The 43,698-nt window shown below is 56.2% G+C and carries 42 protein-coding genes, 1 tRNA gene and 1 pseudogene; 30 read left to right on the plus strand and 14 right to left on the minus strand.

Features of this window, described 5'->3' with window-relative positions:
* The first annotated feature begins 166 nt into the window (after positions 1–166).
* Complete coding sequence (locus tag GOW56_RS20730; RefSeq protein WP_171207060.1) at positions 167–370, plus strand: hypothetical protein; 204 nt, start codon at positions 167–169, stop codon at positions 368–370.
* 913 nt (positions 371–1,283) lie between these two features.
* On the opposite strand, the gene GOW56_RS20735 is transcribed toward GOW56_RS20730, so the two are convergent.
* From GOW56_RS20735 to GOW56_RS20745, 3 genes are all read right to left on the minus strand, one after another.
* Entirely contained in the window at positions 1,284–2,345 is a 1,062-nt protein-coding gene (locus tag GOW56_RS20735) for a YeeE/YedE family protein (RefSeq protein ID WP_171207061.1), read from the minus strand.
* 41 nt (positions 2,346–2,386) lie between these two features.
* The gene (locus GOW56_RS20740; RefSeq protein WP_152459831.1) at positions 2,387–2,695 is read right to left on the minus strand and encodes a metalloregulator ArsR/SmtB family transcription factor; all 309 of its coding nucleotides are present in this window, start codon (positions 2,693–2,695) and stop codon (positions 2,387–2,389) included.
* A gap of 100 nt (positions 2,696–2,795) precedes the next feature.
* A complete protein-coding gene (locus GOW56_RS20745) occupies positions 2,796–3,170 on the minus strand; it encodes a hypothetical protein (protein WP_171207062.1) in 375 nt (124 codons plus the stop codon).
* A gap of 80 nt (positions 3,171–3,250) precedes the next feature.
* Between GOW56_RS20745 and GOW56_RS20750 the strand changes: the two genes are divergently transcribed.
* The 14 genes from GOW56_RS20750 (at position 3,251) to GOW56_RS20815 (ending at position 16,174) form a co-directional block, all read left to right on the plus strand.
* Positions 3,251–3,991 carry a cytochrome c biogenesis CcdA family protein gene (locus GOW56_RS20750; protein ID WP_171207063.1) on the plus strand — a complete coding sequence of 247 codons (741 nt, stop codon included), beginning with the start codon at positions 3,251–3,253 and terminating at the stop codon, positions 3,989–3,991.
* A 14-nt stretch (positions 3,992–4,005) separates the two neighbouring features.
* A complete protein-coding gene (locus tag GOW56_RS20755) occupies positions 4,006–4,584 on the plus strand; it encodes a thioredoxin family protein (protein ID WP_171207064.1) in 579 nt (192 codons plus the stop codon).
* 131 nt (positions 4,585–4,715) lie between these two features.
* Positions 4,716–5,192: a sulfur oxidation c-type cytochrome SoxX gene (gene soxX / locus GOW56_RS20760; protein ID WP_171172632.1), complete on the plus strand. Its 477-nt coding sequence runs from the start codon at positions 4,716–4,718 to the stop codon at positions 5,190–5,192.
* 47 nt (positions 5,193–5,239) lie between these two features.
* Positions 5,240–5,656: a thiosulfate oxidation carrier protein SoxY gene (gene soxY / locus GOW56_RS20765; protein WP_171207065.1), complete on the plus strand. Its 417-nt coding sequence runs from the start codon at positions 5,240–5,242 to the stop codon at positions 5,654–5,656.
* Positions 5,657–5,692: 36 nt separating this feature from the next.
* Positions 5,693–6,022 carry a thiosulfate oxidation carrier complex protein SoxZ gene (soxZ, locus tag GOW56_RS20770; protein WP_171207066.1) on the plus strand — a complete coding sequence of 110 codons (330 nt, stop codon included), beginning with the start codon at positions 5,693–5,695 and terminating at the stop codon, positions 6,020–6,022.
* 70 nt (positions 6,023–6,092) lie between these two features.
* On the plus strand, positions 6,093–6,938 hold the full coding sequence (gene soxA, locus GOW56_RS20775) for a sulfur oxidation c-type cytochrome SoxA (RefSeq protein WP_171207067.1): 846 nt from the start codon (positions 6,093–6,095) through the stop codon (positions 6,936–6,938).
* 87 nt (positions 6,939–7,025) lie between these two features.
* The gene (soxB, locus tag GOW56_RS20780; RefSeq protein ID WP_171207068.1) at positions 7,026–8,723 is read left to right on the plus strand and encodes a thiosulfohydrolase SoxB; all 1,698 of its coding nucleotides are present in this window, start codon (positions 7,026–7,028) and stop codon (positions 8,721–8,723) included.
* Between the two features lie 24 nt (positions 8,724–8,747).
* A complete protein-coding gene (soxC, locus tag GOW56_RS20785; protein ID WP_171207069.1) occupies positions 8,748–10,010 on the plus strand; it encodes a sulfite dehydrogenase in 1,263 nt (420 codons plus the stop codon).
* Positions 9,994–11,319 carry a c-type cytochrome gene (locus GOW56_RS20790; protein WP_171207070.1) on the plus strand — a complete coding sequence of 442 codons (1,326 nt, stop codon included), beginning with the start codon at positions 9,994–9,996 and terminating at the stop codon, positions 11,317–11,319. Before soxC ends, GOW56_RS20790 begins: the two co-directional genes overlap by 17 nt.
* A gap of 2 nt (positions 11,320–11,321) precedes the next feature.
* The gene (locus GOW56_RS20795) at positions 11,322–12,029 is read left to right on the plus strand and encodes a c-type cytochrome (protein WP_371807932.1); all 708 of its coding nucleotides are present in this window, start codon (positions 11,322–11,324) and stop codon (positions 12,027–12,029) included.
* 24 nt (positions 12,030–12,053) lie between these two features.
* On the plus strand, positions 12,054–13,316 hold the full coding sequence (locus tag GOW56_RS20800) for an NAD(P)/FAD-dependent oxidoreductase (RefSeq protein ID WP_171207071.1): 1,263 nt from the start codon (positions 12,054–12,056) through the stop codon (positions 13,314–13,316).
* 81 nt (positions 13,317–13,397) lie between these two features.
* A complete protein-coding gene (locus tag GOW56_RS20805) occupies positions 13,398–13,832 on the plus strand; it encodes a DUF302 domain-containing protein (protein WP_152457377.1) in 435 nt (144 codons plus the stop codon).
* A gap of 1 nt (position 13,833) precedes the next feature.
* On the plus strand, positions 13,834–15,057 hold the full coding sequence (gene hemA / locus GOW56_RS20810) for a 5-aminolevulinate synthase (protein ID WP_171207072.1): 1,224 nt from the start codon (positions 13,834–13,836) through the stop codon (positions 15,055–15,057).
* Positions 15,058–15,115: 58 nt separating this feature from the next.
* Positions 15,116–16,174 (plus strand): YeeE/YedE family protein, encoded by a 1,059-nt coding sequence (locus GOW56_RS20815; protein WP_171207073.1) that lies wholly within the window; start codon positions 15,116–15,118, stop codon positions 16,172–16,174.
* A gap of 1 nt (position 16,175) precedes the next feature.
* Here GOW56_RS20815 and GOW56_RS20820 read toward each other — a convergent pair whose 3' ends face one another.
* Entirely contained in the window at positions 16,176–17,120 is a 945-nt protein-coding gene (locus GOW56_RS20820; protein ID WP_171207074.1) for an MBL fold metallo-hydrolase, read from the minus strand.
* Positions 17,117–18,043 carry an MBL fold metallo-hydrolase gene (locus GOW56_RS20825; protein WP_171207075.1) on the minus strand — a complete coding sequence of 309 codons (927 nt, stop codon included), beginning with the start codon at positions 18,041–18,043 and terminating at the stop codon, positions 17,117–17,119. Before GOW56_RS20825 ends, GOW56_RS20820 begins: the two co-directional genes overlap by 4 nt.
* 385 nt (positions 18,044–18,428) lie before the next feature.
* Between GOW56_RS20825 and GOW56_RS20830 the strand changes: the two genes are divergently transcribed.
* Positions 18,429–18,514 (plus strand) — tRNA-Leu (locus GOW56_RS20830).
* A gap of 348 nt (positions 18,515–18,862) precedes the next feature.
* Positions 18,863–19,654 carry an inositol monophosphatase family protein gene (locus GOW56_RS20835; protein WP_171207076.1) on the plus strand — a complete coding sequence of 264 codons (792 nt, stop codon included), beginning with the start codon at positions 18,863–18,865 and terminating at the stop codon, positions 19,652–19,654.
* Between the two features lie 3 nt (positions 19,655–19,657).
* Here GOW56_RS20835 and GOW56_RS20840 read toward each other — a convergent pair whose 3' ends face one another.
* Genes GOW56_RS20840 through GOW56_RS20860 form a run of 5 tightly spaced genes read right to left on the minus strand, consistent with a single transcriptional unit; the run spans position 19,658 to position 25,057 of the window.
* On the minus strand, positions 19,658–20,224 hold the full coding sequence (locus tag GOW56_RS20840; RefSeq protein WP_171207077.1) for a histidine phosphatase family protein: 567 nt from the start codon (positions 20,222–20,224) through the stop codon (positions 19,658–19,660).
* Positions 20,225–21,295 carry an ABC transporter ATP-binding protein gene (locus GOW56_RS20845; protein ID WP_171207078.1) on the minus strand — a complete coding sequence of 357 codons (1,071 nt, stop codon included), beginning with the start codon at positions 21,293–21,295 and terminating at the stop codon, positions 20,225–20,227.
* Entirely contained in the window at positions 21,292–23,508 is a 2,217-nt protein-coding gene (locus tag GOW56_RS20850) for an iron ABC transporter permease (RefSeq protein WP_171207079.1), read from the minus strand. The genes GOW56_RS20845 and GOW56_RS20850 overlap by 4 nt, the downstream gene beginning before the upstream one ends.
* Positions 23,509–24,534 carry an ABC transporter substrate-binding protein gene (locus GOW56_RS20855; RefSeq protein WP_171207080.1) on the minus strand — a complete coding sequence of 342 codons (1,026 nt, stop codon included), beginning with the start codon at positions 24,532–24,534 and terminating at the stop codon, positions 23,509–23,511.
* 58 nt (positions 24,535–24,592) lie between these two features.
* Positions 24,593–25,057 carry an NUDIX hydrolase gene (locus GOW56_RS20860; RefSeq protein ID WP_171120775.1) on the minus strand — a complete coding sequence of 155 codons (465 nt, stop codon included), beginning with the start codon at positions 25,055–25,057 and terminating at the stop codon, positions 24,593–24,595.
* A gap of 244 nt (positions 25,058–25,301) precedes the next feature.
* On the opposite strand from GOW56_RS20860, the gene GOW56_RS20865 reads away from it, so the two are divergent.
* Genes GOW56_RS20865 through GOW56_RS20890 form a run of 6 tightly spaced genes read left to right on the plus strand, consistent with a single transcriptional unit; the run spans position 25,302 to position 30,528 of the window.
* Positions 25,302–26,111: a DeoR/GlpR family DNA-binding transcription regulator gene (locus GOW56_RS20865; RefSeq protein WP_171207081.1), complete on the plus strand. Its 810-nt coding sequence runs from the start codon at positions 25,302–25,304 to the stop codon at positions 26,109–26,111.
* A 58-nt stretch (positions 26,112–26,169) separates the two neighbouring features.
* A complete protein-coding gene (gene phnD / locus GOW56_RS20870) occupies positions 26,170–27,144 on the plus strand; it encodes a phosphate/phosphite/phosphonate ABC transporter substrate-binding protein (protein WP_152457390.1) in 975 nt (324 codons plus the stop codon).
* 60 nt (positions 27,145–27,204) lie between these two features.
* Positions 27,205–27,999, plus strand: coding sequence for a phosphonate ABC transporter ATP-binding protein (phnC, locus tag GOW56_RS20875; RefSeq protein ID WP_171207082.1), 795 nt, complete (start codon positions 27,205–27,207; stop codon positions 27,997–27,999).
* Positions 27,996–28,811, plus strand: a complete 816-nt coding sequence (gene phnE / locus GOW56_RS20880) for a phosphonate ABC transporter, permease protein PhnE (protein ID WP_171120782.1) — start codon at positions 27,996–27,998, stop codon at positions 28,809–28,811. The genes phnC and phnE (GOW56_RS20880) overlap by 4 nt, the downstream gene beginning before the upstream one ends.
* Complete coding sequence (phnE, locus tag GOW56_RS20885) at positions 28,811–29,626, plus strand: phosphonate ABC transporter, permease protein PhnE (protein ID WP_171207083.1); 816 nt, start codon at positions 28,811–28,813, stop codon at positions 29,624–29,626. Before phnE (GOW56_RS20880) ends, phnE (GOW56_RS20885) begins: the two co-directional genes overlap by 1 nt.
* Positions 29,590–30,528: an HAD hydrolase-like protein gene (locus tag GOW56_RS20890; RefSeq protein WP_171207084.1), complete on the plus strand. Its 939-nt coding sequence runs from the start codon at positions 29,590–29,592 to the stop codon at positions 30,526–30,528. The genes phnE (GOW56_RS20885) and GOW56_RS20890 overlap by 37 nt, the downstream gene beginning before the upstream one ends.
* 973 nt (positions 30,529–31,501) lie before the next feature.
* Here GOW56_RS20890 and GOW56_RS20895 read toward each other — a convergent pair.
* Both GOW56_RS20895 and GOW56_RS20900 read right to left on the minus strand, forming a co-directional pair.
* Positions 31,502–31,999: a hypothetical protein gene (locus GOW56_RS20895; RefSeq protein ID WP_152457395.1), complete on the minus strand. Its 498-nt coding sequence runs from the start codon at positions 31,997–31,999 to the stop codon at positions 31,502–31,504.
* On the minus strand, positions 31,992–32,582 hold the full coding sequence (locus GOW56_RS20900) for a response regulator transcription factor (RefSeq protein ID WP_171172655.1): 591 nt from the start codon (positions 32,580–32,582) through the stop codon (positions 31,992–31,994). The genes GOW56_RS20895 and GOW56_RS20900 overlap by 8 nt, the downstream gene beginning before the upstream one ends.
* Before the next feature lie 763 nt (positions 32,583–33,345).
* Here GOW56_RS20900 and GOW56_RS20905 point away from each other — a divergent pair.
* From GOW56_RS20905 to GOW56_RS20930, 6 genes are all read left to right on the plus strand, one after another.
* Complete coding sequence (locus GOW56_RS20905) at positions 33,346–35,628, plus strand: hypothetical protein (RefSeq protein ID WP_171120791.1); 2,283 nt, start codon at positions 33,346–33,348, stop codon at positions 35,626–35,628.
* Between the two features lie 131 nt (positions 35,629–35,759).
* The gene (locus GOW56_RS20910) at positions 35,760–37,700 is read left to right on the plus strand and encodes a type I secretion protein (protein WP_171207085.1); all 1,941 of its coding nucleotides are present in this window, start codon (positions 35,760–35,762) and stop codon (positions 37,698–37,700) included.
* 191 nt (positions 37,701–37,891) lie between these two features.
* Positions 37,892–39,955 (plus strand): type I secretion system permease/ATPase, encoded by a 2,064-nt coding sequence (locus tag GOW56_RS20915; RefSeq protein WP_371807933.1) that lies wholly within the window; start codon positions 37,892–37,894, stop codon positions 39,953–39,955.
* A 2-nt stretch (positions 39,956–39,957) separates the two neighbouring features.
* Entirely contained in the window at positions 39,958–41,310 is a 1,353-nt protein-coding gene (locus GOW56_RS20920; protein WP_171207087.1) for an HlyD family type I secretion periplasmic adaptor subunit, read from the plus strand.
* Between the two features lie 79 nt (positions 41,311–41,389).
* The gene (locus GOW56_RS20925; protein ID WP_171120798.1) at positions 41,390–41,767 is read left to right on the plus strand and encodes a rhodanese-like domain-containing protein; all 378 of its coding nucleotides are present in this window, start codon (positions 41,390–41,392) and stop codon (positions 41,765–41,767) included.
* A gap of 93 nt (positions 41,768–41,860) precedes the next feature.
* Positions 41,861–42,046 (plus strand): hypothetical protein, encoded by a 186-nt coding sequence (locus GOW56_RS20930; RefSeq protein ID WP_171207088.1) that lies wholly within the window; start codon positions 41,861–41,863, stop codon positions 42,044–42,046.
* Here the strand turns inward: GOW56_RS20930 and GOW56_RS20935 are convergent, their stop codons facing one another.
* Entirely contained in the window at positions 42,047–42,805 is a 759-nt protein-coding gene (locus GOW56_RS20935) for an alpha/beta fold hydrolase (RefSeq protein ID WP_171207089.1), read from the minus strand. It abuts the gene before it with no gap.
* A gap of 91 nt (positions 42,806–42,896) precedes the next feature.
* Here GOW56_RS20935 and GOW56_RS20940 point away from each other — a divergent pair, with 91 nt between their 5' ends.
* Complete coding sequence (locus GOW56_RS20940; protein WP_171120804.1) at positions 42,897–43,271, plus strand: hypothetical protein; 375 nt, start codon at positions 42,897–42,899, stop codon at positions 43,269–43,271.
* 274 nt (positions 43,272–43,545) lie between these two features.
* On the opposite strand, the pseudogene glyA reads toward GOW56_RS20940, so the two are convergent.
* Positions 43,546–43,698: pseudogene (gene glyA / locus GOW56_RS21955) on the minus strand (serine hydroxymethyltransferase); the annotation flags it as partial.

The following is a 43,698-nucleotide window of genomic DNA, read 5'->3' on the forward strand; positions in this document are numbered from 1 at the left end:
TTGCCAAGGCGCCGGTCACCCAATCAGTGGACGACTTTTGCTCCGCCCCATGGCCGGTTTTTACGCCGCCGTTGACACTCTGCATTGGGGAAAAGCCGCAATTTCTACACCTGAGATTAATTTTTGGCGTGCGATAGTTAACCGATATTCAACATGAGGATTTAGCATGAAAAAACTTGCAACCATCGACCTGCCAAGAACAAATACTAACGCCCTTGAAGTGCTAGCATGCTACCAGGCCGCAGCCGAGAGAGCCGGAGCCGAGCAAGCCAAAATTCAGACCTTTTTGGAGGATGCCGTACAGGGTGACTTTGAGCACTTGTTGCGTGTGGTGAACACCCACTTTGAGATCTCTATCGCAGGGTCTTGATTGGAGAGGACCTGGCATGCCGCCACGAGACCATGAACCAGCAATTGAACGGCGCATTTAGTCGTCTTTTATTTCGGATGCGCAGGTAAATATTTCGGATGCGCAGGTAAATAATACGAGGCCTCAGACAACAGCGATGCCAGATCACTCAGTTTTACCAGTACACCAGGTGTCCTGGCGTCATCTTGCCTTCCATTTGCGCACCATGTGTCTCAAGTCTGCAAGTCAGCTATGATGCGGTCGCGAACCGATTCAAAGCTGGCGCAAGTAATGGAAATAGCTACGACTCGGATTGTTAGCCAACATAATAAGGAAGCCTTGGGCATGAACTAAGGCAGGTTCTTGGCCAAGCGCCAATTCAGTCAAGCTGACGAAAGCTTTGCGAAGAAAAGCGTGTCACTGGCCAAGGCTGCAACATGTACAGCCAGACAGGGCGGAGATTTCAAAAATCGCAGACTTGGCTGGCTGTCCGGTGATTGCTTTTTTGCCTCGGTGGCCTTGTGGGATTGCAGGGTCCTTGCTGACGACCAAATCTCGTTTTCGCTGGCAGGTCTTCAATGTGTCAGAAAGCCGAAACTGCGGTTGCTGAAGTCCTTGTTGCCTTTTTTGATAGTTTATCCGAGGCAAGACCTGCCTCGTGATTGCCTGAAGGCTTGCGGCTCAAAGGCTGGGTTCTTTTGGCATTGAAGATCGTTGAAGATTCCTGTTCCGCCTTTTGCGGAGTGACGCATGCGATTGGGCTGTGCAGAATTCTCGACCGACCCTGGGACATTGCGGGTGCGAGCGCCGCAAACCATTCTTTAGATCAACCAAAAGACCGGTCATGTACCAACCAACAAAGCCTGACCACTCAAGTGGGGCTACTCGGCGCGACCGACACCTTTTTGGCATAAGGCATGGTGGTGTTAAGAACTCAGCGCTCGGTAATGAAGGACAGCCCGGACACTAGTTGTCTCAGTCCAAGCGCCGCGCCTGCAAAGATCGCGGCGAATGTCACAGGCGCGCTGTAGGCCAGAAGTGAGAAGGCAGATATGCCTTGTCCGACGCTGCAACCGACTGCGATGATCGCTCCGGGGCCCATGATCGCCGCGCCCAGCATCTGCCGTTTCAATTCGCGCGGATCTTCGCAGGCTTCCCAGCGAAAATGACCCTTTGACCAAGACCCCAAAAACGCGCCGATCAGAACGCCCGAGACTGATCCGACGGCAAAAGACAAAGTGTTTCCGGACGCTGTCATCAAGTAGAATATCGTGTCACCCAAGGGTGCCGCGAAGGTATGCGTTTGCACCGGCTCACCGTCAAAGCCGTGGGTTGCTACCCAATTCGTGCCAAGCCAGCCCGAAACGATCGCCAGTCCAACCACAGATCCCCAGAACACCTGCGCTGGCGTACTGCGGAACTGCTGGTTCGCCAAAGCGAAGACCACCAAAACGACACCGACGGCAGAACCGACGAACCACGCCGGAACAGAGGTCACCCGTTCAGCTAGAAAGCTGACGCTTTGGGGCGCGCTGATATCCATTTCCACTGGAAACAGCCAAACCCGCAGATATGCCAGGGGGCCGGACATTACGACATACGCCGAAAGGCCCATGATCAGGACGATGACGAAGGATCGAAGGTCGCCACCTCCCAGCCTTGCCAGCGCCCCATAGCCGCAGTTCCCGCTGATGGCCATTCCATAACCGAACATGAGGCCACCCACGATCGAACCGATCGGGTTCCAGGTCTGGGCAAGGTAGCGTGTTCCGACAGGGTCAAGCCACCCGAACGCCATGGCGGCATGGCTTCCAACAATCGCGACGCCAATCGCAACCGCCCACATGCGAAGTCGCCGGTCATCGCCCGCGTAAAGGAAGTCTTCGATTGCACCCAACGTGCAAAAGCGCCCGATGCGCACAGCCAGCCCCAAAGCGATGCCCCCAATCAAACCGATCAGAGCAACGGCATTTGCGTCTCCCAATGCTTCGAACATTGCCAGTCTCCTCCCAAAGCTGGCGGCGTCTTGACCGGCTTCTACGTCTCCCGGCAGAAAAGATCGTAAACGACTTCCAGTATTTGCGTCGAACGATCATCAGCCAATCTGTAATAAATTGTCTTACCCTCGCGCCGTGTTTTGACCAAGCCTTCAAAGCGCAGTCGGGATAATTGTTGGGATACGGCGGCCTGTCTCGCCGACAGCATCTCTTCCATCTGGGTGACGGACTTTTCACCCGATGACAGATAGCACAAGATCATCAGACGCCCCTCGTGGCTGATGGCCTTCAGGAAGTTTGATGCCGTCTGGGCATTCTCCATCATTCGGTCCAGATCTTCCGCACACATGTCCTTTGTGAACACCGGCAGTTTCGATGGTTTGTCCAAAAGGATCGCCTCGCTTTCTCAGCTTCACGCATTCAAAACAGTTTATGTAATTTGCCGCCGATTAGCCAGAGGTCTCAACCTGTACCCCTGCGTCACGCAGCATCACGCCCAACAACCCCCAGAAAAAGTCTTCGCCGGGGTAGCCTTCGATCCGGCCGACTTCGTGGCCGTTGTCCAGCAAAACAAAGGTCGGAGTGTAGTAGAGAGGTCGTTCTAGGGTGATCCCATCCGGCAGGGATTCATGGATGTCGACACGCTGAAGCGGGGCGGCAACTCCTTCTTGTGTTTTCGGGTAGATCCCCGAGATTTCGGAATCCCATCGGGCACACCACATGCACCCATCTTCTTCGGCCATCAGAAGCGCCATTTCCGCCCGTAAAGCCAGAGGCGAAATAAGCAACGTGACCGCAAGCACAAGCAGGAAAAGGTGGCGCATCTCAAGCTCCGATTGACCGCAGCGTCATATCTTTATTACTTTGAATGTATGAATGATAGCGTGCCAGGACGGGTTTGACCATGCTCGACATTACATTTGCAGGGGCTTTGGTCGCAGGGCTGTTGTCATTTCTGTCCCCGTGCATCCTGCCGATTGTCCCGTTTTACCTCAGTTACCTGGCGGGTGTCGGGATGGAGCAGATTTCTGCCAGTTCAGTCATTTCCGGCAACGTTCGCCGCAGGGCAACGCTTTCTGCAATCGCTTTTGCAGCAGGGATCATAACGATATTTATGGCCCTTGGGGCCACGGCTTCGATATTCGGTCAAATGATCCGCGAATACTTCGATATTCTTCGTTGGATTGCCGCGGCCATCATCATGGCGATGGGCTTGCATTTCCTGGGGCTGATTCGCATCGGATTCCTGTATCGCCAGTTTCGGGCAGATGTCGGTGAAACATCAAACCCGAGCCTGATTGGTGCGTATGTTCTGGGACTGGCATTTGCTTTTGGCTGGACGCCCTGTGTCGGGCCCGTGCTTGCTGCAATCCTGTTTACGGCGGCCGGAACCGAGACGGCTTGGCGCGGTGCGATGCTTCTATTCGTTTACGGGGTGGGAATGACCGCCCCCTTTGTTCTGGCGGCCTTTTTGGTGCGCCCCTTCATGCAGTGGATGGCGCGGTTCAGAAAGCATTTGCCTCTGATCGAGAAGGCCATGGGCTGTCTGTTGATTCTGTTCGGCGCTCTGATCGCAACCAACTCGATCAATCGCGTGGCTCAATGGATGCTGGACCATATGCCCTGGCTTGCGGCCATCGGATAATACGGGAGGAAAACATGAAGCGAACATTGTCAGTTTTGATGGCGTGCTTAGTGGGCGTGGCGGTTTCAGCCGCCGAGCTTGGCGACGACGGGTTGCACAAAACACTATGGATGCGCGACACGTTCAAAGACCTTCGCGAGGATCTTGAAGAGGCGTCAGATGAAGGCAAACGCCTGGTTTTGTTTATCGAGCAACAGGGCTGCATCTATTGCAAGAAAATGCACGAAGAGGTTTTCCCCCAGCCCGACCTGGCGGCGTACATCGAAGAGAACTTCTTTGTCGTCCAACTGGATCTGCACGGTAGCACCACGGCCACCGACTTTGACGGGGAAGAGAGCGAGCAAAGAGCGCTGATGCGCAAATGGGGGATTCTGTTTACACCGACCCTTGTATTTCTGCCGGAAGAGGTTCCCGAGGACGCCACCGCCATTGATGCAGCGGTTGCAGTCATGCCGGGGGCGTTTTCGAAAGGAACAACCTTGGATCTGTTCACCTGGGTCTTTGAAAAGCGCTACGAACTTGAAAATGGTGAAGATTTTCAGCGCTACCACGCACGGCGCATTCAGGAGCGAAACAATATTTCGCAAGACTGAGGTCGGGGGATATAAATAAAAAAATTCATTGTAATGAATTTAATGTTGCGACAGGCCACCCTCGTCGACTACGGTACACAAATGCTTTGGGTCGCAAAGCGCCGTCGGCGTGTTAGCAAATGGGAGGGATCATGAAGCTGAGACTCTTAACATTGGTCTGCGCAATGACAGGGGGTGCCGCGTTTGCCGCGGATACCGACCCGAAAAACGTAACCTATGGTGAATATGGTGCCGTAGAGGTCTCGTTGACCGGCGCGGCCGGTGACGCGGCAAATGGCGCGCTGATCGTTGGCGACAAGTCAAAAGGCAATTGCGTGGCGTGCCATGCGGTCTCGGCTTTGGCCGATATTCCGTTCCATGGCGAGGTTGGCCCGGCGCTGGATGGTGCCGGTGATCGTTGGTCCGAGGCCGAGCTTCGCGGATTGGTTGCAAACGCGAAAATGACGTTCGAAGGCACGGTGATGCCGGCATTCTACAAGGATGACGGCTATATCCGCCCGGGCGACGCCTATACCGGCAAAGCCCCGACCGAGCCTCTGACGTCGATCCTGACAGCGCAGGAAATCGAAGACGTGGTCGCGTTTCTTGCAACCCTGAAAGAGGAATAGTCACGCTTGTCCAGCGTGATTTTTCGAAGATTCAAAGGAGATTGAAAATGGAACTCTCTCGCCGCGAAACTCTGGCCCTTGGGCTGGGTGCCGCGTTCCTGACAATGATGCCGTTTCGTGCAAATGCGGCCGCTGAGGATGCGATTGCCGCGTTTACCGGTGGGGCGGATGTGGCTGACGGCAGTGTTACACTGACGGCACCTGAAATCGCCGAAAACGGAAACACCGTTCCGATCGAAGTAAGCGCCCCGGGTGCGGCGTCGATTCTGATCGTTGCAGCAGGCAACCCCGAACCGGGCGTCGCAACGTTCAACTTCGGCCCGTTGGCCGCTGAACAGGCTGCTTCAACCCGTATCCGCCTTGCCGGAACGCAGGATGTCATTGCCGTGGCGAAGATGGCAGATGGCAGCTTTGCCAAGGCATCCGCGACCGTAAAAGTGACAATCGGCGGCTGCGGCGGCTGATAGCCACGCGCGCCTCGAAGAACAGGAGACTAACCAATGGCATCCGGTGTGAAACCCCGCGTCAAGGTTCCCAAGAAAGCCGCAGCTGGCGAAACCGTCACGATCAAGACATTGATCAGCCACAAGATGGAAAGCGGACAGCGCAAGGACAAAGAAGGCAACGTCATACCTCGGTCGATCATCAACCGTTTCAGCTGTGAGTTTAACGGCGAAATGGTGATCGATGTGACGATGGAGCCGGCAATCTCAACCAACCCGTATTTCCAGTTTGAGGCAACCGTGCCCGAGGCAGGTGAGTTCGTGTTCACCTGGTACGATGACGACGGCTCTGTCTACGATGAGAAGAAATCGATCGAGATCGCCTGACGGCTCGACCACTAAGGCAGATCAGCGCCGGACATGACGTTTGGCGCTGGTCCACCAAGGGAGGAACGTAATGAATACAAAGGCATTAACGGCGATCGCGGCAGTTCTGGTTTTCCCAGTGGCAGCAATGGCCGGACCTGACGAAGACGATCTTGTGATCAATGACGAGCTGGACATGACCTCGGTCACCGAAGCGCCGGCGCATCTGGAAAACCTGGACACGATCTATTCCGGTTGGCATTTCCGTACGGATGAAACCCAGGCCCTTCAGATCGATGATTTCGACAATCCGGCGATGATCTTCGTCGATCAGGCTGCTGACCTTTTTGAGACGGTCGATGGGGCTGCCGGCAAAAGCTGTGCCTCGTGCCACGACGGGGTGGAAAGCTTCAAGGGATTGCAGGCTTCCATGCCGAAGGTTGATGCCGAAACCGGCAAGCTGGTGGTCATGGAAGATCTGATCAACGCGTGCCGGACCGAGCACATGGAGGCCGATGCCTGGAAATGGTCCGGCGGCGATATGCAGGGCATGGTCGCTTTGATCGGACTACAGTCACGCGGGATGCCCATGAACGTTGCCATCGACGGTGATGCCGCCCCGTATTGGGAACAGGGCAAGGAAATGTACTATACTCGCTATGGCCAGTTGGAGCTGAGCTGTGCCAACTGTCATGAAGACAATTGGGGCAACATGATCCGGGCAGATCACCTGAGCCAGGGAATGATCAACGGGTTCCCGACGTATCGCTTGAAACAGGCCAAGCTGATTTCGCGACACAATCGTTTCCGCGGTTGTATTCGTGATACGCGGGCGGAAACCTTTGCCGAAGGTTCAGACGAATTCCGTGCGCTGGAGCTTTATGTTGCCTCGCGTGGCAACGGGCTTTCAGTCGAAACCCCGGCTGTGCGCCAATAACGAACGACCCGCGCGGGCGATGTCTGGCGCGGGTTTTTCAAGAATGCAACATTCATACATTTATATGTGTAACAGGAAAGCCGAAAGATGATTTCTCGACGTGACTTCTTGCAGGTTTCAATGGCGGCATCGGCTCTGTACGGAGCGTCCGGGTTTGGCAATTGGGCCAGGCTTTGCGCGCAGCAAAGTCTGACGCAGGATCAGCTGCTGGAGTTTGAGACCTTTGGCAATATCAGCCTGATCCATGTCACTGACATCCACGCGCAACTCAAACCGATTTACTTCCGTGAACCCGAGATAAACCTGGGTATCGGCGAGGCGAAAGGGCAGATGCCGCACGTCACGGGGGCCGCGTTCCGCAAGGCCTACGGGATCGAGGATGGCAGCCCGTCCGCCTATGCGCTGACATACGACGACTTTGCGGCCCTGGCAAAGACCTACGGTCGGGTCGGTGGTTTGGACCGGGTCTCGACGGTGATCAATGCCATCCGTGCGGACCGGCCCGATGCCCTGCTTTTGGATGGCGGCGATACCTGGCACGGGTCTTACACCTGTTACCAGACGGCTGGTCAGGACATGGTCAATGTCATGAACGCGCTGAAACCTGATGCAATGACCTTTCATTGGGAGTTCACGCTGGGCAGCGACAGAGTTAACGAAATCGTCGAAGGGCTGCCCTTTGCCGCTTTGGGTCAGAACATTTTTGATGCCGAATGGGATGAACCTGCGGAATTGTTCAAGCCCTACAAGTTCTTTGACCGAGGCGGTGCAAAGGTTGCCGTGATCGGGCAGGCGTTCCCTTACATGCCAATTGCGAACCCGGGTTGGATGTTCCCTGAATACTCTTTCGGCATTCGGGATGAGAACATGCAGGCAATGATCGACGAGGTTCGCGATGCCGGTGCCGATGTCGTCGTCGTCCTCAGCCATAACGGCTTTGACGTGGACAAGAAAATGGCCGGTCGGGTGCAGGGGATCGACGTGATTCTCAGTGGCCACACCCATGATGCGCTGCCCGAGCCGATTCTGGTGGGCAAAACGCATATCATCGCGTCAGGCTCGAACGGCAAGTTCGTCAGCCGCGTGGATCTGGATGTGCGGGATGGGCAGTTGATGGGGTTGAAGCACAAGCTGATCCCGATCTTTTCTGATGTTATCGCTCCGGATCCTGCGATCACCGCCCTGATAGATGAGCAGCGCGCGCCCTATGAGGCGACGCTTAGCGAAGTGATCGGCAGAACGGACTCGTTGCTCTATCGTCGCGGCAATTTCAACGGAACCTGGGATGACCTGATCTGTGATGCCCTGCTCAAAGAGCGGGAGGCAGACATTGCCATGTCCCCCGGTGTTCGTTGGGGGCCGTCGATCCTGCCGGGGCAGGAGATCACGCGCGAGGACATCTGGAACGTCACTTCGATGTCATATCCGAATGCCTATCGCACGGAAATGACGGGTGAGTTCATCCATGTGATCCTCGAGGATGTTGGCGACAACCTGTTCAACCCTGATCCCTACTACCAGCAGGGCGGCGACATGGTCCGTGTCGGTGGGCTGGGCTACCGCATCGACGTGACCAAGCCGCAAGGGCAGCGGATCAGCGAGATGACCCTGCTCAAGACAGGTGAAGCGATTGATCCGTCGAAAACCTATGTCGTGGCCGGCTGGGCCAGCGTCAACGAAGGCACCGAAGGTCCGCCGATCTGGGATGTCGTCGAAAACCACATTCGCAACCTTGGAACCGTAACGGTGCAAGAGAACACCAGCGTCGATGTCGTCGGCGCCTAAGAAACAGATGGAGACCTAAGAGATATGGATGACGCGTTCAAACCGTCCCGCCGGGCCTTCCTGAAAGGCAGTGCCGCGGTCGCCGCGGGGTCAGTTGCAGGTGCGGCAGTGGCAGAAACGCCCGACCCCCTGATAACAGAGCTTCAGGATTGGGCATCGTACACGGGTGCAGGCGTTGACGAGACACCTTATGGCATGCCGATCAGCTATGAATCCCATGTCGTGCGCCGCAATGTGGAATGGCTGACCGCCTCTCCGGTTTCGTCGATCAACTTCACGCCGATCCACGCGCTTGATGGTACCATCACACCCCAGGGCTGCGCCTTTGAACGGCACCACTCGGGCGCAATCGAGCTGCGCAAGGAAGACTATCGGCTGATGATCAACGGGCTGGTCGATCGCCCGCTTGTCTTTACGTATGACGACATCGAACGTTTCCCGCGCGAAAACCACGTGTACTTCTGCGAATGCGCGGCGAACACCGGGATGGAGTGGGCGGGTGCGCAGCTCAACGGCGTGCAATTCACCCATGGTATGATCCACAACATGGAATACACCGGTGTTCCGCTGCGCACACTGTTGCAAGAGGCCGGCGCCGATATCTCGCCCGACAAATGGGTCTATGTCGAGGGCGCGGACGCGTCGTCCAATGGCCGCTCCATTCCGATGGAAAAAGCGCTGGATGATGTGTTGGTGGCCTTCAAGGCAAATGGCGAGGCCCTGCGGATGGAACATGGCTATCCTGTGCGCCTGGTCGTGCCAGGCTGGGAAGGCAACATGTGGGTCAAATGGCTGCGCCGGATCGAGGTCGTCGACAGGGCGGTCGAAAGTCGCGAAGAAACGTCGAAATACACCGATGTTTACGCCGATGGCACGGCTCAGAAATGGACTTGGGTGATGGATGCGAAATCCGTCATAACCTCGCCCAGCCCGCAAATGCCGATCAAACATGGGCCCGGGCCGCTGGTGATTTCAGGGCTTGCATGGTCAGGCCACGGACAGATTACCCGTGTCGATGTGTCCAAGGACGGCGGCATCACGTGGGAGACGGCACGCCTTGGCAAGCAGGGCGACACCAAGGCTTTGACACGTTTCTATCTCGACACGAATTGGGACGGGGCGCCCATGCTCCTACAGGCCCGAGCAATGGATGAGACCGGCTATGTACAGCCAACCAAAGACCAGCTGCGCGAAAAGCGCGGCGAGAACTCGGTCTATCACAATAACTGTATCCAGACGTGGTACGTAAGCGCAGAGGGGATCGCCGAGAATGTCGAAGTCTCTTAGTCATGTTTTCCTGCCCGTATTTGGCGGCACGGCGTTGGTGCTTGCGGGGGCGTTGGTGTTCGCCAACCGAAACTTCGGCCAATCGAAGATCGAAATTTTGGAAACCCGGATTGGTCAGGTCGAGGCCCACGCAGCAGCCGCACAGGAAAAAGCGAAGACAGAAGCCGAACGAGCAGCCCAGCTTGAGCTCAAACTCCAGGAAATTCAGGCCGCCGCAGCGGAACGGGTCGCGAATGGCGCGAACCTGACCGCACCCGCGCCCAGCCGCGAGGGCACCTATGGGCTTGGACGGCCTGCGCTAGAAGAAGAGATCGCGGCCTGGGACGTTGACGTTTTGCCGGACGGGCGGGGCTTGCCTGTCGGATCGGGCGACGTTTGGACCGGGGAAGATGTGTTTGCCGACCGCTGCGCGTCATGTCACGGAGAGTTTGCCGAAGGTGTGGACAACTGGCCCGTTCTTGCCGGTGGGTTCGATACGCTTGCAAACGAAGATCCCGTGAAGACCGTGGGGTCATACTGGCCGCATTTGTCTACTGCCTGGGATTACATTTCCCGATCCATGCCATTTGGCGAGGCGGGCACTTTGACCGCAGATGAGACCTATGCGATTGTTGCCTACATCCTGTATTCAAATGATTTGGTGGATGACGATTTCGAACTGAGCAACGAAAACTTCGCCGAATTCGAGATGTACAATAAGGACGGTTTTGTCGTCGATACACGACCCGAGACCGAGTACGCCGAATGGCGCAAAGAGCCTTGCATGGAAAACTGCAAGGCAGAGTCCGCTGTCACGATGCGTTCCGTTTTTCTGGTCGAGACGCCGCCCGAAGGTGGGTCGAACTCGGTGATGAATGATGCCACCGTTGAGGGGTTGCCGACATTCACTGCGGACGGCCCGTCGTTCATTCCGGCAGCGGCACCCAAGCCCGAGGAAGAAGCCGCTGCGGAGCCAGCCGTTCAAGAGGCCGAAGAGACCGACGAAGCAACGGAACTGGTTGCCGCCGGAGCGAAAGTCTTCAAGAAGTGCAAAGCCTGCCATCAGGTTGGTGAAGGTGCAAAGCACGGCACCGGGCCGGCGTTGAACGGAATAGTCGGGGCCAATGCAGGATCGGTCGAGGGGTTCAAATACTCCAAGGCGATGAAAGCCGCATCCGAAGCCGGCCTTGTTTGGACGGATGAGGAAATGGCGGCCTTCCTGACGAAACCCAAGGATTACATGAAGGGCACGCGAATGTCTTTTGCAGGGCTCCGGAAGCCAGACGACGTTGAGGCCGTGATTGTCTACCTCAAATCGTTCGGAAGCTGATCGTGCGGTGGTCGGACATAGTGGCGTGTGCGGCGGTTGTGGCGGCTTTCGCCACATCGACCTACGCAACCGAAGACCTTGGTGATGCCGAGGCCGGGAAAACAGTGTTCGCCAAATGCAAAGGCTGCCATCAGGTTGGCGAAGGCGCGGAAAACAAAATCGGTCCGCATCTGAATGGTGTCTTTGGGCGCAAGGCCGCAGGTCTCGATGATTTCAATTATTCCAAAAGCCTTATGCGCGCGGGAAATTCGGGTTTGGAATGGCACGCTGACACCTTGTCAGCCTATATCGAAAATCCCCGTGCATTCGCCTCGGGCACAAGGATGAGCTTTCGCGGTCTGAAAGACCCGGAAGACCGGGCCAATGTGATTGCCTATTTGCGAGGGTTTTCAGACAACCCTCGGGACATTCCCGAAGCGGACCCAACCGCGAAAGGCACGGACCATTCCGTCGATCCAGCGATCCTGGCGATTCAGGGAGATCCCGAATACGGCGCATATCTCAGCAGCGAATGCACGACGTGCCATCAGATCGAGGGAAGTGACGAGGGTATCCCGTCGATCGTGTATTGGCCCGACGAGGATTTTGTCGTCGCCATGCACGCATACAAGGACAAAAAGCGGCCACACCCGGTTATGCAAATGATCGCCGGAAGGCTGAGCAATGACGAGATCGCGGCGTTGGCCGCATATTTCAATAACCCAGAGTGATTGTGCCTAAGGGGAGGAAACGCGATGACACTCAATAGACGTATATTTCTAGGAGCCGCCGGGGTGGCGGCAGCCGGATTATCTGCACCGATGGTTCTGGCTCAGGGCAGGCCCCGGGTCGTTGTTGTCGGCGGCGGTGCAGGCGGCGCTACGGCTGCCCGTTATATTGCGAAGGACAGCAAAGGTGAGATCGACGTGACGCTGATCGAGCCGTCGCGGACTTACTACACCTGCTTCTTCTCGAACCTGTATCTTGGAGGGTTCCAGGAACTTTCCGATATCGCGCACAGCTATGGAACGCTTGCTGCCGACTATGGGATAAACGTGGTCCACGATTGGGCCATCGGTGTTGACCGCGATGCCAAGACTGTATCCTTGGCCGGGGGGGGCTCGGTCCCGTATGACAAACTGATCCTCAGCCCGGGTATCGATTTTGTCGACGGGGCTGTTGAAGGCTGGGACGTCTCGGCGCAAAACAAGATGCCGCATGCGTACAAGGCCGGCTCGCAGACAGAGCTTCTGAAAGCTCAGATCATGGCGATGCCCGAAGGCGGTACCTTTGCGATGGTTGCACCACCAAACCCGTACCGCTGCCCGCCCGGACCCTATGAGCGGGTCTCGATGGTTGCGCATGTTCTGAAAGCAAACAATCCCACCGCGAAAATCATCGTGGCGGATCCGAAGCCGAAGTTTTCGAAGATGGCATTGTTCCAGGAAGGCTGGGCAAACCATTACGAAGGCATGGTCGACTGGATCGGTGAAGACTTTGGTGGTGGAAATGTCTCGGTAAACCCGGACGCGATGACGGTGACCATCGACGGAGAAGAGACCAAAGTCGACGTCTGCAATGTGATCCCGGCGATGAAAGCCGGACGCATTGCCGAAATGGCCGGAGTGACCGAAGGCAACTGGGCGCCGGTCATTGCCGCGGACATGTCCTCCAAGGCGGATCCGGACATCTATGTCCTGGGCGATGCCAGCCAGCAGGGTGACATGCCGAAATCGGGTTTCTCGGCCAACAGTCAGGCGAAAGTGTGCGCGAATGCCGTGCGGGGCGCGTTGACCGGATCCAAGGTGTTCCCGGCCAAGTTCTCCAACACCTGCTGGTCGCTGATCGACACGGATGATGGCGTGAAGGTTGGCGCAACCTACGAGGCGACGCCGGAAAAAATCGCCAAGGTGGACGGCTTCATCAGCCAGACCGGCGAAGATGCCGATCTGAGAAAAGCAACGTATGAAGAGTCGCTGGGTTGGTATGCCGGTATCACCTCGGACATGTTTGGATAGAAGTTCTCGGGGGTTTTGACACGGGTCAAAGCCCCCGAAGCTCAATCTGAGAAACTGCGGCTCAGGAGGAGGATCAAGATCATGAAACACTTAATCATCACGGCCGCGTTTTTTGCGGTCTCTGCCAGTCAAGGGCTTGCCGAGGATATCATCACGACCCCCTTTGACGGAAGTTTTGATGATGCCACCTTTGCGGTCGAATCCGCCATTGTCGGGCAGGGGTTGGTCATCGACTATGTGAGCCACGTTGGCGAAATGTTGAACCGAACGGGCGCTGATGTCGGCAGCGACAAACAGATATTCGCGGCGGCGGACATCTTTATTTTTTGCTCGGCAAAGATTTCGCGAGAGGTGATGGAAGCTGATCCGATGAATATCGGCTATTGCCCATACGGGATTTTCGTGGCCGAGGACGATGACGGGGTGAAGGTCGGATACCGAAGCTATCCGGATGGCCCAATGCAAAAGGTCCAGACCCTGTTGTCTGGAATCGTTGAAGAGGCCGTTGGGGATTGAAATGAACTACCGGCAGTATTTTCGAGATCAATTAGATCTACTGAAACAGGAAGGAAACTACCGGATTTTTGCTGACCTCGAACGTCAGTGCGGCGCGTTTCCTAAGGCGCGCAGTTACGCAGGGGGTGGTCCCGAAAAAGTCACTGTCTGGTGCTCGAACGACTATCTTGGAATGGGACAGCATCCCAAGGTTCTTGCGGCCATGCACGAGGCGATCGACAAATGCGGTGCAGGTGCCGGTGGGACGCGGAATATCTCGGGGACCACGCACGAACATGTGCTGTTGGAGCAGGAGCTTGCGGACCTTCACGGCAAGGACGCAGCATTGCTGTTCACGTCCGGCTATGTATCCAATTGGGCGGCCTTGGGAACCTTGGCGTCCCGCATCCCCGGCATCACGGTACTGTCCGACGAATTGAACCACGCCTCGATGATCGAGGGGATTCGTCACAGCCGTTGTCAAAAGCGGATCTGGAAGCACAACGATCTTGAAGACCTTGAAAGGCAACTTGCGGACTTGCCTGCAAATGCGCCCAAGCTGATCGCGTTTGAAAGCGTCTATTCCATGGATGGCGATATTGCACCGATTGCCGAGATCTGTGATCTGGCGGACCGATATGGCGCGATGACCTATCTGGATGAGGTTCACGCGGTCGGGCTGTACGGTCCGCGCGGCGGTGGCATCGCCGAGCGCGAGGGCCTGATGGACCGCCTGACCGTGATCGAAGGGACTTTGGGCAAGGCGTTCGGCGTGGTCGGCGGGTACATCGCGGCGTCGAAGGAGCTTGTCGATTTTGTCCGATCCTTTGCCAGCGGGTTTATTTTCACCACTGCTTTGCCTCCGGCCGTTGCAGCAGGAGCTGCGGCTTCGGTGAAGCACCTGAAGCAAAGCAATGCAGAGCGGCAACAGCACAAAAAGCGCGTGCGCGAAGCCCGGGACAGGCTGGACGATCTGGGTATTCCCCATACACCGAACCCAAGCCACATCATTCCGGTCATGGTCGGCGATCCGGTCAAGTGTCGATTCATTTCGGATGTGCTGATGCGTGACTATGGGATCTACATCCAGCCCATCAACTATCCAACTGTTCCCAAAGGAACGGAACGTCTGCGGATTACGCCGTCGCCGGTGCACACCTGTGAAGACGTGGACCGGCTGGGATCAGCATTGGGCGAGTTGTGGACGCAATGCCAATTGGCACGCAGGCCAATGGCTGCGCAATGACACTGACGAATTGACCAAAGACAAGGACGCACACGCAACGAAGTGAGAGTTTCTGTCCATGGAGAGGCTCATCGATTTGCTGGGAGACCCGGGCACCCTGGCGTTTGCCGGAGTGCTGGTCGGTATCTTGTTCGGCGTGACGGCTCAGAAGTCTCATTTTTGTTTGCGCGCATCGACGGTGGAAGTCGCCGAAGGTAAGTTTGGCCCCCGCTTGGCGGTTTGGCTGATCGCCTTTACCGCGGCACTGACGCTGGTACAGGCGCTTGTCTCGCTTGAATTGCTGGACCTTTCCGAGGCACGCGCGATCGCGTCAACCGGCAGCCTTAGCGGTGCGATTATTGGTGGGGCGATGTTTGGCATCGGCATGGTTTTTGCGCGTGGATGTGCCTCTCGCCTGCTGGTCTTGGCCTCGTGCGGCAATCTGCGTGCACTTGTGACAGGGTTGATTTTGACCTTGGTGGCTCAGGCCGCCTACACAGGAGTACTCAGCCCGGCCCGTGAAGCGATTTCCGGTCTGTGGACCATCTCGGGAGGCGCAGAGCGCGATCTTGCAGAAATAATCGGGCTTTCACCACCGGCCTATACAGCCGTTGCCGCAATTGGATTTGTTCTGGCAATTGTGTTTGCTTTTCATAGAAATGTCGCACCTGCAAAGATCGTGACAGCCGCAGGCGTGGGCGGGGCAGTGGCGCTTGGGTGGTTCATGACATATTCCATCGCGCAAGCTTCTTTCGAAGTCGTGCCTGTGTCTTCAGTGACGTTTACCGGCCCGGCCACAGACACGCTGATGGCGTTGGTTGCAGAGCGAAATGTGGTGCTGTCTTTCGGCATCGGCCTTGTTCCCGGCGTGGCCATTGGCGCAGCAGGATCTGCCATCATTTCCGGCGAGTGGAAGATCGAACGTTTTGGCTCGGATACCCCGATGGAACGTTACCTGGTCGGAGCTGTCCTCATGGGGTTCGGAGCGATGCTTGCCGGAGGTTGCGCCGTGGGCGCCGGGCTTTCAGGCGGGTCCGCCCTGTCATTGACAGCCTGGCTTGCCGTTTTCTTCATGTGGGTTGGGGCGATAGGCACGCACAGGTTTTTGATGCGTCTACCGGTACTACAGCATTCCTGACTTACTCGAACTCCATCTGTTCGAAAACGCGCCCGGCATTCTTGGTTGCCAGTTCCTCGTACGTGTCCAGATGGGCATAGGGGGACTGATCGACATAGTAGGCTTCGGTCAGATCGCCGCCTGCATCCATATGCTCTTGAATCCTGGTTCGCAGGTACACCAGGTAATCGCGTGTATAGCGGCGCACCTGATCCATATTCGTGGGATGACCGTGCCCGGGAATGACATATGTGGCATTCAAAGCCTCGAACTCGTTGTCCCAGGTTTCCAGCCATTCCGCGGTATAGGTATCCTGAAAGATCGGCAGCATGCGCTCGTGGAATGCCATGTCACCCGCGATGACAAGGCTTTGGTTCGGCAGCCAGATCGAGATATCGCCGGGGCTGTGGGCCGGTCCGAGGTATTTTGCTTCGATCCGGAAGTCGCCCATCTCAACCACGTATTCATCATCGAATGTCTCGGTTGGGCCTGCCAGAAACGTCCCCTCTGCCTTGTCCTGATTGTATCGTTTCATTCCTTCCAGAATCTGAGGGCCATACTCCTCGAACTCAGCTGCTGCATCCGAATGGGCGACGATTGGAACACCGATTTCTGACCAGTAGGCATTGCCAAGCATCGCGTGCCCCTGACCGTTTTCGTTGAAGACAAGCGTGACCGGCTGATCCGTAACCGCCTGAATTTCCTTGTGCAGCGCCTCGGCAAGGACATAGGCCGCACCGCCGTTGACAACGACCACGCCTTCACCGGTCAGGATGAAGCTCAGGTTGTTGTTGTGACCAGAGTTTTCGTAGGTCGGCGGAGCGGTTGCGCCAATGGCGGAATAGACGCCAGGAATGAACTCGACCGGCTTGGAATACAGAACGCTTTGCGGATACTGGTCAGCAATATCCTCGCTTGCCCAAGTTGGCGTGGCGAAAGCAACCGCAATCATGAGTGATCGTATCATGACGCCTCTCCAATGAACCTGTAGGCCGAACCGGTCTTTTCGACGCGGCCAATTCCTCCGTTCGGCAGGTGGAAGCCAATCATTCTCATTTTCTCTTCGGAAATCTGATCCAGAAGTGAGTAACGCGCAGCTGCGGCGACCTGGGGGTCCTGATCCGTTCCACTGTGCCAATCGGGGTGTTCAAAGGCCACGTGCGGATTTCCGAGCGCGTCGCCTACGACCATCACGGACTCATTCCCATTTCGAAGCTCAAAAGCCATGTGACCGGGCGTGTGCCCAAAGCTTGCCCGTGCCGCAATGCCCGGAAGTATCTCTTGCCCATCCTCGAAGAACGCGACCTGATCCTCGATTGCTTCCAATCGCCGCTTGGCACCGGCCGCGAACGCGGTGCGATCTTCACCTATCGTGTCCACCGTTGAGGGGTTCCACCAGTAATCCCATTCTTTGCGTCCAATGAGGTGCGTCGCATTTGGGAAAAGCAGGTCGTCGAACTCATCCAGAACACCCCAGATATGATCCGGGTGCGCGTGGGTGAAAACCACATGCGTGACACTTTCGGGCGACAGGCCGATTGCTTCAATAGTTTCCATCAGTTTGCCCGATGTGGGCATGAAGTCCGGCCCCGCTCCAGCATCGAACAGCACGGTGTTTTCATCATCTCGATAAAGCGTGACGTTGCACTCTGGCTCGTACTTGGTCGCGTCCGTTTGATTGCGGGTCAGAAATTGCTCGACCTCCTCCTTGGGCAGGGCTCCGAAAACAACATCAGGTGGCAATGACAGGTATCCGTCTGACACGGTCGTAATTCGGGCTGAAGGTCCGAGCCGCAGCTCTGCCTGCACGATCTTGGCTTGAGTTCCAAGTGCCGCAAGGCACGTGGCATTGAACAGGAAGCTGCGTCGGGACAAAGAAATTCCATTCATACGCAATCATTAAAATGAATATTATTATTTGTAAACGATGGAAGTACCTACAAAGGATCATCCTAGACGTTGGAAAACCGGCCGGGTCTTCTTTGTGAATGGGCGAAGAACGGTTTTCAGCGGTGGTAAATGGAGACGACACCAAGGTCATGCGCAAAGTGAACGTGCAGCGCAATCCGCGCCATGATGGTTTGCCGAGGAAGAGATGATGTCGGAAAGGCGATTGTTACGTGACCTCGAAACAGGGGAGAGGCCCAGCCGCAGAACGACTGCGATGGCAGAACCAGCTTTCCACCGAAAAATCACGGTTCATCTGCGTCAAAGCGCATTGTTCTCATCCCGCTGTGCTTGTAAGGAAATTGCACGGCCCCAGGGGCTGCGCCGTGCGGGCGTGATGGAATGGTAGACATATCAGACTTAAAATCTGAAGGGCGTATGCCCGTGTGGGTTCGAGTCCCACCGCCCGCACCAAAAAACCGTATAAGCGTTTTTGAGAAAACAAATAAAATATGGCAACTTTCGTGCCCCACATTCTGCGCCACACTTGTTGAGGTATGCTTGCCAATCAGGCGGCCTTTTCTTCCATTAGACTTTCCAGTTCAGCAACCTTCGCCAGATTGACGCCTGTGCCCTAGTGAATCATCAATTTGCGGTCTTTCTTGGTGCACAAGAACGATTGATCCGATTGAAATGGCGTGTAGACCATTCACTAGTGATCCAGGGAGGAACGCATAGGCTCTGAAACTCGATCAGTCTGGAGCCTGGTTTTCGCTTGGCCTACAGTGTTGCTGGGCCTCTCCAACCGAAAAAGGAGCTCCTATGTCCCGACTTTCAGAACGCACAGACTTTGCCACCGAGATCTGCAGGCAGGCTGGGGTAGTGGCCAAAAAGTTCTTTGCAGATCGGGTCAATCTTGTCGTTGATCAAAAAGGCGCTCAGGACTGGGTTAGCGAGGCGGACAGGAGCGTTGAGACTTTCATTCGTCAAAAGATCGCGGAAACTTGGCCCAAAGATGGCGTTTACGGTGAAGAACATGGCGCGGTAGCGGGAGAGAGTGGCTTTGACTGGGTTATTGATCCAATTGATGGAACCACGAATTTCGTGAACGGTATTCCAGCATGGACCATTGTTCTTGCTGGTGTCACCAACGGCCAAACGGAGATTGGCGTGATCCATGATCCAAACGTGGATGAAACATTTGTCGCAACGCGCGGAGAAACAGCGACACTTAACGGATCACCGATACGCGTCGCTTCAGGAGTGCCGTTGCGCGACGGAACTGTGGCCGTAGGATACTCGAACCGGATTGAAAGCCGTCATGTTTTACCCGTGATCGAGGATCTGATCGAGCACGGGGCGATGTTTCACAGAAATGCCAGCGGAGCGCTTTCGTTGGCCTACGTCGCTGCCGGACGCCTTTTGGGTTACGTCGAGGAACACATGAATGCTTGGGATTGTCTGGCTGGGCAATTGCTGGTCGCGGAAGCGGGCGGCGTTGTCGAGGATCAGAACGCCGATGCGATGATCCGAGACGGCGGACGCGTAATCGCAGGCACACCAGATGTGTTCGAGACGTTGCGTGAGATCGCAGAAAACGCTTGGAGCGCTTAACGTCTAGGTAAAAGAGACCCAACCTGATTCAGGTTTGAGCGTCGCTAGATCAGCCTGCCAGAAATGGCCTTGCGAGGGCTGGTCATACTTGCGGTCTATCGAACAATCCGAGAGTGCGCACCAAAGCAATGTGCCTACTGCCCCGTGTGTCGCGATTGCAAGATCCCCGGCATGATGCGTATGGATTATTTCTGTTACTGCGCGATGAATGCGTTTCTGCGCCTCGACAGCTGTTTCCCAACCGCGATAGCTCGTATACGGCTGAGCAAAGAAAGCATCGGCCGCGGCCTCAAAATCGTCCCGAGGCAAGTAACCGGTTGCGCTGCGGTCGTTCTCACCAAGACTCAAGTTGCAATTCACGGGTAGCGCTCGTGGTGCAGCAAGAATCTCACCTGTTTCGCGGGCCTTCCGCTCGCCACTGGTCCATATCTGCGTCACGTTGGACAAGACTTCACTGGATGCAAACTCAGTAGCGCGTTTGCGGCCCACAGCATTCAAGCCCCACTCAGTTATCGGGACGGCCGGATCGATTGCGACCTCGGGGTGCGTAATGATAATGAGTTTCGGCATTTAATCCGGCAAAAGAACGGGGCCTTTGTCAGCAAAGCCCATTTTGATTTCGGTGCCAGGATCAAGCGGCGCATCGACGTCATCGTGTACGGCAAAAACCTGACCGAATTCACCGGTCAGCGTGTATTCCATCCGAACGCCGACATAGGTCGCCTTGGTCACCGTGGCTGGAATGCCTTTGTCTGAGCCGATGACCAGACGTGAGGGGCGTACGGCGATGGTCGCAGGTCCTTCGGACAAACCTCGACGTGGTAGCGTGTGGCGATACCCTTCTATTTCTATCGTTGCCGCGTCGCCATTGATTTCGACGATTTGGCACTCCAAAAGGTTTGCCTCGCCTATGAAATCAGCGACAAATCGGTCGTTCGGGGCGTCGTAAAGCTGGCGTGGGGTGCCCATTTGGGCGATTGCTGCGTTGCGCATGACGACAATCTCATCCGAGACCGCCAGTGCCTCCTCCTGATCGTGGGTCACGTAGACAACTGTCAAACCAAGATCTTGCTGGATTGCCCGAATATCCTCTCGCACCTGACGGCGAAGCTTGGCATCGAGGTTGGACAGCGGCTCGTCGAACAGCAGAACCTGCGGCTCAAGAACCAGCGCGCGGGCGACTGCAACACGCTGTTGTTGACCCCCTGACAGTTCAGAGGGAAGACGGCTGTCGAACCCCTGAAGCCCAACCAGTTCCAGCCCATTCAGAGCGCGGCTGCGGGCTTCATCCTTTGCAAAGCCCGAGAATGTGAGGCCATACATCACGTTTTCCAGTACGCTCATGTGAGGGAAAAGCGCGTATGACTGGAACACCATGGATACGTCACGGTCGGTTGCGGGCAATTTGGTCACGTCTCGATCTCCGATCAGGATCTTGCCCGAGCTTGCCATTTCCAACCCGGCAATCATGCGCAGAGTCGTTGTTTTCCCACAGCCTGACGGGCCAAGCAGTGTGACGAGCTTTCCCGCCTCGACGTTCAGGTTGATGTTGTCGACGGCAACGACATCCTTGCCGAACACTTTCGACACGTTCTCAAAGCGTACCGGGGCGGCCTTGGAACCGATTTTGGTGTCGGTCATGGCGATGTCTCCGTAGCGTGCTGCGTGCGTCGGCCAATCTGGACCCGACCGACGAGAAGTTGCAATAAGCCGACCGCCGCGAGCATCACGAAGATCAGCGTCGTCGAATAGGCGATCGCAAGGCCATAGTCGTTGTTCTCGACCCGACCGATGATGTAGCTGGTCGCCATGTCATATTCTGCGCTGACCAGAAAGATGACGGCCGAGATCGCCGTCATGGCGCGCACAAAGCTGTATACAAGCGCGGCAAGTATCGCAGGGCGCAACAGCGGCAGAATGATATTTCGGAACGTCTGCCACGAGTTTGCACCAAGGGTCAGCGAGGATTCATCAAGGCTGCGGTCAAGCTGCGACATGCTCGCGATCCCCGCACGAACGCCGACCGGCATATTGCGGAAGATGAAGCTGACAACGAGAATGACACCCGTACCCGTGATTTCAATTGGCGGAACGTTGAAGGCCAGGATGTAGCTGACGCCGATCACTGTCCCGGGGATAGCGAAGGACAGCATTGTTCCAAATTCGAAAGCGTTCTTGCCTGCAAAACTTTGTCTTGTCAGCAGATAGGCGGTCACCAGGCCAACGGCGGCAGTCAATGGCGCAGCAATGGCCGCGATGGTTATGGTGGTCCAGAAACTGTCCCAAGCTGCCCCGGTCCAGCGAATACCCTCTTCTTCGAAGCGGACCGAGAATGCAGTGATATAGTGTTTGATCGTCAGCGAGTTATCGACGCCCCACAGCTCGACAACACTGCCGTAAATGATCATCGCGTAGACAACAATTGTGAACAGCGCCCAGCCCAGAGCGATGAGCAGCACCGGAACAGAAAGGCCAGTGGGCATCAGTGGATGAACGCCGGCATCCCCTTTGCCAGTGACGGTTGTATAGCTTTTCTTCCCCAGCCAGACACGCTGCGCGTAGAAGGCGGAAAGAGTAAAGAACAGCAGCACCATGGCCAGAACCGCGGCCCTGCCCTGATCGTACTGAGCGCCGACGATGGCAAAGAATATCTCGGTCGAAAGCACGTCGAAATTCCCGCCCAATACAAGCGGATTTCCGAAATCGGCCATGCTTTCGATGAAGCCCAGAAGAAATGCGTTCGCAAGACCAGGCCGCATCAGGGGCAAGGAAACCGTCTTGAATGTCTGCCATCTGCTGGCGCGGAGCGTTTGCGCCGCTTCTTCCATCGACGGAGAGACACCTTCAACCACACCGATCAGAACAAGAAACGCAATTGGCGTAAACGCGAGTGTCTGCGCGATCAGGATGCCCGGCATTCCGTAAAGCCAGCGTGTCGGTTGCGTGCCGAACAGTTCGGCAAAGAACCGGGTGACAGAGCCGGACAGGCCAAAAAGCAGGATCAGCGCCAGTCCGATCACGAATGGCGGGGTGATTATTGGCAGAACGGTCAGAGCCCGCAGCGCGCGCTTGTAGCGAAAGCCCGAGCGCGTCACGACAAGTGCAAAGCAAAGACCCAGGACCGTGGTGATGACACCAACGAGGATGGCGAGGAACAGTGAATTCCAGGCTGCGCCACAACGCGCGCCCTGAAAACACCCCAGACCCCACAGTCGATCATCGAAAAACTTCGAGAAGAAGACCGCGATGGAATACGCGCCGTCTTCGGTGATGAAGGCAGCGAAAAGCATCTTCGCGATGGGAAAAAAGACAAACGCGGTGACAATTGTAATAACGCCCCCGATGGCGCTTACGACAAAGACGTCACCGTTAATGGCACCCCTTGCCGCAATCCCCTGAGTAAGCAGGAACAGAAAGCTCGAGGCGCATATCATCGCGCCATAGCCCATGCCAAACTGACGGTCGCCAAGTTCGCCAAACATCGCCTCCAGCCAATTGAAGTTGAAACCTCTGATGCCAATGCTGAACCCCTGAGCGATCAGCCAGCCAAAGCCAAGCGCCCCTGACAGGATCAGTATGCGGGCGTAAACTGGATCAGATTTGGTGCGCTTCAACACCAGAAGCGGCAGGGCGAGTGCGATCAAAAGCGGAGCGAGCCAAAGTCTTTCACCTTGCCCAATCAGAAACGCAGCGGGGGCGTAATCCTCATCGAATGGATAGCCGTCCAAAAGCCACTCGAACGACCAAAGGCCGCCGTCGACCATGTACCAAGGTAACAGGCAGAATCCGACCCACCCGGCCGTGATCCAGAAGACCAGGACCGGATGGGTCGTTTTTGAAGTCTGGTCAGTCATTTACTGCGGCAGAGTCGAAACCTCTTCGTCCCATTTCTGCAACAGACGCTTCCGTTCGTCTGAGGACCCATACTTTTTGAAGTCATAATCAATCAGCTTGATCTGACTCATGTCTGGCGCGCTCTCCGAAGTTTTTGCGTTCTTGTTCGACGGTACCTGAAACGCGTTGACCTGAAGAGCAAGATTCTGAGCTTCTGGAGACAGCGCCCAGTCATAGAACTTTTTCGCCTCTTCTACGTTGCGCGCCCCTTCAATAATCGACATCGAGCCGATTTCGTATCCCGTGCCCTCGCACGGCGCGACGACCTTAATCGGGAATCCTGAAACGGCCTGCTTCACGGCGTCATGCATGAAGACGATACCAATGGTGTTCTCACCACGACCGGCGGCCTTGATGGGCGCGGACCCGGACTTGGTATATTGGTTGATGTTCGAATGCAGACCCTTCATGAACTCAAAGCCTTCGTCCTCGCCAAAGATCTGAACCATCGACGCCAGCGTGGTATAGGCCGTACCTGATGAGTTCGGATTCGCCATCTGAACGTGGCCTTTGTATTCTGGCTTCAGCAGGTCTTTCCAACAGGCCGGTTCGGGCAGGTTGTTTGCAGCGATAAGATCGGAATTGTAGCCGTAGCCAAGTGCGCCTGAATAGATGCCGATCGTCTTGTTGCCCGCGCTTTCTGCCTGGGATATCGCCCAATCATGAAGCTGGTCGCGCATCGGCGAAATGTATTCCATCGTCAAGCCCTCTTCGGCGGCCTGCAAATGCGGATCACCCGTACCGCCCCACCAAACGTCTCCTTTCGGGTTCGAGCTTTCGGCGCGTATTTGTGCAAAGGTCTCCCCTGACGACTTCCGGGTCATGTTGACGTCGATGCCTGTCGCATCTTCAAAGCTGCGCGCCATCAGTTGGCACCAGTCTTCTTGCGCCGAACAATAAAGTGTCAGCTTGTCGGCCTGTGCCGCCGACAGTGACGCAGCCAGGGCGATCACCGATCCAACCGTGGTGGATATCAATTTCCTCATTTTCTTCCTCCCTTTGAGCTTGATGCGTCCGGGTTTCCCGGTTCTTTCATGCCCTTCCTCATGCAGCCTGTCGAAGTTTCTTTATGACAATTTTGACTTCTGGATTGTCTGTCAGATTGTTCAGTAAATCTGACAGGTCGCTTTCTTGAACCAACTTTGCGGCCTTTGCCGGTGAAAACCAGTGACGCGTACGTTCACCTTTTTCCTTCCAGCGTCGCTTCAGCTTTTCGACGACCATCGGATAAAGGGTGACGCGGCAGCGAACGCTGCTTTGCCCCTCGTACCGTTTATCATAGAAAAAATGACCGATTGGCCGTTTCGATATGGTGCCGACGGCGCCAGCTTCTTCTTGCGCTTCGATTTCAGCAGCTTGCCATGGTTTTTTGCCGTCCATTAGCCAGCCCTTCGGGATAACCCACCGGCCGGTGTCCCGCGAAGTGACCATAAGAACGCGCAACTTGCCAGTCTTGTCCCAGCGCATCGGAAGCGCCGCAATCTGATCTGCCGTTTCGCTGTCGCTCATGCCGCCTCTCAATGCCACACGATCAAGAACCAAAAGGAAGCTGTTTTGTTGGCAAGTTGGCCGGTCAACGCTTTGCCTTGGCTCGTATTCTGAGTTTTATCAGCCTGTGCATCTTTGCTTTGCGCTTCGAAATACTTGTGTTCGCTAGAATTCTCACAACCTTCCGAGGGTTATGCAACAAAAAATATTGCAATATGACCGAAAGCCCACAAAAGTGGGTTTCGAAACCTAGTCGGGTCGTCGGATGTCCAAAACTAAAACGCGCGGCAAAATGTCTGAAAAGAACCACAGCCGGGTAAAGAAATCCGACCGGCGCCAGCAGATATTGCTGGAGCTGAAGCTGCGCCCGCACGTTCGCATCAACGAACTGGCGCAGCGTTTCAACGTCTCCACCGAGACGGTTCGCAGAGATTTCGATGCTCTGTCGAATGATGGCTTGATAGCGCGGGCACACGGGGGGGCATCGGCCGCCGCGCAAGGGCACTATCCGGGTCTGGATGAACGAACAAACGCACAGGTTGAGGAGCGCGAACGCATAGGTGCCACAGCGGCAGAACTGATCCAGAGCGGTGAAACGGTCATGATCGATTCCGGCTCGACCACAATCGAAATGGCACGTGCACTGGCTTATATTGGCACATCCTGCACCGTAATCACCAATTCCATTCCCGTAGCCATGACCCTTGGCCATGGGGCTGCACAAGTGCTGTTATGCCCGGGGGAATACTTGGCAACTGAGTCTGCAACGATCGGAACCGAGACGCTGGAGTTTCTGTCCCGTTTCAACGTCGACAGGTGCATGATCGGTTCCTCGGGGTTTTCGACCGATGGACCTTCAGAAACAGTGCGCGGCTTTGCGGCAATAAAGAGGGCAATGCTGTCGCGCGCCGATAAACGTCACCTTCTTGTTGATTCCGGGAAATTCGGCCGGAAAGGCCTGTCTCAAGTGGGGGGCCTTGACGACCTGCATTCAATAATCACCGACAAAAAACCAACAGGAGAATTGCATAACGCCATTGAAAGCGCCCGGGTCGACGTTCTCGTCGCCGGGTAGATATGAAATGACTGATTAACGGCGGATAAAAAGCACCGCACTTGACTGGGAGGAAAACATGAAGATCGATATCAAACTATTGCTTGGGGCATCTGCAATCGCGCTCATGTCGATAAGTGGAACGGCGTCGGCGCAGGATTGTCCACGCGGTGACTTGGACGAGCGTTTTTGTGATGCCGACGGGGATTTGATCGCGGATATCCCCACAGATCCCTCCGAGCAGATAGATCCTGACACTTTGATTTTTGCCTATACGCCGGTTGAAGATCCCGCCGTATACAAAACCGCGTGGTCAGATTTTCTTGACCATTTGAAAGCAGAAACTGGCAAGGACGTCGTCTTTTTCCCTGTTCAAAACAACGCGGCCCAGATCGAGGCGATGCGTTCGGGGCGTTTGCACATTGCAGGCTTCAATACCGGTTCCAACCCACTGGCGGTAAACTGCGCCGGGTTCCGCCCCTTCACGATCATGGCTTCGAAGGACGGAAATTTTGGTTACGAGATGGAGATCATCACCTATCCAGGTTCGGGCATCGAAAAGGTCGAAGACATCAAGGGGAAGCAACTGGCTTTCACATCGCCTACATCCAACTCGGGATTCAAAGCGCCCTCGGCGATCCTGAAAAGCGATTTTGATCTTCTGCCAGAACGCGATTTCGAACCTGTCTACTCGGGCAAGCACGACAACTCGATCCTGGGTGTCGCCAACAAGGATTACCTGGCGGCTTCGATCGCGAATTCGGTAAAATCCCGGATGATCTCGCGCGATGTGATCAAGGAAGATGATGTCGTTACGATCTACAAGTCGCAGACCTTCCCGACCACAGGGTTTGGGACCGTTTACAACCTGACGCCCGAGTTGCAGGAAAAAATCCGCAACGCGTTTTTCAATTTCGAATGGGAAGGCACGACACTGGAGGCGGAGTTCTCGAAATCGAACGAAGGCCAATTCCTCGAGATGACCTATCAGGAATTTTGGGACGTCATTCGTAAAATTGACGCGGCAAATGGCGTCTCTTACGCCTGCCAGTAATTTTTGGCTCAACCGGCGGGCCTGAAAGGGCCCGCTGTTCACCCTAATCTGGGGCATTTCATGCTGCGTCTTCAAAAGCTGACGAAAACATACAAGACCGGAGATCAGGCGCTGAAGGCCATCGATCTTGAGGTTCCAAAAGGACAGGTTCTGGCGTTGATCGGGCCCTCGGGCGCGGGCAAATCTACCATGATCCGTTGCATCAACCGCTTGGTTGAACCTTCAAGTGGCGGTGTCCTTCTGGATGACGTTGACGTGACCAAGCTCGGATCGGGCGCGCTGCGGAAAGCACGCCGCGAAATGGGTATGATCTTTCAGGAATATGCTTTGGTTGAACGCCTCACTGTGATGGAAAACGTATTGTCCGGCAGGTTGGGATACGTGGGATTCTGGCGCAGCTTCCTAAGACGGTATCCGCAATCGGATGTGGACGAAGCCTTCCGCTTGCTCGATCGGGTGGGGCTGTTGCACATGGCGGACAAACGGGCGGATGAACTGTCAGGTGGTCAACGCCAAAGGGTGGGCATCTGCCGCGCCTTGATTCAAAACCCGAAACTGTTGCTGGTTGATGAGCCAACTGCGTCGCTGGACCCCAAAACCAGCCGTCAGATAATGCGGCTGATCACCGAGTTATGTCAGGAACGCGGATTGGCAGCCATCATCAATATCCATGATGTGGCGCTCGCTCAGATGTTTGTTCCCCGCGTCGTGGGACTCCGCTTTGGCGAAATTGTGTATGATGGACTTCCCACCGGCCTTACCCCTGAGAAGCTGACCGAGATCTATGGGGAAGAGGACTGGGAAGCAACCATCGAAAAAGTGGACGAAGATGAAGATGTCGAGGCCGCAGAATGAGCCACCGAGAACTGGACGACATGCTGGGAAAAGGCTGGCGTAAGCCTGCCTTTGTCAAGAACCCAGTGCTCCGCTGGGCATTGCTTCTTGGTTTTTTCGCCTATCTGATCGCAGCCTTTATGACCATCGAAGTCGATTGGGGCCGTGTCTATGAAGGGCTGGATCGGGGTTGGGCCTTTGTGCTTGCATTCACCAGCCCAGACTTCATTTCACGGTGGTCAGATATTTGGAGCGGCCTTCTGGAAAGTATCGTCATGACCGTGGCCGCGTCGGTCGTGGGTATCCTGATATCGATCCCGATTGGGCTGGGGGCTGCACGCAATATCGCGCCATTGCCAGTCTACATGATTTGCCGAGGCATTGTCGCGATAAGTCGGGCATTGCAAGAGATTATCGTTGCCATATTGCTTGTGGCGATCTTCGGCTTTGGCCCGCTCGCTGGATTTCTGACGCTTTCCTTCGCCACCATCGGATTTCTCTCGAAACTGCTGGCCGAAGATATCGAAGCCATGGACAAGGTTCAGGCCGAGGCGATCAAGGCCTCTGGAGCGCGTTGGCCACAATGGATCAACTATGGAGTTCAGCCGCAGGTGATGCCGCGACTTGTGGGCCTTTCCATGTATCGGATCGACATCAACTTCCGGGAAAGCGCGATCCTCGGGCTTGTGGGGGCTGGTGGAATTGGCGCGACTTTGAACACCGCATTCGACCGCTATGAATACGACACCGCGGCAGCCATTCTCATTCTTATCATCGGCATCGTGATGGCTCTTGAATACCTTTCGGGAATTATACGAGCGAGGGTTCAGTAATGCCGATACTTGAACGCGACGATGCGCAAATCTGGCGTCGCCGGACAACAGGTCAGAGCTTGGTCTGTTGGTTCGGCTGGCTGTTGGGCGCGGCAATCTTTGTTTACTGCTGGCAGCTGATCTCGGAATCGACCACTTGGTTTTTCGTCTGGGACGCGCCCCGCATCGCCAATGATATATGGACCCGGGCAACGCCTCCTAAATGGGAGTACATCACCCAGCTGGGTCGCCCGATTTGGGACACGCTAAACATCGCCACCCTGGGTACAATCATCGCCCTGTGCATGGCAGTCCCCGTCGCCTTTTTGGCGGCCCGCAACACCACGCCGTCCGCTCTGTTCATCCGGCCGATTGCGCTATTGGTCATTGTCTCGACCCGCTCCATCAACTCGTTGATCTGGGCGCTTCTTCTGATCGCGATTATTGGTCCCGGAGTGTTCGCCGGTGTCATAGCAATCGCCATTCGTTCAATCGGGTTTTGCGCAAAGCTTCTTTACGAAGCGATTGAGGAAATTGATCACGCGCAGGTCGAAGCAATCGCGGCGACCGGTGCTTCACGCTGGCAGGTCATGGCCTATGGGATCGTACCGCAAATCCTGCCCGCGTTTGCAGGCATTGCTGTTTTCCGTTGGGATATCAACATCCGCGAATCCACGGTGCTCGGGCTGGTTGGTGCTGGTGGCATTGGGTTGCAATTGTCGGCTTCGCTCAACGTTCTGGCTTGGCCACAAGTCAGCCTGATCCTGATTGTCATTCTCGTCGCGGTTATGATCAGCGAATGGGTTTCGGCGAAAGTACGAGGGGCCATCATTTGACCGGTTTCTCTGTGCAAGAAGCTTTTGACGCCTACGAGGCTGTGCGACATCGCCTGCCGCAAACCAGATCTACCGAATTGAGCTATCGCCAGGCGGACACGCTGGAGGACATAGCTCATGAGTTTGACGTGTTCCTCCTCGATGCTTTCGGGGTTCTCAATATTGGTGATACGGCGATCCCCGAAACGCCAGATCGGGTCAGGTCGCTGACAGCCGCCGGCAAACGTGTTCTGGTCGTGTCGAATGCCGCCGGGTTTCCCCACGCAACTCTTATGGAGAAGTACAACATGCTTGGTTACGATTTTGCTCCACAAGACGTGATCACCAGCCGGGCCACGTTGTTGTCTGAACTGAACGGCCAAAGTGATTTGCATTGGGGATTGATGGCGGCTCCCAGTGCCGGCCTTCGCGATCTGGAGGGGCTGAAACTGTCCTATCTGGAGGATGACCCGAAGCCCTACGAAACCGTCGACGGGTTCTTGTTGATCGGGTCAGCGGTTTGGACTGAAGCACGACAAGCCATGTTGGAGGCCACTTTGCAAGAGCGTCCCCGCCCGGTATTGGTCGGCAACCCTGACATTGTCGCTCCGCGCGAGTACGGTTTTTCCAAGGAACCCGGTCTTTACGCGCACCGGTTGGCAGACCGGACAGGCGTCGCCCCTCAGTTCTTTGGAAAGCCTTTTGCCAATATCTATGATCTTGCTTTCCAATGTCTCGGGCACATCGACAAGTCTCGGGTTCTGATGGTGGGCGACAGCCTGCACACCGACATACTGGGCGCACGAGAAGCAGGCATAGCTTCCGCCCTCATCTCGGGATACGGTTTCTTCGCAGGGCATGATGTTAAAGCAGCGATCATAAAGGCAGGGATAGTCCCAAACTTTGTCGTAAGCCGGCCTTGATTCTAAGGCGTCACCCTTAGATGCGTTTTCCTGTTAACGCTTACTCGTATGTCGGCTGACACCGCGTGGCAAACATGCCGACCATATACATGCAGTGCCACGTGTGAGCGGCGGCTTTGGAAAACTCCTCCGCAACCACAGAACTCTGAACTCATGTCTGGATTGGACTGTTATCACACATCCCAACAAACTGACGTATCGGCCGCTTTGACCGCAATTCGCAGCATATCTCAATCAGGTTCACGGCCTCAGTCCACAGCGGGTTTCAGAAACCGTGTACTTTTTCCATTAGCTTTTTATGGGTTCTTTCGGGACCGTTCACAAGTCGCCGTCTATCTCATCGAATCAAGTCCCCGAACCAGCGACCGCGCGCACCGTCGCCGCGCAGCCGTTTCTTGAACCGATCAAACGCGATGAGCGCCATGTCCTCAAATGTCGGGTCGTTCGGGTTGTTTTCTGCATCAAGACGCCGGAGCTCAAGTTCCGCAATCGGATCGTCGTCGCGTTCCGTTTTAGAGGACCATTTTTTCGTTCTGTGCGCGCATCAAACAGGGACATGTCAGGGAAAGATCCAATCCCCCATCCTGGCGCTTGCCGTTGTCTTAGAACCGATAGAACCAGCGACTGCCGTTCTGCGACTTCTTGAGAAAGAGCCCGCCACTGTATTGAACAACGATACAAAGCGCGGCATTTATTACCTGCGCTGCTGATAGTCGGTTTTCGTCTCTTGCTTTAACTGCCCCACATTTTCAGCGCGGTGCTTTCCCAAATTCTGTTGCAGTGTCCTGCAGGTGACGGACTAATTTAATAATAATATTAAGTTCTTAGGGTCTATATGCAGCATGTTGTACAAGCCGCATTGTGCTCACCGCCCGTACCAAAAAGAATAAGAAAAATGCCGTGACTTATGTGTGCGTGGCAGAACGCACGGGAGCTGCAAAGCCCCCCATAATACTCTGCTGTGCAACTATGCTTAAACCGGAAACCCCAATTGTCGGATCAGTTTCCAAATGTCCCTGTTCGCGGCTGACAGCTGATCAACGACTGCTTCGATCTGGAGCAGAGCATTGTCGTCCACGGTATCTTCGCGGCCGAGTTTTATGTCGGTTTTGCGGTCAGCGATCCGCATAAGGATCGTTTTCGGGTTTCCGCTTTCAGGGTCGAAGGAATAGATGCAATGGTTGTACTTGTTGCGGATGCCAGAAAGCTTGGCCAGCCTTTGCGTATGTTCAAGGATCGGATCTCGGAGCTGGGCAGGGCGCCCTTCCATTTTTGCAAGTCTTTCAACCAGATCTATTCGCGCGCGGGTGGTGTTCAAAGTCAGAAAGATGATTACGGCCACGTCCTTGGACGTTCCAGTCAGGCCAGCGATCAGATGGATCAGCAGGCTCTCGGTGTTTGTCCACATGTAGTTCAGCCTGCCGACCAAAAGGATCAGGCGGTCGAACCGGGCTTCAAAGGGATCAGTCAAGGGCGGTCTGCTGCGCCTCATGAGGCGCAACCTCGAAATAGAAATGAGCAGCCGCCGTCCGGTTGCTGACGCCAATCTTTCCGACAACGTTATGCATGTGCAGCTTGACCGTGTGTTCCGTGATGCCCAGCTTGGCCGCAATCAATTTGTTGCTTTTGCCTTCTGAGACCAGTTGCAAAACCTGTTTTTCGCGGCGTGTCAGCTTGGAGTACTGTGCGTGCCGATCCGCGCCGTTGGATGTAATTGTCTCCCGTTGCCGTGGTCTCTCGGGCGCGCGCTGACAGGGGGTTGAAACACAGTCAGCCAGAAAGCTGGGAAGATAAAGTTCCTCGTGCATCAGCAGTCTGAGGATGGCGCGCCACGCGTCCGGTGCCACGTTCATCGGTAGAAAGCCAACATCTCCAAACTGCGCGCGGTTCCAGCCTTCGAACAGGTGCCGGGCCGATTCCTCTTTGCGATAGGCGAAGGCAAGACAGCCGGAACCTGCACTTTTGGTGTATGCATTTGGGCGCGCCAACAGGTCTTCGATCAACATCTGATCCACGACGACGATCTTGCCGCTGTCCGGAACACTTGCACGCATAGCCTCGAGTGTTTCGAAGCGAAAAGCGCGGACACCAAACTCGGTTTGAACGCTTCTTAGGGTTTGATTTGAATAGAATAGTTCTTTCCCGAGGAAGACAATTGAAAAATCTTCTGAATAAAAACTCTGATTGCCAGATTCATTGTTCAAAGACTCACTCATTATATTCCCTCACAAAACGGGGTTAATCGGAAATGGCTTTATCGAAATGGAATTACCGGTGTAAAAGTAGTTAACTAATCAAAGAATTACGTGAGGTTTATTGTAGCTGAAAACGTGATTTTCTACAACCAGACGGTATAGTTCAAGTGCCTTAGATATAGAACTATTGTTTAGGTTTTTCGGTGTGGCATTGTGTAACCAGCGGAAACAATTGCATTATTTTTTATTGCTTTCTTAATTTAGAACTTTTTGTTCCAGCCAGGCGAAAGTTCCGCAATATTCTCAAAATAAACATAAAAAACAATAGTTTATCCTCATCAGAACTTTCAGTTAGCTAGTCGCAAGCGTGCGTCGCTGCGAACATGGTCAGGCTTTAATTGTGAAAGCGTCTGTCCCTGCCGCGCCCGTTCCTTGCGCATTTCAGCATCGATTGTGAACGGCCGCGTATTCGGCTTAGCCGGGAAAGGAGGTGGCCTCAGAAAAACTACCGTGAACCGCATTCAGCGTGCTTGAACGCTGTGCGGGTATTTTAGTTTCAATCACGCCCGTTGCCGCTTTGTAGATGAATGGCGGTCAGGCGTTCCAGAAATGGGAATTTGTTATGAGACGCAATGTTAATAATACAAACGTAACGACCGTTGACGAAATCGTTGTCGAAAACCTGGATGCTCCGGTGGATGTTGAAATTCAGGTTGATGAAGCTCTTGTCGAAGCTGATGTGACTGCGCAGCAACAGCAGCAGGACCAGAATGTAGAGAACGCCAACGAACAGGGTCAGGATCAGGGTCAGGACCAAGGTCAGGATCAAGACCAGGGTCAGGATCAGGACCAAGGTCAGGATCAGGACCAGGGTCAGGATCAAGACCAGACGCTTAATGCCGGCGATAACACCAACGACAACTCCAACAGCAACTCGATCAATATCGATTTCGGTGGCGGTGAGTGGATTCCGCGCGACGATGATCAGGTTGATCTGGACCTCGGCGATTCGGCGACAGTGGGTGACGTGATCACTGCTGGTCGCGATCTGACCTATGATCCAGGCGATGACATGAATCTGGATATCTCGATGGACGGCGCCGGAACGGCAATGTCATCCGTGAACAGCCAGGTCGCCAGCCTGAGCGACGACGACACGCTTGATTCACCGACCGTATCCAACAACGCCGACTTCACCCAGAACGGCGATGCCAATGGTGGCACGGCAACTGCGGCTGAAGGTATCAGCTCGGATGCCGGCGGTGGAAAATCGGGCGACGGTGGAACCAGCTACGGTGGCGCGGCCGATTCATCAACCTTGGGCAGCCACGCGTGGGCTGACGGTGGCGATACCGGCAGTGCGGATGCCGATTCCAGCGCTGGTCGGGGCGGATCGACCGGTGACGCAAGCAATGCCAGCAATGGTGTTGGTATGGCGGGCGCAGGATCCGACGGTGACAGTGCCGGTGGAGATGGCGGTGCCGCAGATGGCTCAGCCTCGTCCGACAATGACGGCAGCACAAGTGCCGATGGCAGCGGAACCGGTGGAGCCGGCGGCAGCGCGGATTCGTTTGGTTTGGGTCTGGGCCTTGGTCTGTCCGGTTCGAACGCAGCCGGTAACGCAAACGGCGGCGACAGCGATTCCGACTCGACCGGAACCGGGACCGGAACGGCGGACAACGCTGCGGATGCGTCTGGTGCGGACGGTGGCGACGGTAATGCTGCGGCAGATGGTTCGGCTTCGAACACAAGCGACAGCAACACTGATGCAAATGATGCCACTGCGGGTGACAACACTGCGGACGGCTCTGCTGACAGCGGGGCAGACAGCTCGGCTGACGGCTCTGGCGGAACCGGAACCGGTGGTGACGGATCCGGCGGTGACGGCACTGGTGGTGACGGCACCGGTGGCGACGGCACCGGCGGCGACGGCGAAGGTGGATTCGGCGCGATGGTCGAAGCTGCAATCATGGCTCTGCAGGAAGAGCTGGGCATGATTGACGCCGAAGCAGGCGAAGGCGGCGACGGAACCGGCGGTGACGGCACCGGTGGCGACGGCACGGCCGGCGACGGTTCAGGTGGCGACGGCTCGGGCGGCGACGGCTCCGGTGGGACCGCTGACGCGGATTCCGATGCTCAGGGTGTTGGCGATCAGTCGGCAAGCGGGCCGGATATCGACCAGAGCCCGGGCGACGTGAACGGCGCGGCCAGCAACTCGCAAGACACCGACGGAAGCGGCGGTGACGGCGGGTCGAACGCAGCAGATGGCGCAGCGGATGCGGCCGGTACCGGAACATCGGCTGCCGACGGCGACGGCGGTGCGGGCGGTAGCACAACGCCAACATCATCGTCTACCGGCAACGGAGCCGGGTCTGCCGACGCGGCCAATACCGCAGGCAACGGCGGAGCTGCCGACATCTTCGGAGACGCCGACACAAACGGTGCGGCTGACAGCTTGGCCGAAGCAATTGCCGGATACGGCGGCGAAGGCAGTTCCGACAATGATGCCACATCGACTGGGTCGGGCGACGCAGCTGGTGCGGCTGACTCTGGCAACGGTGGTGCCGGTGGCGCATCCGCCGCGAACGGTGGAACCAGCGGAGCTTCGATGGGCACTGCAACGTCAGGCGATACCATGGGTGGCATGATCACCGGTGGTAACGGTGGCGGCGCCTATTCAGGTGACGGTGGTGCCGGCGGCAATGGTGGTGCCTGGGGCGCGAACAATGGTGGCGATGGCATCGTGACCGGTGAGTCCTATGCATCGGCGGCAGCTGTTGTTGATACGTCTGCGTTCAACCAGTCGATCATCATGGGCGCCAACGTCCTGGGCAACACGGTCGATACGACCATGGTGGGTGGTTCGATGAACATGTCCCACGCCAGCGACGACACGGACGTTTAAGTCAAAAGGCGGGGCTCGCATTTTCGGGCCTTGCTACCTTTCGAAAATGCCGGGGCCGCAAAACGCGGCCCCGGCCCAACTGAACCCAAAGCGGAAATTACGAGCCGCCGCGGGCAAAAAGGATAACCGACATGGCACTTGACGGTATTACGGAAACGATAGCGCATTTTGTTGGAACTTTTGAGCTTACGATAGAACAAGCCCGCCTGAGGGATCAGTACGAAGAATTCAGCGCCCTGAGGCGTAAAGCCGAAATAGACGGGCTTGACGAGCCTACCTCGATCAACATCAAAGCTGATCTGGATGTCCCGGCGGGCGAATACAAAGCCCTGCCATTCAATTTTCTTCCCTCTCAACCAGAACTTCCGTTGCCGAAGGCTCCTGTCGGGCCGGTGCATGAGTCGGTCATCATCCTCAATGGTGACAGCGCGGAATCCACGCGATTTGTTCCAGACAGCGTATCCGGCCCGTCTTCTGCACCGGAACTGATTATTCTGCGACCGGATACGGTGCCGCTGGGTTCGGCAATGACGTTCACCGTGCAAAAGGTGGTCATGCGCGACAACGACACGGTGGGGGAAGGGGACTTTCGCGATACCGAGGCGCTGATCGCCCAGGGCGAAGAGATGATGGACATGGCGCTGTCGCTTCATGCCATGGCAGCCCCTTCGCTTTCGCTCGCGGATTACAAGTCGACCGAAATGCTCGAGGCGCTGGCCGAACAGATGTTGGCCCCGGCAAACGCGAATATCGACGGGGTCACGGTACATCAGTTTCATGGCAATGATGCGTTGGGGGTGATCGTAAACGGTAAGTACGTTGAAGAAGCTCCGATATGGACAGACATCCTGCCTGCGTTCCATCAGCCGGATGAAGCCGGAGAGGATGAGGCAGAGGCCATGCTTCCGGCCGAGTGGGATCAGTCGAAAGATCCTGACTTTGACGACGGACACCTGGTCGTGACCGGAGGGAACCTTGCGATCAATGCTGTCTCGGCATCTGTAGGTTGGGTTGATGCCCCCTATATCGCCGTCGGAGGGCAGGCGATCAGCCTGACCGCCATCAGCCAGGTTGCGCTTGTGTCAGATTGGGATGTGGGGGCGCCGGGAACGGGCAGCGGCACCAATGTGATTCAGTCCTCGAAGATCGAAGTCGAAGGCCGAGATGCCCCCTGGCTGGACAATGGCGCCGGAACAAGCGGACAGCCTGACTTCATCGTTGTGGATTGGGTCCACGGGGATCTGGTTGTGGCCAACTTCGTCAAGCAAGTTATCGACGCCACGGATATCGACAACATACAGACCGAGATTTCGGCCGCATCGACCTTGTACGCGCTGGGCGACAACGAAATGTTCAATGTCACCGACATCGTGCAGCTGGGCAGTTTTTACGACCTGATCATGATCGACGGGAATATGATTTCCGTGGACATGTTGTACCAGACCAACGCCCTGATGGATGACGATATCATCAGCGGCGGTATGCCCGGCGCAATGGCCGGAGATGATGAAAACGTGATCATGAATGACGCGTCGGTCAAAACGGTAGGCGCAGATACACATCAGGATTTGCAGCAGAACCTGTCCGACGCCATGGCGCTTGATCAAACGGATGTGGATGCGTTGGAGAATGCGCTGCTCAACGATCCCTTGTTTGCAGGGATGGAGCAGTTGCGCGTGCTCAAGATCGACGGAGACTTGTTGCAGGTGAACATCGTTGAACAGGTCACCATGATGCTGGATCAGGATCAAATTGACCTGTCCGGTCCCAGTGCCGCCGATACCGATGTCGTCGCAGGCAGCAACGCCCTTTTGAACTCCGTCAATCTGACCAAAATGGGTGTGGATTCGACGGTCATGGCCGCTGACGGATCTTATTCTGACCTGCTGCTTCATCAGGCCAGCCTGATTGACGTGCCGGACAACCAGGAAATCACAGATATGACCAACGAGGCGATCGCCGCAATCATGGCGGACATGTCTGTGCCGCAACCGGATGCGGCCCTGGCACTGGACGCACAATCCACTGACACAACGACACCAGATGACGGCCTGCAATCCATGCTGGCCTGACCCCCCAAGTTTTTATCGAGTGACCAGAAGGTTTGTATATGTCGATTGTTTTTTCGTCGCGCCGTCCACTCTTATCCAGTCCACTGGACAGGCAGGGCGGTTTGGGCCCGAAGCGCCAGCGCGCAGACGGTGGGGCAGATCCAGCGACACAACGGGTCAAAGCCCGGTTGCACCTGACGCAGGAGATGCGCGTGTCTGAGTCAGATCCAGATTCGACGGTTGAAACCGAAGCGCCACAGCAATCCAAAGACCAAAAACACTCACGCGAACAACGGCGCGCTGATCCTCCCCATCAGCGTGCGCAGCCGCAACCCGCGCAAGATGAAGAGCCGGCGGGTGGCGGCAATGGGGTGGCCGATGCCGACGGCCCGGATCCGGCATCCGCCGGGGACTCGACTGCGCGCAAGACCCCCTCTGCACGCGCATCCGGTGAGAACGGCATAGGCACCACGATCGAGGCCAAGGCAAACCAGCCACTGTTGCAAACGAATTCCGGCGGCGGTGATGGGAACGGGCCACCCCAAACCTTCCACAAGCGCACCCCGCCCGAAGATTTCCAGCGCACGTTGCGCGTTTCGATGCGGGCGATCCGGCGCAATCTTGCGTTTGTTCTGGTCCTGACCTGCGCCACGAACATCCTGATCCTGGCGATCCCGATCTATCTGTTCCAGATCAGTGACCGTGTTCTGACCAGCCGGTCGCTGGACACGCTGATCATGCTGACGGCCATCGTTGCAGGGGCGGTGATCTTCCAGTCTGCTTTTGATGCGGTGCGGCGGTTCATGCTCATGCGGACCGGGGTCGAAGTGGCGGCCCGGCTGGGCGCACCGGTTCTGAGCGCGGCGGCGCATGCGTCGCTGCACGGAAACGGGCGCGAGTATCAGACATTGGGCGATCTGCAACAGCTTCGTGGTTTTCTGGTCTCGGGCACGCTGCTTTCATTTCTGGACGTGCCGTTTGCACCGCTGTTCATTCTGATGATCTTCCTTGTGCATCCGCAATTGGGCATGATCGTGGTGGTTACGGCGCTGATCCTGATGACGATTGCGCTTATCAACCAGAAAACGACTGCCAAGCCGTTTGCCGAGGCCAACAAGGCACAGTCCATGGCGAACCTGCATCTGGATTCGATGTCTCGCAACAGTCAGATCATTAATGCTCTGGCAATGATACCCGAGGCCGTGCGGATCTGGGGGCGGGATACCGCCCAATCGCTGACCTGGCAGGTGCGGGCACAGGACCGCAACGTGATCTTCGCTGCAATCTCGCGCGCCGTTCGCCTTTTGACGCAGATCGGAATTCTGGGTTGGGGCGCGTTTCTGGCGCTGCAAGGAGAGATCACAGGCGGTATGGTGATTGCGGCCTCGATCATTGCTGGGCGTGCCTTTGCGCCGATTGAAGGTTCGATTGAAGGATGGAACAGCTATCTGCTGACGCGCGGAGCTTACGGCCGGATCAAGGCGCTTCTGTCGACCTCGGCCCTGCAATACGAAAAACTGCGCTTGCCACGGCCCGAAGGTCGTCTGGATGTCGAACGTCTGCTTTATGTACCGGGCGGAACCAAACGCGTGGTTCTGAACGGCATCACGTTCTCGCTGGTTCCCGGCGAAACTTTGGCCATCATCGGCAATTCCGGTGCGGGGAAAACCACGCTTGGAAAAACTCTGGTGGGATCCATCCTGCCCACATCGGGCAGCGTCAGGCTTGACCTGATGGACATCCGAAACTGGGACCCGCGCCAGTTTGGCGAAAGCATCGGCTACCTGCCGCAGGATGTTCAGTTGTTCCCGGGCACGATCAAGGACAATATCGGCCGGATGCGGGCGGATGCCACTGACGAACAGATCCATGATGCCGCCGTTCTGGCCGATGTTCATAACATGATTGCAACGCTGCCGCAGGGATATGAGACCGTGGTGGCGGCTGATGGCTCGCCTTTGTCCGGTGGTCAGAAGCAGCGTATCGCACTGGCACGGGCGTTCTTCGGCAACCCCAGAATGGTTGTGCTGGATGAACCGAATTCAAATCTCGACGTCGCGGGCGACAAGGCGCTGGCATGTGCAATCGAACAGGCACGTCAAAGCAAGATCACCGTTGTCGTCATTACGCAGAAGCCAACGTTGTTGAATGTTGTCGACAAGATCATGCTGCTGACGGATGGGCGTGTGGCCCTGTTCGGTCAGCGTGATCAGGTTCTTCAGCAGATCAACGGGCCGCGCAAGCAGACTGGAATTGAAGGCCAGCAGGGGGGCTGACCATGAATGACCTCGTACCTGTGAACAACTCATCCAATGAACCAGAAGTCTGGTATGCTGAGGTTCCGCGCTCGATCAACAGGTTGATAGTGATCGGGGTGGTCTTGCTTGTCGTTTGCTTCGGCGGTTTCGGGGTCTGGTCGTTCAGTGCCCCGCTGGCCGCAGCGGTCATCGCGCAAGGCAGCTTTGTTGCCACGGGCCGAAACAAGATTGTGCAACATCTTGAAGGTGGTATCATCGAAGACATCAAGGTTGTGGAAGGTCAGGCGGTTCAGGCAGGTCAAGTGTTGATGACCCTGGACCAGACCTCGGCCCAGGCCAATGAGCGTGAATTGCATATTCGCAAGCTGCGCCTTCAGGCCATGACCGAGCGGTTGCTGGCCGAGTACGGGGAACGCGACCGCCTCGTGTTTTCGCACGCGCTTGTCGAAGCATCAGAAGATCCTGAAGTAATGGCCATTCTGGATGGTCAAAAGCTCAGCTTTGATGTGTCGCGCAAGACGCTGCTGAATGACTTGGCTTTGCTGGAGCGCAATATGGAAGCGCTGAAAATCCGATCCAGCGGATTTGAGGCGCAACTGGATAGCATGGCCCGGCGCGCCGAGATATTGCAGGAGGAATTTGAGGCCAAAAGCCAACTGTTCGAAAAGGGCCTTGTCCGCAAAGGGGAGTTGAACACGATCCGTCGTGTTCAGGCCGAAGCCGAAGGTCAGCAGGCCCGGTTGCAGGCGGAAGCCGCTGAAATCAACCAGATGCTGCTGAAATATGACGAACAGATCGCGCGTACGCGGTCCGCCTATCGTGAGGCCGCACTGGATGAACTGGGCGTGATCGAAGCCGATCTGGAAAGCGTGCGTGAAAAATCCCGACAGGCGCGCAGTGTTCTTGACCGGGCCGTGGTGCGTGCGCCGGTAACCGGAACGGTGGTGCGATTGCATTATCACACGCCGGGCGGTGTGATTGAGACCGGGGAACCGATAGCCGAGATCCTGCCCGCAGATGCGCCCCTGATCATCGAGGCACAGATTCCGCGTACCGAGATTGACAGTGTCGTCACGGGGCAGACCGCCACAGTCCGCCTGATCGCGTTGAACCAACGCACGACGCCTGTTTTGTATGGCGAGGTGTTCTATATCTCGGCCGATGCGCTGCTTGAGGATTCGACCGGTGTTCCGCAGGAAGTCTATCTGGCACGAGTCTCACTGACCCCGGATGAGTTGCAGCGCGTGCGCGGCTTTGTTCCGACACCGGGGATGCCCGCTGAAATCATGATCCAGACCGAAGAGCGCACCTTTGCGGCCTATATCGCCAAACCGGTATCAGACAGCATGTCGCGCGCGTTTCGCGAGCAGTAACACGCGCGTTTCCTTCCATGTCTACACCTTCCAAAATTCGCATGTTAACCTCTGCGCGGTGACGTGAAGGAGAAATCGCATGCCGGTGACGGTGAAAGAGATGATGGAAGCGGCCAACGCGGTGGTCGAGCGTATCGATGCGGCCAAGGCAAAGGCGATGACCGAACAGGGGGCGCTGCTGTTGGACATTCGCGATGCGAATGAGCTGGAACAGACGGGCCGCGCCGTCGGAGCGCATCATATACCCCGCAGCATGCTGGAGTTTCGGGCAGAGGATGCATTGCAATCACATGACCCTGAACTGCGCAAGGATCGCCCCATCGTGTTGTACTGCGCATCAGGCGGGCGCGCGGCTTTGGCCGGAAAACTCCTGAAGGATATGGGATACCAGAGGGTGTACAATCTTGGTGGATTGACGGACTGGGTGAATGGGGGCGGTGAAATCGCCAAATCCTAGCTTCGGAACCGTCTGAAACTGACACAAATCAAAGTACAACACATTCGAATCGTGAAATATTTGGCCGGAAGCCATCAAAAGGAAAGCCCGGCCATGTTTCGCCTTGCCGCTATGCTGTATTCACTGATTGCAACTGCTCTGTCTGGTTCGGCCGTAATCGCCGTGCTGTCGGCCGGAATGGTGTCCGTCAGCGCAATTGTAGGCGCCGCGGCCGCGGGGGCCGTAGTCGCCGCTCCGGCATCCTGGATGGTGGCCAGGCGGCTGTATCAAGGCGTTTGATCAGGCGTTCAGGAAGGTTCTGACGGCAGCTTCGAACTCGCGCGGTTTTTCGGCGTGCAGCCAGTGCCCGGCGCCGGGGATCTTGGCAAATCGCGCGCCGGGGAACAGTGCGCGGATTTTGGCCCGATGTTCCGGCAAGACGTAATCTGACTCGCCCCCCGACAGGAACAGCACGGGGCCTTGCCACTGGGCGTCCAACTCGGGAAAGCCCATGATATTTGGCATCTGGTCCGCCAACACGTCCAGGTTCAGCAGCCAACGCTTTCCCTTGATGTCTAGCGATTGGGTGAAGAAGCTCTGCAATGCTTTTTCAACGCCTTGCTCGGCCAATTGCTGTTCGGCATCCGAGCGGCGTGTAATGCGCGAGAAGTCCACGGCACACATGGCCTCGATAAATTGAATTTGGCTGTGCGTGTATTTCACCGGCGCAATATCTGCGACCACCAGTTTGTTCACCAGCGCGCCGTGTTGCAGCGCAAGTGTCATCGCGGCCTTGCCGCCCATTGAATGCCCAAGTACGTCTGCCGTCCCGCCGATCCGTTCGATGACCTCGGCGATATCCTGCGCCAGATGGGGATAGTCATGACAAGCGTCCCACGTGCTGTAGGCGTGGTTACGCATATCGACGGCCACAACCTGCCGCTGGTCTGATAGCCGTCTGGCAATCACGCCCCAGTTTCGGGCCGACCCATACAGGCCGTGGGCAATGACAAGGGGCGGTCGGGCGGTCGGTTCGCCATATATGATGGTGTTCAGCATGTACCGCGTGATACAAGTCACCGCCGGAAACGACCAGCCCCATTGTAGGTAATGGGCGCTGCCGCTAGATTGCCTCGGCAGGAGGCCACCAATGGCGCAGGACCCAGACATTCAGACCCGGATCGCCGAAACGGTTGTGTTGCTGCGCGCAAAGCTCGGGGTGCGCGACAAGACGCTCGAGGCATCAATCCGCAAGGCCAAGCGCCGACTGCCGCGGCGCGTCTACAAGCAGGCCTTGATTCTGGCCCGGGCCGAGGCGATGGCCTCTCATCCCAAATTGAGGCTGGTTCTGGACAACCCCAAGCTGATCGAGGCGTCCGACGTGGTGCAGGAACATCTGGGGTCCATCAATCTTGCGGATCGCAGATGGGGTTGGTTCCTTGGCCTGCTGGGGGGGCTGGCCTTCAACATGCTGGCACTGACGACTCTTTTGCTGGTTTTTCTGTGGTGGCGCGGCTTGATCTGAGCTTGGATTCTGGACACGCGCCAAGGTCTGAACATGGCGCAAACCCCTGTGTGCGGTGACATCGAATGCACGGATTCGGTGTGACCAGCTGCGCGAAAGGCTGGTCGGGGCGAAAAAAAAGCGCGTATTGACCAGAATGGCTTGGGCGACCGTGGGGCCCGGGACCTTGCCCAAAACACCGGATTTGCGTTGGGCGAGATCCAGAACGTTTTCAGGGATCTGACGCAAGAAAACGGCGCCTCATGGCGCCGTTCCGTGTTGGAGGATGGACCAGTTACAGGTTCGGATAGATCGGGAAGCGTGCGCAGAGGTCTGCGACTTCGGCTTTGACCTTAGCTTCGACGGCGCCATTGTCGTCTTCGCCATTGGCAGCCAGGCCGTCGACCACTTCGATGATCCAGTCGGCGATCTGGCGGAATTCGACCTC

This window comes from Ruegeria sp. HKCCA0235A, from assembly GCF_013033235.1.
GTDB lineage: Bacteria > Pseudomonadota > Alphaproteobacteria > Rhodobacterales > Rhodobacteraceae > Ruegeria.

Coding starts and splice junctions, on each gene's coding strand:
- GOW56_RS20835 (WP_171207076.1), top strand. CDS start 18,863: ATGTCCCGACTTTCAGAACGCACAGACTTTGCCACCGAGATCTGCAGG.
- GOW56_RS20850 (WP_171207079.1), bottom strand. CDS start 23,508: ATGACTGACCAGACTTCAAAAACGACCCATCCGGTCCTGGTCTTCTGG.
- GOW56_RS20730 (WP_171207060.1), top strand. CDS start 167: ATGAAAAAACTTGCAACCATCGACCTGCCAAGAACAAATACTAACGCC.
- GOW56_RS20735 (WP_171207061.1), bottom strand. CDS start 2,345: ATGTTCGAAGCATTGGGAGACGCAAATGCCGTTGCTCTGATCGGTTTG.
- soxA (WP_171207067.1), top strand. CDS start 6,093: ATGAATACAAAGGCATTAACGGCGATCGCGGCAGTTCTGGTTTTCCCA.
- GOW56_RS20740 (WP_152459831.1), bottom strand. CDS start 2,695: ATGTGTGCGGAAGATCTGGACCGAATGATGGAGAATGCCCAGACGGCA.
- GOW56_RS20930 (WP_171207088.1), top strand. CDS start 41,861: ATGTTTCGCCTTGCCGCTATGCTGTATTCACTGATTGCAACTGCTCTG.
- GOW56_RS20855 (WP_171207080.1), bottom strand. CDS start 24,534: ATGAGGAAATTGATATCCACCACGGTTGGATCGGTGATCGCCCTGGCT.
- soxB (WP_171207068.1), top strand. CDS start 7,026: ATGATTTCTCGACGTGACTTCTTGCAGGTTTCAATGGCGGCATCGGCT.
- GOW56_RS20910 (WP_171207085.1), top strand. CDS start 35,760: ATGGCACTTGACGGTATTACGGAAACGATAGCGCATTTTGTTGGAACT.
- GOW56_RS20755 (WP_171207064.1), top strand. CDS start 4,006: ATGAAGCGAACATTGTCAGTTTTGATGGCGTGCTTAGTGGGCGTGGCG.
- phnC (WP_171207082.1), top strand. CDS start 27,205: ATGCTGCGTCTTCAAAAGCTGACGAAAACATACAAGACCGGAGATCAG.
- GOW56_RS20940 (WP_171120804.1), top strand. CDS start 42,897: ATGGCGCAGGACCCAGACATTCAGACCCGGATCGCCGAAACGGTTGTG.
- GOW56_RS20790 (WP_171207070.1), top strand. CDS start 9,994: ATGTCGAAGTCTCTTAGTCATGTTTTCCTGCCCGTATTTGGCGGCACG.
- GOW56_RS20890 (WP_171207084.1), top strand. CDS start 29,590: ATGGGTTTCGGCGAAAGTACGAGGGGCCATCATTTGACCGGTTTCTCT.
- GOW56_RS20935 (WP_171207089.1), bottom strand. CDS start 42,805: ATGCTGAACACCATCATATATGGCGAACCGACCGCCCGACCGCCCCTT.
- GOW56_RS20925 (WP_171120798.1), top strand. CDS start 41,390: ATGCCGGTGACGGTGAAAGAGATGATGGAAGCGGCCAACGCGGTGGTC.
- GOW56_RS20920 (WP_171207087.1), top strand. CDS start 39,958: ATGAATGACCTCGTACCTGTGAACAACTCATCCAATGAACCAGAAGTC.
- phnE (WP_171207083.1), top strand. CDS start 28,811: ATGCCGATACTTGAACGCGACGATGCGCAAATCTGGCGTCGCCGGACA.
- hemA (WP_171207072.1), top strand. CDS start 13,834: ATGAACTACCGGCAGTATTTTCGAGATCAATTAGATCTACTGAAACAG.
- phnE (WP_171120782.1), top strand. CDS start 27,996: ATGAGCCACCGAGAACTGGACGACATGCTGGGAAAAGGCTGGCGTAAG.
- GOW56_RS20845 (WP_171207078.1), bottom strand. CDS start 21,295: ATGACCGACACCAAAATCGGTTCCAAGGCCGCCCCGGTACGCTTTGAG.
- GOW56_RS20815 (WP_171207073.1), top strand. CDS start 15,116: ATGGAGAGGCTCATCGATTTGCTGGGAGACCCGGGCACCCTGGCGTTT.
- phnD (WP_152457390.1), top strand. CDS start 26,170: ATGAAGATCGATATCAAACTATTGCTTGGGGCATCTGCAATCGCGCTC.
- GOW56_RS20750 (WP_171207063.1), top strand. CDS start 3,251: ATGCTCGACATTACATTTGCAGGGGCTTTGGTCGCAGGGCTGTTGTCA.
- soxX (WP_171172632.1), top strand. CDS start 4,716: ATGAAGCTGAGACTCTTAACATTGGTCTGCGCAATGACAGGGGGTGCC.
- soxY (WP_171207065.1), top strand. CDS start 5,240: ATGGAACTCTCTCGCCGCGAAACTCTGGCCCTTGGGCTGGGTGCCGCG.
- GOW56_RS20820 (WP_171207074.1), bottom strand. CDS start 17,120: ATGATACGATCACTCATGATTGCGGTTGCTTTCGCCACGCCAACTTGG.
- GOW56_RS20860 (WP_171120775.1), bottom strand. CDS start 25,057: ATGAGCGACAGCGAAACGGCAGATCAGATTGCGGCGCTTCCGATGCGC.
- GOW56_RS20900 (WP_171172655.1), bottom strand. CDS start 32,582: ATGCGTGCAAGTGTTCCGGACAGCGGCAAGATCGTCGTCGTGGATCAG.
- GOW56_RS20905 (WP_171120791.1), top strand. CDS start 33,346: ATGAGACGCAATGTTAATAATACAAACGTAACGACCGTTGACGAAATC.
- soxZ (WP_171207066.1), top strand. CDS start 5,693: ATGGCATCCGGTGTGAAACCCCGCGTCAAGGTTCCCAAGAAAGCCGCA.
- soxC (WP_171207069.1), top strand. CDS start 8,748: ATGGATGACGCGTTCAAACCGTCCCGCCGGGCCTTCCTGAAAGGCAGT.
- GOW56_RS20800 (WP_171207071.1), top strand. CDS start 12,054: ATGACACTCAATAGACGTATATTTCTAGGAGCCGCCGGGGTGGCGGCA.
- GOW56_RS20865 (WP_171207081.1), top strand. CDS start 25,302: ATGTCCAAAACTAAAACGCGCGGCAAAATGTCTGAAAAGAACCACAGC.
- GOW56_RS20825 (WP_171207075.1), bottom strand. CDS start 18,043: ATGAATGGAATTTCTTTGTCCCGACGCAGCTTCCTGTTCAATGCCACG.
- GOW56_RS20805 (WP_152457377.1), top strand. CDS start 13,398: ATGAAACACTTAATCATCACGGCCGCGTTTTTTGCGGTCTCTGCCAGT.
- GOW56_RS20745 (WP_171207062.1), bottom strand. CDS start 3,170: ATGCGCCACCTTTTCCTGCTTGTGCTTGCGGTCACGTTGCTTATTTCG.
- GOW56_RS20840 (WP_171207077.1), bottom strand. CDS start 20,224: ATGCCGAAACTCATTATCATTACGCACCCCGAGGTCGCAATCGATCCG.